We start from the raw sequence: 57,671 nt of genomic DNA on the forward strand, positions 1-57,671 counted from the left end.
TCTCCATTTGCGACTCCCTGGTTGAAATCATAATATGCAATCAGGTCAGGGTCAGATGATACATCTAAATACGCATCGTTATGTATTTGCTGCTGGGTGCGAGGCGTGTTCCAAAATCTGACTTCATCGATTGTTCCATCAAAAAATTGGGTAGGGGCAGAAGCGTTTCTTGCGCCAATAACTATGTCTTCTGATCCTGCAACTGCAGAGCCGGATAATGAAGCTGTTCCTTCCAGGCTTCCGTTAACAAACAGACTAGCTTCAGATCCATCAAAAACACATGCGATGTGATAGTATTGGTTTGCCACCACAGTAGATGTACCAACAATATCCATGTTAAGGCCTCTCAAACCAAAGCGCCACTGATTAGTAGAATTTATTCCAGTTATAAATTCAATGGATGCATTGCCAACGTTACTCTTCGACATTACCCAACGAAAGTTTCCATCTACGGTTTCCGGTCTTGCCCAGTATTCTATGGTAAAGTCTCCATCATCAAGATTGAGTGAGGCATTGTGAGTAATATTTACATTATCGTCTGTTCCGTCGAAGTTAAGGGCATTATTAGCAAATGGCGGTACATCAGCATTGTCATAAGCTACATTACCGTTTAATGTACCATTGTTTCCATTAACTGTTTGATCTACCGGGTTACCTACACCCTCGTTAAAATTCAAATAAGCTGTGAGATTTACATCCCCCGGATTTGCTTTTAATAGATAACTTGCCTGTATTTCAGCACCGGATTTTGCTACGTTCCAGATTCGTAGCTCATCCATTTTACCCGTGAACTCTGCAAAGGGTGTCGGACCATTGGTTCTTAGTGCTCCTAACGAAGTGTTATCAACCGTGAGTCCCGTGTGTGCATGATCATAATAGGTAGCATTTTGATCAAGGACACCATCAACATATACCAAGGCATTGTTGGCATCTTCCTGCACATAAGCCACATGGTGCCAGGTGTTATCCAGGACAGTAATTGCCCCTTGATTATCGATTTGTACCGAACCTGCATCATCAACAAAATAAATTCTTATTTTATCGGTTACACTTGTTCCGGAACCAATTACAAATAGTGGGGCATTTACATTGCCAGTATTGCCCTCCGAGAAGAATACTGCGCCGTTTTGAGCAGTTCCCTTAATCCAAAACTCGATTGTAAAAGTGGTTGTTACTTCTGAGATCGGAAGTCCACTGCTTTGCGCCAGATCCACATAGTCTCCAGTACCATCGAAATCGATTGAGTGTTCTTGCGAAACCGCATCTAATGAGAAAAACAGTGATAAAGTGACTAGAGAAAGCTTACTGAAGGCTGAACGTAGCATGTTATTGACTTTTAGGTGGTATTAATAGCAAATAAGGCATTTTTAAAGGGTGTCAGCAATACCATAAACACGGTATTTAGACTAAAATAAGCTACTAAAATAAAGCCTTAAGGATCAATAGGTTTTTATCAAATTGTTATTTCGATTAAAATCCTCCACGGTACCATGAACTGTGGCTTCCAGCGTATCTATATGTATTATCTTTAGGTTTGTTTACAACCCATTATTTTACAATGTCCCTAATGATGGTTTTCTTAGTATAAAATACACTACCATGAAACTGCTAAAATTCACAGCGCTCTTAGTAATTGCTACTTCCGGATACTCCCAATATGCGTTTTCTGATAAAAAAGCAGAAAAGCTCTATTATAAGCTAGATGATGCTTATCTGGATTATGATTATGCCACCATATTAGATAATGAAGAGCAAGCAAAGGAAACCTTTCTTGCTAAAGAAGATACGGTTGCTGCAAATGTCTATAGCTATCTGGCGGAAGCGTATGACTATGAGCTTGGTGATTTTCAGAAAGCCCTAGATTTCTACAGTCTTGAATTATCTCTTCGTAAAAAAATTGACCCGGATGGTGATAGAAAGGACCTTTTATACAACATGGCCACTCTACAGTCCGAATTAGGTTATTATACCGAAGCTGAAAGTTTCCTCACTCAAATCCAAAAGTCAGATGCAAAAGCATTCGGAAAAGAGAGCGCAGAATACTTCGATTCATCACGGGCTTTAGTAGAGCTTTATCTTCAAACTGAGCAAGTTCAAAAGGGATTGGAAGTCGCCGAAGATATCAAAAAGGCTGTATCGAAAAATAGTATTGAAGAAGGTGTAGCACATAAATGGGTTGGTGATGCGTACGCCATCCAAGGCTCCTTCAAAAAAGCTGAAAAAAATCTCTTACGAGGTATTGACACTTTCGAAGATAACGGTCTTGAAGCAACTTTTGAATACGCTTCAACGCTGAATAGTCTGGGTATCCTCTATCTAGATAAAGCAAAGCTTGCCGAAGCTGAAGAAGTTTTTGAGAACGCATTAAGTGTAGTGAATCGAATTCAAGGCGATTACGAAGATGTCATTGCCGGGATAAATAACAATTTAGCAAAAGTCTACTTCAACCTGGGTGATTATGCAAAAGCAGCTGAACTTCAGCGTGAGGTTTTAGCTCAAGACGCAGAGTATTACGGTGAGGATTCATTTATTTATGGCAAGAGTCTTCTCAATCTTGGCCTGACACTTTTGTATGATCGAGAGTTCGGCGAATCTGAAAAGTTACACCTGAAAGCGCTTGAGATTTTCAAGCAAAACGAAGGGGAACAGGGAGTCAATTATGGCTATACACTTAATAACCTGATTCGTTTAAATACCAATCGAGGCTACATAAGTGATGCCATCGATTATGGTCAAAGAGCTATCAAAGTATACGAAGCATCATTGGGTACGGAGCACCCCGAAACGGCATTCCCGTATTTTAACCTGGCAAATGCTCACCTTGGGTATGAGGAAGTCGATAAAGCTATTCCACTTGCACAAAAAGCCTATGATATTAGAAAGAAGGTACTTGGAGACAAGCATCCATATTTTGCGCGGAGTGCAAACCAACTAGCCATTCTAAACTGGAAACAAGGGAATCGTGATGAAGTGATGGGTTTTTATCAAGAGACGTTTGATAATTATTTTAATCAAATCAATACTTACTTTCCTGTGCTAACTGAAGAGGAAAAGGCCACTTTCTATTACACTAACCTGAAGCCTGCTTTTGAGCAGTACATCTCTTTTATTGTAGAAAGCTCTAGAGAAGAAAAAGAACTAATCGGTGAGATTTACAACTATCAGCTGGCACTAAAGGGGCTGATTATGTATGCCACCGCCAAAGTACGTGAGAGCATCCTTTCCAGTGGTGATGAAGTCTTGATTGAAAAGTATGAAAACTGGATCAGCCAAAAAGAGCAACTGGCTAAACTTTTTAGCGCTTCAGACATCACTTTAGAAGAGCGAAACAAAAAAATTGATTCACTAACTGAAATCTCAAATAACCTTGAGGAAGAGTTGAGCAAATCGTCCAAGGTGTTTGGGGAAAATTTTGCAAACCGAGAGCTCACCTGGCGGGATGTTCAAAAAACCTTAAAGCCTGGTGAAGCTGCTGTCGAAATCGTGAGGTATAGGGTCTTTTCAACAGACTCTGCCGGTGTTTTTACAGATGAAGTGCATTATGCAGCTTTGATTGTTAAAGCAGATACTGAGGATTATCCTGAAATGTTGACCATGCGAAATGGTGCCCAGATGGAAAATAAGTATCTGGCCAACTATCGTAACGCAATCAAGTACAAAATCTCTGAAGACTATAGTTACAGATTATTTTGGAGGCCAATCGCAAACCGGCTAGGTAATGTAAGTAAAATCTATCTGGCTCCTGATGGTGTCTATAATCAAATCAGTATTTATACCCTTCAAAACCCACAAACAAAGGAATATCTCATTAATGAAATTGATCTTTCCCTTGTCACCAACACAAAAGATTTGGTGGCTGAGAAAACCATCAACACTGGAACAGGTAGTGTATTCTTTGGCTATCCAAACTACAATATGGGGACCAATGAAAAAGATGTGAAAGAGGAAAAAGGTAGTGGTGGAAGAGGTATGCGTAGTGGTGGCTCAGGTACGTTGGAAAGGGGGGCAACCATTCCCCGTGGAATTAGGGGAAACCTTGTGCGATACATGCGTTCATTTAATGGGTTGGCCATGCTGCCGGGCACAAAAAAAGAAGTTGAATTAATTGATAGTTTATATTCAAGTAAATCACAAAACGCAGAAATCTATTTGCTGGAGGAAGCAGTTGAAAACAAGATCAAAGAAATCAAGAATCCGAGCACATTGCATATTGCAACACATGGGTTCTTCCTTGAACTTGATCCTGCTGATGGTTCAAACGATCAATATGTTGAGAATCCATTGCTCCGTTCTGGACTCGTTTTAGCAGGAGCGAATAGCTTTATTCGAACAGGTGAATTGGATGAAAGGCAAGGAACTGATGATGGAATTCTAACCGCCTTTGAAGCTATGAACTTAAACCTGGACGAAACGGATATTGTGGTGCTCTCAGCCTGTGAAACAGGACTTGGTGAAATCAAAAATGGTGAAGGCGTTTATGGCCTTCAACGAGCATTTCAAATAGCTGGAGCAGACGCCATCATCATGTCCATGTGGACAGTGGATGATGCTGCCACGCAAGAACTAATGACCACCTTCTACGAAGAGTGGCTTTCACATGGAGATAAAAGACTTGCTTTTAACACGGCTCAAAAACGACTTAAAGAAAAGTACGATAAACCATACTACTGGGGTGCGTTTGTAATGGTGGGAGAATGACACAAACATAAGTTCATCAAAAAGGGAAGGCCTATCGCTTTCCCTTTTTCTTTTCCCAGATTTTTAAATCCATGATTAGAATCCCACGGCCTTTACCAGCCGGGTCTTCTGAATGGGCATATTGGAATGCCATGAATCTGCCATCATCGCTTACTACCGGATTGGATGCTTTATACTCAGGATTATCATTGAAGTAGGTAATACGCTCAACATCACCTGTTTCATCTAGCTTCAACTTGTAAATATCCAATGTTAAAAATTCCTTCATTCCCTTATAATTTGTCCTGTGACGATTGCTTTCAATGAGCATACTCAAACCATCCGGAAAAATTCCCTCAGCCTCATCATACGTGTCTTTACTGTTGGAATAGTTGACGAATTTCTTTTCTTCTATGTCGTAACCCAGAACCTCGGCATTAAAACCAAACTGTCCTCCGAAAGCATAAAAGAATAACTCATTGCCATTTTTAGGATTGAAGTTTTGCGTCTCCAAATCCCACCCTTTTGCAGGGGATGGAAGATCTCCCGAAGTAAATAGCGGCTTCCAATTTTTCAACTTTGGCTTTTCTCCATCATAGTCGATTTCCCCTTTGTAAATGGTGGTTCCCAAAGCCCAGGCTATTTGCATTTTTTCCCTTGAAACTGCGGGACCCTCCTTACAATGCACACCTAATGGAATAGGCGGAGACTTTAGGTCTTTCTTCAACACCCATAATTCCGCATTTCTTGCATCCCTGCTTTTCCAGGGATTTTTTGAATCAAATTCACGAGCTCCGGATAATAAGATATCTCCGTTAGCGAGGTAGAGTGCTCTGACAAATCCTTCATGAAAAAAGTGGTGGGTCATTGGTTGGATGATACCTGTCTCTACTTCAACTTCGAACACATCCCCGAAGGTTTTCTCTATAAAAAGGATACGTTTACCATCATGAGACCAATCGGCTCGTTCCCCGAAATAAGTAATCTGAGTAATATAATCGGGTAAGTCTTCTAAGGGGGACTTGTTTGTATCCTGAGAAAATGAATGGCTGAAGGAGGCAACAAAAAATAGTAGGAAAAGGTATAAATGCTTCATATTAATTGAGGTGATTAAATTTCAAATCTAATCACTATCCCACTTACGAGTTTTCACACTCACCCTTTGCCTACATTCAATGGAGCTATCTGTGCATTTTCTGGCATCACAAATAAGCTGTCTGCAGGAGCCTCTTCTGAGAGCTCAATGCTGTCGAAAAAAACCTCATTGCTCATCTCACCAACTGAGTCATCCTTAAACTGATGCCATTGAATTGCTGTGGGTAACAACAGTCCATTGACCTCTGCCCATTGATCGTATTTGATCAGCTTATAAGTATCGCTTGGTTCCCCACTTCGATAGGTAACTGTGTACATCAGCCATTCCATTTTATTAGTTTCAGGATCATACCACAAAATGTAATTGTCATCCGGAGCGTCTCCGATGTTTTCACCATAGGAAATTTTGATCCCATTGTAGGCTTTGCCATTCAATTCCCGTGGCTCTACATCTTCGTAAAAAGCACCCGGATCACCGACAACAAAAGGCATAGCATAGAAATAGAAGTACAGATTATGATAAAACCTAGCTCTACTGGCATCTATCGTGTCTGGAGTAACCCACACTTCATTGCTATCAAAACCTATGGTTTGTTTGGGTGATTCCAAACGAATTTGTCTGTTCTGCAGGTTAGTGATGGTGGACTCGTCTCCCTTCATGTAAGAGAGAGATTTCATTTTTGACCATTGCTCATAACCCCCGTGAGCGTCCATCACTTTCGTGAGTGATTCGCTGTGATGAGAAGGTGCTTCATAGATCGCTTCTGCCTGAGTAGCCTCTTCGGAGCTTTCTTTTTGGTTGTTCGGCTGGCATGCTACTAGTACAGCCAATGATAGAATGGTGAGGTATTTCATAAGAATATTTTTTTCAAATGTAGCGTATAAAAAAGGCTTTCAAGACCTGTAAAACCTATTTTACATGAATAAGTAAGTTGGACTACATTCAATAATTAATACCAAAATGAAACATTAAAACTACAAATAAGGTATAAGGATAATTATTAATACTACATTTAAGGTAAAAATGTAAAAACATGGGAAAACATCAACTCGGAGAATTTGAAGAAGTAGTGATGCTCACCGTCGCAATCCTCACGGATGATGCGTATGGTTTCGCCATCATCGAAGAGATGGAAAAGCGACTCAACCGGAAGGTGAGTATCGGAGCATTACAAACTGTACTTCGCAGGCTTGAGAAAAAAGGCTACCTGTCTTCAGAGATGGGTGAAGCAACTGCTGTGCGTGGTGGTAAACGAAAACGATTCTTTCACCTCACATCAGCGGGGAAAAACGTTCTTCAGGAAACAAAGGAACAACGACTTGGACTATGGAATGCTGTTCCTGAATTTGTCGTGAAGTTCAGCTATTAATGAACAAACCAAATCAGATATCGCCACCGAGATGGTCGCTCAAATTCTTCCGCTGGTTCTGTCATCCTGACTATGTGGAAGATATTGAGGGTGATCTATTTGAACGATTTGAAAAAAGGACTAATAAAAATAGAGCAGCTAAGTGGCTGTTCACACTGGATGTGCTAAAACTATTTCGCCCCGGCATCATAAAGCCAATCAAAGGCAGTCAAAAACTAAATAACTACGACATGTTTAAAAATTATTTCAAAATAGGTCTCCGAAACATTCGCAGGCATAAAACATTCTCTGCACTCAATATTGCGGGATTGAGCGTTGGGATCGCGAGTTGTATTCTGATACTCATTTACGTGAACAATGAGTTATCCTACGATACATACAATAGCAATTACGAAACCACCTACCGCGTCATTCACTATTATGGCAATCAAGGCGATCTGCCGGATTACGCATCACTTCCTCAAAAAGAATATCAGGTTTGGGGAAATGCACCCATCGCACCCGCCATGCAGGAGTACTTCCCTGAGATCAGCAAAGTGTTCAGGTTTACAAGCGATTCTCCCTGGCTGCTTTCAAGGAATGGAATCACCTACTCAGAGACTGACATCCTATTTGCAGATTCTACTGCTTTTGACATTTTCGACTGGAAGTTCCTGGCAGGAAACCCTAAAACTGCACTTGTCCGGCCAAACACGATCGTTCTAACAAAAACATTAGCTGAAAAATACTTCGGCGATGAAAATCCAATAGGAGAAACAATCATTATGGACAATGATGAACCTTATGAAGTAACAGGGGTGATTGAGATTCCAACCAACTCGCATTTCTCCTTCAATGGTCTGGTTTCCATGAGCACCTTTCGAAAATCCAGACCGCAGATTTTCACTGCCTGGGGCTATGTAGATTTCTACACTTACTTCACTCTCAAACCGGGAACTAACATTGAAACCCTCAAAGAAAAAATTCCGGAATTTATTGAGAGCAACTTCACCAGTAACTTCAATTACTCCATTGATTTTGAGCCTTTGTCAGATGCCTACCTTCACTCGGAGGCTGGAAGACAGCCCGGTCCTGTTGGGAGCATGGGGAGTATTTATATCTTCACTTCTGTCGCTCTGTTCATCTTACTAATTGCCTGTATCAACTTTATGAACCTTTCTACCGCCCAATCAGTAGAGCGAGCAAAAGAAGTAGCGATTAGAAAAACGATCGGGTCTCATCGTGGGGCATTGATTTATCAATTTTTGGTAGAGGCTATCCTGGTAACCTTTATAGCATCAATACTTGCCGCTGTATTCGTCATTTTTGGTCATTCGCTTCTCGAAACCATTTCCGGAAAAACATTGCCGATCGATTGGCTTTTTACACCTCAAAATGCGCTACTTGCTTTGGGGGGAATATTATTCATAGGAATAGCGGCCGGGAGCTATCCTGCCTTTGCATTATCGACTTTTAAGCCGGTCACAGTGCTTAAAGGCTCCTTTAAAACATCGTCCAAAGGCATATGGCTTAGAAAATCTTTAGTGATTCTTCAGTTTTCCCTGTCCATCATTTTGCTGGCCGGGGCTGCAGTTGTTTCAACGCAACTCGATTATCTTCAGAAATATGATCTGGGCTTTGACTCAGAACAAATGCTGGCTGTGGACTTTGGGTATGATGATCTGGTTCAACAAAAACGTGAATTTATTAAGCAACAGTTTCTAAAGCATGAAGATGTTGAAATGGTCTCTGTTTCGCGAGCAGTGCCCGGAGACTTCTTTCCTAATGCAGGAACAGGGGTGGCGGATCCTGTTTCCGGAGAAATCGTTTATAAAAGTCCGGCCATCTATGAAGTTGACGAAGACTTTATCCCGGCTTATAAAATGAACATGGTGGCAGGGAGAAATTTCTCCGATGACTTTCCGCTTGATTCAGCGAATGCCCTAATTCTAAATGAATCTGCTGCCAGACTGTTTGGCTATCCAAACCCTGCCGACATCATCGGGAAGTCTTTCCAGCAGTGGGGTCGGGAAGGAAAAGTCGTTGGCGTAGTAGAAGATTTTAATTATGTGTCTTTGCATGAAGATGTAGAGCCTTTGTCACTTCGCTTCGGTACCCAATTCAATGTTTCAACCATTTCAGTGAAACTGAACAGTGATGACTTTTCGAAAACGATAGCCGAGTTGGAAAACATCTGGAAGGGAATCATCCCTCATCGCCCTTTTGATACACGTTTTGTGGATCAAAACTTTAATGCTCAGTATGAATCTGATGAACGATTTGGAATGATTTTCACCACATTTTCAGGATTAGCCATCTTTGTTGCATGTTTGGGTTTGTTTGGATTAACTATCTACAGCACCAGCCAACGCAATAAAGAAATAGGCGTGCGAAAAGTGATGGGTGCTTCCATCATGCAAATAATTGCCCTTCTTTCCAGGGACTTCCTTACGCTTTTTATCATTGCCCTTGCTATCTCGGTACCACTTTCCTGGTATGTAATGAACAGTTGGTTGGATGGGTTTGCATACCGCATTTCATTAGGTGTTGAGGTCTATGCTGTATCCGCTTTAATCACTTTGCTGGTGGCATTCATTACCATGAGTTTTAAAACAGTAAATGCCGCACTCTCAAATCCCATTGAATCGCTGCGAGATGAATAAAACGCCTCCAAAATATCCCCTTCGCTTCTTTCGCTGGTTCTGTAATCCGGACTATGTGGAAGACATTGAAGGTGATTTATTGGAGCGGTTTGAAAAAAGGACTAATGAAAAAAAAGCAGCTAGATGGCTATTCACACTAGATGTATTCAGGCTCTTTCGCCCGGGTATTATCCAAAATTTTGAAGGAACAAAAAAACTCAACTACTACGGCATGTTTAAAAATTATCTGAAGGTAGGTTACAGAAACCTCATTCGAAATAAATCAAATGCGCTCATCAATATCGGTGGATTAGCAATCGGCATAACCGTTTTTATGCTAATCAGCTTATGGATCATCGATGAATGCTCGTACGATAAAAACAATCAAGCGCATGACCGAATTGCCATGGTGCTTAAAAAACGCACGCTTAACAGCGAAACCGGCGTACGATTTGCACTCCCTATTCCAATTGTGGATGAACTTCGCACCAACTACAGGGAAGATTTCAAACATGTAACCGTCACCGGATGGCAAGGATCTAGCCTGATTGATACGAAAGAAAAGCAATTGAATCTGATTGGCAACTACATGAGTGCCAATGCTCCCGAGCTCCTTGCTTTGGACATGAAGGCAGGCACGCGAGAGGCTTTGAAAGAGAAGTTTAGTGTCATCATGTCTGAGCAGGCCGTAAAAGCACTTTATGGAGATGAGAACCCCATTGGCAATCAGGTTACTATAGACGGAGAACTAACCATGACTATCTCCGGAGTATTTGCAGATCTACCCAGGCAATCCAGTTTCTCTGAGCTATCATTCATTGCAAACTTTGATGGCTATGCCTCTACACAGGATTGGATCATTAGGGCAAAAGAAAATGCGCTATGGGGAAACAATTTCTGTCGGGTATATGTGCAATTAGCCGAAAATGCCTCGCTGGATGTCGTTAACAAAAAAATTGAGAAGATTATCTATAACAATGAAAGTGATCGGGGTAAAGAAAATGATCCAAAAGTGTTTCTCCACCCTATGAAGGACTGGCATCTAAGAACTAACTGGGAAAACGGTATTCAGGCAGGTGGCCCTATTCAATACGTATGGTTGTTTGGCGCAATCGGCATATTCGTATTGCTTCTGGCTTGTATCAACTTTATGAATTTAAGCACCGCACAGGCTGAAAAAAGAGCCAAGGAAGTGGGTATAAGAAAGTCACTGGGATCCATGCGATCACAATTAATCAATCAGTTTTTGGTTGAGTCTGTACTGACAGTCTCGATCTCTTTTGCGCTCGCCATCACAATCGCCTTACTTGCTCTACCATATTTTAATCAGCTGGCCGATAAGCACATCATTTTCCCTATTGCAAACCTATATTTTTGGTTAGGAGGCACATTGTTCGTGATTGTAACCAGTTTAATTGCTGCCAGCTATCCAGCATTCTATCTGTCGGGCTTCCAGCCTGTAAAAGTATTGAAGGGCACTTTTAGCCCGGGTAAAGCTTCTGGCAACTTAAGAAGAGTACTCGTAGTAACCCAATTCGTCATCAGCATTACCCTAATAACCGGGACAATCATTGTCTATCAGCAAATCAATCACAGCAAAAACCGACCAATAGGTTACGATCCGACAAATCTCTTAAGTATTCGATCGTCAGCTACTGCCTTTCAGGGGAAACATCAAATTCTAGCGGATGAACTATTGAAGTCTGGCTCAGTATCCTCCATGTCTCAATCCTCCAGTCCTCTAACCGAAATAAATACCACCCATAGTGGATTTAACTGGGAAGGCAAAGATCCGGAATTGGTGACCAATTTTGTTTTTTCATTTGTGACACCCGGGTTTGGAAAGACCATCAAGTGGACCCTTAAGGAGGGCAGGGATTTTACCTCTAAAAAGTCCGATGAACAAACATTTATCTTTAATCAGTCTGCAATTGATTTTATGGGAATTACTGCTCCGGTAGGCAAAAGTGTCGACTGGTACGGAGACTCCTATCGCATCATTGGCATTGTTGACGACCTGATCATTGACTCACCGTTCAATCAGCCTCGGCCTGCCGTATATGCGGTTCACACTGGTAAACCACAGTGGATGCAGATCAGGCTAAATGAAAGTCTTCCCTTAGCTACATCTGTGGCTCAGGTGGAAGATGTCTTCGATAGCGTATTACCCAATGTCCCGTTTGAGTTTGAGTTTGTCGACCAGCAGTATCAACAAAAATTTTCTTCAGTGGAGCGAATCGGCAATCTCTCAGGAATATTTGCTCTTTTGGCCATTTTTATCAGTGCCCTTGGATTGTTGGGACTTGTATCATATATAGCGGAGAGAAAGACCAAAGAAATTGGCATACGAAAAGTACTTGGAGCATCGGCTAAAAGTATCGTGTGGGGTCTGTCTTCAGAGTTGGGAAAACTTGTGATTTTCGCCTCAATCATTGCTGTTCCGCTCAGCTATTATGCAAGCAACAAGTGGTTACAAGGGTTTGCATATCGGATCAATCCGGAATGGTGGTATTTCCTGGCAGCAGGATTTTTTGGCCTTTTGATCGCAATTCTCACCATCAGCAAAAAATCTATCCAAGCGGCCACTTCGAATCCTGTAGAATCTCTAAAAGATGAATAATCCTAATCTGTAAAGCAGACATTGATAGAGCTCCTTCGGGAGCTTTTTTATTTGTTTTACAACTTAAATAGAAATGCTTCGTATATTTGTTTTACAAATTCAATAAAAATGGGTAGAACAAATTTTCTTGGCGAGTTTGAAGAGCTGATTCTCACCATGGTTTTGATTCAGGAAGAAGAGGCATACGGCAATACCATCGTCAAAGCAATTAAAGAACATCAGAACCGTGAAGTCAATCTCAGCTCAGTACACATCACCCTTTATCGATTGGAGGAAAAAGGATACCTCGAATCGTACATGGGTGGAGCCACCAAAGCACGAGGTGGACGCAAGAAGCGCTATTTCAAAATCACGAATGTAGGTAAGGTACTACTGCAGGAAATGAAAGATGCCAGGACTAACCTGTGGAAACTTGCTCCACAACTCAACTTTTCTTCATGAGTACTCCCCGACCACCTAAGTTATTCACCAGATTTTTTAAGTGGTATTGCAAACCTCAATTACAAGAGCAAATACTTGGAGATCTGGAAGAGCAATTCGAAGAAGACATTGAAATACACGGACTAAGCAAAGCAAGTAGAAGATTCGTCTGGACAGTGATTCGATTTTTTAGAAAGGACATTATTAAGCCCGCTACCGGCGGTCAAAAGCTCAACTATTACGGAATGTATCAGCACAACATCAAAATCGCCTGGCGAAATGCCATCAGGCAAAAGCAATTTACGATTCTTAACCTCCTTGGACTCACCATTGGAATCAGCACCTGTTTCATGATAGGTCTGTATATCCATGATGAAATGTCCTTCGATGCTTTTCATGAAAAGGGCGATCGGATTTATCGGGTGAATCAACCATTTATATGGGGCGACTGGGACCGAATGATGGCCAGCACCGGGCCCAATGTGGCTACCGCATTACGTGAGGATGCGCCTGCATTTGAAGAGGTGACACGTATACTATCTCTAGGATCTCAAACTGTTACTGCAGCTAATAGCGGAAACAGATCCAATGCTTTCAAAGAGGATCGCATATATGCTGCTGAGGAAAATTTCTTTGAGGTCTTTTCCTTCAAGCTCAAAGCAGGAGAAACGAAATCAGCTTTTGAAGACCCGAAGAGTATTTTAATAACTGAAAAGACCATGAAACGGTATTTCGGTGAAGATGCCAGACCTGAGGAAGCGATTGGAAAAAACATTGAGATCAAACAGTATGATAACTCATGGAAAGCCTTTTCTATCAATGGAGTTTTAGAAAATGTTCCTGCTCGCTCTCACATACAATTTGATATGCTGGTTTCACTCAAGAGTGAATCTGAAATGATGCAGGCCCACCAGTGGAAATGGATATGGACTGCTTTCTCTACCTATGGTCTGGTTAAAAAGGGAACCAACGTTGCAGCCTTGGAAAGAGATATTCAGGCTATTCCTCCCAAATGGGCGCCTCCAACGACAGAGCGTATTTTCAATCAAACATTTGAAGAGTTTACTGATGGGCACCCATGGAAGCTGGATCTTCAGCCATTGAGCGAGGTGTACATCGCTGGTTCTCCAACAGGACACGCTTTCGGCCCAACAGGCAATCCGCTTTTCATTAAAATATTTGGTGCCATTGGTCTTTTAGTCCTTGTCTTGTCAGCCATCAATTTTATGAATCTATCGACTGCAAGAGCGACCAACAGATCCAAAGAAGTTGGGGTGCGGAAAGTGCTTGGTTCCGAAAGAAAAACCATCGTAAAGCAGTTCATTTTAGAATCCGTACTTTTTGTCCTTATGGGCACTGTGCTTGCTTTAATGGTTGTACAGCTCGCACTGGGTACCTTCAACCACCTGGCAGAAAAGCAAATCGAAATTCTTCCATTCTTTCAAAGTCCTGTGTTTTACCTGGTTGTCTTCGCCTTCATTTTGACACTGGGATTTATGGCTGGTAGCTATCCGGCACTGTATCTATCCTCTTTTAAGCCGATTGAATCTTTGAAAGGAAAGATAAAAACAGGTTTCAAAGGAAGAAGCATCCGGAACGGGTTGGTTGTTTTCCAATTTACTATCTCAATTGCACTCATCATCACCACATTTTTTGTTCAAAAGCAGCTTACCTATGCTTCAAACGTGGACATTGGATTCGCCAAAGAAAACATACTTCAACTTCACAATGTAGAAGAATTGGGGTTTGAAACAGAAGCCTTAAAAAACCGATTGGCGGCTAATCCGAAATTCACCGAAGTTGGAAAATCATTTGGTGTTCCTCCATTCGTGTATTCAGGCGATCGATACAAGGCGGCCGGCCCGGAAACACCGGTTGTTCAACTAAACAACCTGCGGATTGATGAAGATTATCTGGAGGTATTAGGGTTAGAATTTCTCTCTGGTAGAAACTTCGACTCGAATAGAGAAAACGATAAATATAAGGTGATCCTGAATAGGGAAGCAGTCAAAAACCTTGGATGGGATGTAGAAAATGCCGTTGGGAAATCTGTTGCGCTTGCCTCAGGTGGTGAAGAAGAACATGAAGTGATCGGTGTTGTTGAGGACTTCAACTTTAATAGTGTGAAGCAAGAAATAGCACCTCTGATTTTAATCCACCACTACAATGATATTGTTTGGGATTATGGAGCAGGAAGATCTTTTTATTCTATGCGACTCAATTCGGAAGCTATTAGTACCACAGACGACTTAAACCAATTACTGATCTCACTGGAAGAAGAAATGAAACAAGTAGATCCTACGGTTCCATTTGAGTACAGCTTCATGGATCAGGAGTTTGAAGCCACCTTCCGCTCAGAAAGGAAAATGGCAACTATTCTCAATGTTTTTACCATTATGGCCATGATTATTGCCTGTCTTGGATTGTTTGGACTGGCTGCCTTTTCAGCAGAGCAGCGTACCAAAGAGTTGGGAATTAGAAAAGTGCTTGGTGCGAGTGTTACTGAACTTGCTGTTACCTTCTCAAAAGAATTCGCCAGATTGGTACTGATAGCCATCTTACTGGCATGTCCTATTGCCTGGTATTTTGTGAAAGAGTGGCTACAGGATTTTGCTTACAGCACCCCTATTGAAATCTGGGTGTTTATTGCAGCAACGATAGCAGCTATGTTGATAGCTATCGTAACCATTGGTTTTCAGTCGTTACGATCAGCAAATAGAAATCCTGTGGAGACGCTCAAGGATGAGTAACTATAGATTATCAATTGCATACCGATAATCAGCCTGTAAATCCTCATGAAGGCTTGCAAGTGCCTTTTCTACTCGCTCGATTTCTCTATGATATAGGTTTTTGATTGTAACATTCCTGTTAATAGCAATCGAATCTTTAATGCATTGGCAAAGGAACAGTCGCACTTCAACTTCTGTTTGCTTTTGTCCTGAATAACGAAGCGACTTGTTGAGTGAACGAACAATTTTCTGAAGTCCTTTCTTCACATAATACAGATGAGACATATTGATCTCTTCCATCATATCGTTTATATCCTCTTTCAACAGTCTGATATAGCTCTGCTCATCCCCTACTTCAAAGAGCAGGTAAGTAAGTAATTCCTTATTGTCTTTTTTAAACCGACCCAAACGCAAGCATATAGCCAGCATTTCTTCAGGTGTTCGCTGTTTCAACTCTCTTTTAATATCTGATAAGGATGCAGCTTTCATTCGTTGATTTTTGATTTGTTTAAGATAATAATTAAAGACGTTTGCAAGAGTGTCATCCTGCCGAAGGAAGGATCTCAATCCTATTTATAAAGATCTTTCGCTGTGCTCAAAATGACATAATCAAAAATGAATCGTGAAAAATAATTTTACTACAATTAGGAATTTATAACAAAAAATTCGTTTCTTCGTAAACTCTACAAATAGGAATTAATTATAAGCGTGCCGCGTGCCTGTCGGCAGACAGGCTTAACCCAATTATTGCGAACAATTATCAGATGTCATTAAAAGGGTAGCAAATCGCTCATTTTCAACTTTAATCAAATGAAGAAATTTCAATTAGGTGAATTCGAAGAGATCGTAATGCTCACAGTTGCTATACTGTACGACGATGCATATGGTGTTTCCATCAAGAAAGAAATTGAAAGCAGGTTAAACCGAGGTGTAAGTGTGGGAGCCTTGCAGTCAGCTTTAAAAAGGCTTGAGGACAAAGATTATCTGGAATCTCATGATAAAAATGCCACTCAGGAGCGAGCAGGTCGGCCTAAACGCTACTACAAGATCACTGCATTAGGTAAAGAGGCTATGGAGTATACCAAAGAAACCAGAAACTCTCTTTGGGATGCTATTCCTTCAGTCTCCCTGGATGTGAAATTTGCAAGACTCTTCCATGCCTAATCCACCCAAACTCTTTCTTCGCTTTTTTAGGTGGTTTTGCCACCCTCAATTGGTTAAGCCAATCGAAGGAGACCTGATGGAGCTGTATGAAGAGCGAGTGAAGGAACTCGGCAAGAAAAAGGCAGATATAAAATTTATAAAGGACGTTCTCCTGCTGTTTAGAAAGGACATTATAAAACCAGCAGAAGGATCAATAAAACTCAACTATTACGGTATGTTTAAAAATTATTTCATTACCTCTATTCGATTCATCAAGCGTGAAAAAGTATACGCGTTAATGAATATTTCTGGCCTTGCACTAGGTATCGCATGTGCGCTGATCATTTATAAAATTCTGGATCATGAACTTAGTTATGATACTCACAATACCAACTATGATCAACTGTATCGGGTAATCAATGAGGAAATCACAACAGAAGGAAAGGTCTTTTGGAGTGGACAAGTACAACCGCTTGCTGCAGCATTGAGAAACGATTTTCCCAGCCTGAATGCCTCCATGACTTTTTATGAAAAGGAAGGACTGATAGCCATTGAAAATCAAAATGGAAGCCTTACTAAATATCAGGAAGAAGATGGGATTGTCTTTGTGGAACCTGAATTTTTGGACCTGTTTACACTGAACTTTCTCGCAGGTGACGAAAAGTCTGCGCTTGACAAACCCGGAAAGGTCATCCTTACCCAATCCATGGCTAGTAAATATTTTGGTGTCTCCGAAGAGAACCTACATCAGGTTATCGGACGGACGATTATACTGGAAAATGAACGTACCACCTATGTGTCTGCTGTCGTTGAAGATATGCCCAAGGCCACAGACTTTCCTTTTGAGATAATCTTTCATTTCCAAGATCAGGATGTGTCTAATCCGTGGTTTTATGATGGTAAGAGCTGGGAGGAATACAACTCTGCCACCAATTGCTATGTGCTTTTAAAAGATGGAGTTTCTGTTGCTGAACTTGAGCTTCAACTTGAAGCATTTGTAGACAAGTACCTACCTGAACACATGGCTGAATCACGAACCTACCATTTGCAGCCTCTCTCAGAGCTGCACTACAGTGACCAAATTCGAAGGACGTATGCCGGAATAACAGCAACCAAAGAGGAGTTGGTAGTCATGGGGCTGGTTGGCCTATTTTTGATACTTACCGCCTGTGTTAATTTCATTAACCTGTCTACCGCACAGGCAGTGAAAAGATCGAAAGAAGTGGGGGTAAGGAAAACCCTGGGTGGAAGTAAAAGGCAACTCGTCATCCAGTTTCTTTGTGAAACATTTCTCATTACCCTTTTCGCAACTGCGTCCGGTCTGTTTATAGCGGAGCTCATGTCCAGGCCTGTCGAGGATATCTATCCCTATCCCATCGACCTGCACATGCTCACTGACCTAAACCTAATTTATTTTCTGCTACCGCTCATTTTGGTGATTACGATGTTGTCCGGGCTTTATCCGTCCATCATCTTGTCCAGAATGAATCCGGTACTGGCTATAAAGAATAGCCTGAATGTCAAGCAAACCTCCGGGTTTCTTTCACTACGAAGAGCTTTGGTAATACTACAGTTTGCCATCTCCCAGACCCTGATTATTGGCATTCTGATTTTGAATGCTCAAATGAATTATTTTCAGAATAAAGATCTGGGATTCGATGATGAGTCTATTCTGGTCCTGAACATTCCTGAAAATGACTCAACTAACCTGCGTGTACTTAAGAACAATCTTTTGACACATTCAACAATAGAAACGGTGAGTTTTAGCTCTTCAGGACCCATGTCTTCATGGCGATCTACAAACCCTATTTTCCATCCAAGCATAGAAGGACAGGAGCAATTTGGTAACCTAAAAAATGTGGACGAAAATTATTTTGATCTCTATGGCCTGGAATTAATTGCCGGGAATACTTTTAAAGATACTGACCCTACAAATCACGTAGTAGTAAATCGAAAGCTGATAGAAGTGTTGGGATTTCAGGATCCAAATGATGCCATAGGTGAACAGATAAAGTACGGAAGAGGAACGCTGACGGTAGTGATTGTGGGGGTAGTTGAAAACTTCCATTCGGCATCCTTGCATTCTGAAATAGACAATGTCTTTCTGGCTAATTTCAACTGGAACATTTTTCAGGTTGCCGTCAAATTGAAAGAAGACCAGAATAGCTATGAGAAATTAAAGGGCACGATCGCCCACATTGAACAAAGCTGGGAAGAGCGTTTTCCTAATCACGTTTTTGATTTTGACTTTTATGATGAAACACTTGCCAGCATGTACGAATTGGAAGCAAGTGTCAGTAAACTATTCAGAATATTTGTTGCCATTGCCATCATTATTGGCTCGCTTGGTTTATACGGATTGGTTGCCTTCATGGCCAATCAAAAAACCAAGGAGATTGGTATCCGAAAAGTGATGGGTGCCACAGCACTCACTATCTGGAACATTTTCTCAAAAGAGTTAGCTGTTCTGCTTACGATTGCATTTGCCGTCTCAGCACCAGTTTCTTATTTCCTGATGAGTGGATTTTTGACCAACTATGCTTATCGTATAACTATTGGCCCTGCTTTTTTTGCAATTTCAATTATCGCAAGCATTGCTATTGCGTTTCTCACGGTTGGTCATAAATCATGGAAAGTGGCAAAAGCCAATCCGGTGGACTCCCTGAAAGATGAATAATTTACAGAGGCGTTGCGATAATTTTTCTTTGAATTTCCTGCGCCTCTTGCTGTTTTTTAAAGCTTTCTTCCGGGTTTGATTTGGAAAGGTAATACGCCTCATTCATGAGACGATCATATTTTTTCTGTAGGGAGTTTACTTTAGAGGTTTTAAATAGTTTTATCATAGTAGCTGTCGATAAGTGAGTTTTATCGCGAATATATTGATGGAATTGACCCGTAATAAACTTACTCTTTGAAGCCTTGAAATTTTTCGATGAATTTTAAAACTCAACCTTTCACCCCCTTCACTATAAACAGCAAAATCAATCCTGGTATTACGATCATTGGCACCAAAAAATTGATAAGTGAACCCACATCTCCGAGTGTCGCTCCTCCCTCCATTACTAAAATCATTTCTCCTAAAGGGCCTTTTGAAAAGATGGTATTATAAACAAAGTTCCAGCCCAGATGCAGGCCAAAACCTAGCATAATTGATTTGGTTTTATGAAAGCTTAAGGCCCAGGCATATCCCATCAGTCCCGTACCGATAAAAATTAAAATCATGGGAATGGAATTCCCAAATACCCCAAACGAAAACCAATGATAGATGCCAAAAGCCGTTGCGGAGATTGCAATCCCTGCTTTACTGCCGAGCCTTTGAATTAAAAGGAACAGGAGCGCACCTCTATAAATTAATTCCTCTGTGAGTACCGATTTAAAATCCCACCACATCCCCTCTAAAAGATTGGATAGAGAGGAGTTTTCCGATACTTCCAAATGAGCAGACTTGAGCCAGACCTCCATCATTTGAGCAGCTACACAAAGTAAGCCTGTAATCAAAACACCTAACCCAAACTCCTGAATTCTTATCCCTGTTGGCACAATGCCCAGAACATTCAAATGTTTCCTTTCAATCAGATATAGCAGCAACCATGAGGCTACCAGAATTATTAATATGCCAATCATAGCTGTCCCTCTTTGATCAGCTGATCTGCCTTTGATAACAATACAATCTCTACGATAAGTAGAGGGGCAAGCAATACTAATCCGACAAAAGAGAAAATCAATGTGATGTAAGAAATTCCAAAAGCTACTTCCAACCTGCCTGCAATCTTAGCAATGCGACCCATTCCATCTTGTAACTCCAATAACCCGAGTCCAAAAATGATTGAAATAACCCCTAATGGAACTACGGCAAATGCACTGTTTAAGTATTCAATTTTGGATGAAAGCAAAACGGTAATATCAAAACAATAGATAACCGTTATGACGCCAATCGATAAATATGAGGCAATCTTTAGAAGCTGGGCTTCAAATAAAACACTAAGTGATAGAAACCCTCGTGTAAAAAGGAAAAATGAAATAATGATGACCAGCTTGATTGCAACAAGAGTAGTAACCAATGAGGCGGAAACCTCCTCAAGAAGAATTGACTCCACTGCAATTTCTATGATGCTGAAAAGAAAAAAAACAATACCTCCGATCCATGCTGGAGCAATTGCGTTTTTTAATTGCTGTTCCGTAAAATTAATAAGTAGCATTTGTTTTAATGATTTAATTGAAAATTGATTTTCAACAATCACATCCGATGAAAAATACCCGTCTGCTGGATTCTGCCCCAAAGCCTCCAACAAGATTTTTACTGTAGACGCCCGGGGAGTCACAGCTCCTGATTCAATACGCTGAATGGTGCGAACGCTCACATGACATTTCTCTCTAAGCTCATGCTGCGTAATTCCTTGTTGCGTCCTAAGTTCCAGAAGTTTGCTTCCCAGCATTGGTTGTTTCATCATTTTTTTGTCATTGTTTGTCACAATGCTACCTGAGTCACAAATGTGGTTCAAATAATTTAGGTGACGTTAGTGCGTCATTTACTATTGCGCTACTCAGATGAACGGGAATCAGGCTTTTTTAAAATTCATGCTTAACTTGAATAATATATTTCAGCTGTTATGATCCGGTCCGCTAAGCCTGAAGATGCTTCATCGATTACTGATATCTACAATCACTACATTATTCATTCGCACTCCACATTTGAAATTGACCCCATAGATTCAAATGAAATGGTAAGTAGGATCGATCGTGTACAAAATGAATTTCAACTACCCTGGCTTGTGATGGAAGTAGAAAACAAAATTGTTGGATATGCATACGCCACCCAGTGGAAAGTCAGAAAAGCGTACTCCAAAACCACCGAGTCATCTATTTACCTCCATAAGGATCAGGGTGGCAAAGGGTATGGAATGCCACTATACGCAGAGCTAATGAAGCAACTAAAAGCACTAGACTACCATGCTATAATTGGTGGCATGTCGCTACCCAATGAGGCTAGTCGGGCACTCCATGAAAAATTGGGCTTCAAAAAGATCGGCGAGTTTAAAGAGGTGGGCTACAAGTTCGATCGATGGATTGATGTCGGGTATTGGGAGCTTGTTTTAAAGTAAATATAGTTTTTAACTATAATTATAGTTTATATACTATGATTATAGTTACATTTGTGAATGCAGCAATCACCTGTCCAGCCAACCCTTCAAAATGAACGAAAAGGGTCGCTGGATTTTCTTCGAGGTATCGCCATTTTAGGCATCCTGTTCATTAACATTGAAAACTTTGCTTATCCCGATCCATGGAGTCCTTACAAATTCGGGTTCTCATCAGAAATAGATCATTCCGTACGCTTTTGGGTGTATTTTCTGACACAAGGTAAGTTCTACACGATGTTCGCCCTGCTGTTTGGAACTGGTTTTTACATTTTCCTGGAACGAATGGAAAGCAAAAAACTAGGCATCAAAGGAATGGATATCTACTCCCGTAGATTGCTTTGGCTTTTTGTAATTGGTGTTATTCATGCCTATTTCATCTGGGATGGTGATGTGCTCTACCATTATGCCATTTGCGGCTTTCTTCTGTTTCCCTTTCGGTCATTCAAAAACGTGACCCTTGTGTTAGTCGTCCTGTTTTTTGCCAGCCTTTTGCTCAGCAATGCGATAAACCAGGTAAATGATCGGAAGGCCAGCTATGCTCAATATGAGCAATCACTCATGGTTACTGATGACCTGAGAACCGCACAGGATGTAAAAAATATTTCCCGCTGGTCGAGCAAACTGAGGCAAAAAGAAGCAGATACAACTGTTTATCCTCCAAAAAAATCAACCTATTTATCCGGTCTTAAAGAAACGTATGATCATGCTTCAGTGCATAAAGGAATGTGGTACTATCAGGGACTCCTGCTGCGATCTTTGATTGTCATGATTATAGGGATCGTGCTCTATCGTTCAGGCATTTTCGACAACTTCCGGGTTTGGAAATATTACTGGCTTATTAGCTTAAGTCTTTTAATTCTCAGCCTATATATCAATTACGTCAGGTACTACCATTGGACGTTTGAATACTTTGATCCGGTACTTACTTTATGGAAAGAGCTGTTTTTTGTATTCCCGAAAGAGCTGCTTGGCGTTAGCTATATCCTGGTTCTTAATGGGGTGTATCAGAAATTCTTAAAAGGAATGAAATTCAAAATCATTTCTTCAATTGGCAAAATGGCATTGTCAAACTACCTCTTCCAAAGCATCGTATTGGGGTTTATTTTCTATGGCTATGGGCTCGGTAAATTCAATGAATACACCAGAACAGAACTGCTTCCGATCGTTGGCCTCATTTGGATTGTTCAACTACTCCTTACCTGGCTCTGGCTGAGAAGGCACAAACAAGGTCCGGTGGAGTGGCTCTGGAGAAAGCTGACATATCACAGTTTTAATAAATAACGTGAGTTCGGGATAAGAACTCCAAATTTCATGCAAAAATGACACAAGTAGTCTCCTCTTGGGAGCGGTCCGACGTTTCGAAGAAGAGGTGGGTTTTGTATCTAACCGGTCATTTTTACATGAAATTTGATAAAAAGAAAATATCTTTCAAACCCACCCCAACCCCTCCAAGGAGGGTATTTTAGGCATTTTTTCTTTTTATTCTTACCTCGAACTCACGTTAAATAATCAACATCATCGATAATTTTCGATGATTTCGGCGCTCACCCAATAAACATCTCCTCCACGGGTGAAAAGGAAATACTTGCCATCCCGGGCCACAAAAGGACAAAGCTCATGAGCCTCTGTATTGATTGATTCATCAAAAGGTTTTGGCTCTTCCCAATTCCCGGAATCATCTTTGAATGAAACGTACAAATCTCCACGCCCTGCACCCTCTTTCCGGATGCTACAAAAAATCATGTAAGATTCATCGGGAGCAATGAATACATCTGCTTCATAATTCTCTGTGTTTACCCGTTCACTGATTTTTTCCGGTTGTTGAAAACGCCCATCCACCAGTTGAGATCTGTAAATATCAAAGTTGTCAGATTGACGATTGGATGAAAAGTACATACTTCCATCTTCGGTAAATGACATATAATATTCGTTGGCACTGCTATTAACCGTATCACCAGCGTTGATTGGAGCAGACCATCCGTTTGCCAGTCGCTCTGAATACCAGATGTCGTAATCCTCATCTTTCTTTCCAATGAAGTAAAGTCGCTGCTCATTGGGTGAAAGAAAGGGATCATTGTGTGTAAAGGTGATGTTATCAGAAAGTCGTTTGGGTGGTGACCAGACACCACTTTTCAACTCAGAATACCTGATTTCTGCACCCTCTTCCATTTCCACGCCGAAATAGAACTCTTTACCATCTTTGGAAAAAACAGATCCAAACTCATGCTCTTTGGTTGAAATAAAATGAGGAGACAAAAGCTCAGGAACACTACCTGGATCCCTGCGCCCCAGGTAAGTCATAAAATCATCATTGCTGGAACCAACATGCCCCTGAACATCCGTGACCAATTTCTTAGGATCATACACCCAGCCATCTTTGACGACATAGCTCACATTTTCGATTGCAGATGGATCAGTTGTCAAATCACCATTCAAAATCACAAGGTCTGCTTGCTTTCCGGTTTTAATTGTTCCAACATTAGGCAATCCTAATAGCTGTGCTCCATTGGATGTCATCACTTGTACTGCCTCTTCCGGTTGAAATCCGGCCTCCACAAATAGTTGATAATTTCTTTGATCTCCATAGCCGGGAAGATTGTGAAGACCTGGGTCAGGCCCGGCTGTGAGCAACCCACCTCTCTGGTAAAAGAGCAGGTCATACTGCAAAGATTTTGTCAGCCATTCAGGCTTAAAATACCAATCGTCACTTTTCTCGTCCATCCTTTTTCTACGGCTTTCATAAGCTTCCACGTGAAAAGGTGCCATTGCATTTAAGGTTCTCTCATCTGCGTAAGCTCGGGACATCACCTGTGCTTCGAGTATTGATGGAGTGGTGGAAAGGGCCACCTCCTCCTTAATTAAAATCTCATGAATCCTCTCTACTTCCTTAGAATCAATATCCAAAGCAGATCGAAATGAACGGGAACCGGAACAAACACCCGTTTCATGATCTTCGGCGTGATCAAAGCTGTGGATGAACCCATGCTCAATGGCATCAACACCGATGAACGCCGCTTCTTCAAAAGTAGTTGCACAAAAATGCCCGGTCACTTTAGCGTCATGTTTGTGAGCTTCCTCCACAATCACTTTCAAATCTTCAGGTCTTGTATGACGATATACTTTAAACCATTTTACGCCCTGATCAGCCCAGTAAGCAATAGTATCTCGTACCACCTTCTCACTCGTAAAACGGACAAAATTTGATTTGCCATCCGGCCCGGTAAAATAAGGGCTTGAATTAATTATTCGCGGGCCAACTTCGCTTCCTTCACTAATTGCTTTTCCAAGAGCTAATTCTTCATTAGGATTTCCTGTTCCGCATGTCTGAATAGCGGTAACTCCTGAAGCAAGGTATAGTCTGGGACTTGTGAAAAGCATCGCACCTTGGGGCAAACGCATGTGATTGTGCGTGCCAATGATCCCCGGTATAACAGTCATTCCATTCAAAGCAATTCGCTCATATCCATTTGGAATTACAATGGATGTCGATAGTCCAACTTTTTCTATAATGCCATCATTAATCAGGATCGTTTGTCCTGCTTTTGATTGATTGCCGGTTCCGTCAATCAACTTCACTTCTGTTAATGCAAACTTTCGATCTTCAAAAGCCAAATAGCTCTTCACATAATCGGAAAGTTGGATCTGGGCAATGCAGGTTTTAGCAACCAACAGGCAGGCACATAGGAAAATAACTCTCATGGTTACTTAGTTTGCAAGCTCTCTGACAAAATTGGGGGTGACGGCTTCCCCTTTGAAAAAATCTCCCTTCAATCCCCGGCTCATTCCCCATCGCTGAATCCATGAAATGCCCCAGTTTCCGAAATAGGTTACTTCCAGCTGATACGCCGGATCCTTCATCACCTCTTCAAGGGTGGTAAACGTATAACCTTTTTTCTTATAGATGTCTAATAGGTCATCCAGGTACATCGCATTAAGATAATTGGCATGAATGAGTAGCACATGATCCATGTTTCTACCTAACAGATCATTAGAGGCCTTCTCGAAGTACTCCAATTGCTTTTCCATGTACTTGAGGTATTCCTTTGCCACTATTTCTGCCAGCTCATTTTCTCCTTTCTTAATGGCCACCGCATAGGCCTTTGCAAAAAGATACTCTTCATTATCAATCGTCACTGGTGCCTCAATGTATGCTTTACCTTGCAGGAAAGACTTAAGAGAGTCGCTGGTTTCCTTATTGGCACCACTACGCAAATAAGGATGACGGAAGTATCGGAACTCTTTGCTGTATTTTTCAGAAAGAGGCCTGATATTGCGTTCTCCTTTTAAAATATCTTTTGCATATTCCTCGAGATTCACATTATGATAATTCATGTGAGAATAGGTATGATTCCCAAGCTCATGACCTGCTTCTATCCATAGCTCCAATAATCGCACTTTCTCATTGCTTAACTGACCATCCTCGTAGAGCTTTCTTTCGTTCACAAAGGCGACAGCTGGTGCATCATGGTTTTTGAGTGCACTCAATAATCCATTCGTAATTTCAGTGTGGTTGCCAAGTCCATAGTCTACCGATGGTAGATCATCAATGGTAATGCTCATTTTCTGTTGAGCAAAAAGGCCAAAGCTCAGGGCAATCAAAATAAGTGAGATAGCTGACTTCATGCCACAATTATAACTATAATAATAGTAATTAAACTATAATCATAGTTACAAATTTTGCCCCTGAGGCAGGGGCTGAACAATCAGCTACCTAATACCTCCCCTTTGTTAAAATCTTTCTCTGTACCTCGAAAGCTTCATTTTGCTTTTTTAAACTTTCCTCCGGATTTGACTTGGCTAGTATATAAGCCTCATGCATTAATTTATCATATTGCCTTTGCAGGTTGAAAATGTTTGATTTTTTGAAAAATTTTATCATGCTCTGTTTCGTGAATAATTGGTTATTTGACTTTAGACGGCTCAAACTCAAAAAACCCACCCCAACATTATTGGGATATTTTCTACAATAGATTTTAACTAATCAAAGTCCTACTTTTGCACCCTAATTTCGAATTATGGACGAGGTAAAAAAATCTTTGAATTTCATCGAGCAAATGATCGAAAAGGATCTGAAAGAAGGGAAGCATGATTCAATCGTGACCCGTTTTCCGCCGGAACCAAATGGCTATTTGCACATCGGTCATGCCAAGTCTATCTGTCTAAATTTTGGTCTTGCAAAAAAGTATGGAGGGAAGTGTAATCTTAGATTTGACGATACTAACCCTGAGAAGGAAGAAACGGAATATGTGGACTCTATTAAGTCAAACATTAAATGGCTGGGGTTTGATTGGGAAGACCGGGAATACTATGCATCGGATTACTTTGAACAGCTCTATGAAATGGCTATCAAATTAATTCAAAAAGGATCTGCCTATGTCGATGATCTGCCCCAAGAGGAATTTAACAAGCTAAAAGGTACACCAACACAGCCAGGTAAGCCAAGTCCATATCGAGACCGATCAGTTGAAGAGAATGTGGATTTGTTCGAACGAATGCGGTCAGGAGAGTTTGGAAATGGCGAAAAAGTGCTGAGAGCCAAGATAGACCTCAGTTCCCCCAACATGCACATGCGTGACCCAATCTTGTACCGGATCAAGCAGCTTCCTCATCACCGAACCGGCTATCAATGGTGCATTTACCCTACCTACGATTTTGCACACGGTCAGTCCGATTCGATTGAGAATGTAACTCACTCACTTTGTACGCTAGAATTTGAAGTACACCGGCCATTGTATGAATGGCTGATTAAGGAATTAGAAATATTCCCGTCTAAGCAAACAGAGTTCGCAAGACTGAACCTCAGCTATACCATAGTTAGTAAAAGAAAATTACGAGAACTGGTAGAGCTAGGCCATGTCAATGGTTGGGACGATCCACGTATGCCGACGCTTTCCGGGATCAGAAGAAGAGGATTTACAGCAGCATCCATCCGAAAGTTTGCTGATACAATCGGGGTAGCAAGGCGAGATGGAATCACAGACATTGCTGTGCTCGAGCATGCCGTCAGAGAAGATTTGAATGCAAACACCAATCGTGTATTTGGCATCATGAATCCACTTAAGGTAATCATTATCAACTGGCCGGAAGATAAAGTGGAAATGATGACAGGCGTAAACAACCCGGGGGATGAATCGGCAGGAACCAGAGAAATGCCGTTTACAAGAGAGATTTATGTTGATCAATCCGACTTCATGGAAGATCCTCCAAGTCCGAAGAAATGGTATCGGCTGGGCCCTGATCGTGAGGTTCGTTTGAAGTTTGGCTACATCATCAAATGTACCGGCTACAAAAAAGCTGAGGACGGCACCATTGAAGAATTGTACGCTGAGTATGATCCACAAACCCGTAGTGGACAGGATACAAGTGGAAAGAAAGTGAAAGGCACGTTGGGATGGGTTTCCGTACCACATGCTGTAAATGTAGAGGTCCGTGAATATGACCGATTATTCATGACAGAAAACCTGAATACGATCGAGGATGACTTTAAAAATCACTTAAATCCTGATTCTTTAACAATTAATAAAAAGGCTGTAGTAGAGCCATCGTTGAAAGATGCAAAAGTTGGTGACCAGATGCAGTTTGAACGTATTGGTTACTTCCGGGTAGATGAGGATTCAACGGAAGACAATCTGGTTTTCAATCGTACGATTACATTGAGGGATAATTGGGCGAAGAATTAGCAATGTGAAAGTATCTGGCTTATATATCTATCCAATTAAATCCCTTCAGGGGATCGCACTTCAGGAAGTTGAAGTAATGGAAAAAGGTTTTAAGTATGACCGACGATGGATGCTGGTCAATGAACAAAACGGGCACATCACGCAACGAACGCATCCTCATCTTTCTCAGATTGGTATTTCATTGACCAATGAAAGCATCATTGCGTCGCATAGCAATATGCCTGATTTAAAAATTCCTATCACACTCAAAAGTGGTAAAAGCATTCACGTCACTGTATGGGCTGATTCAGTTGAAGCCATTGAAGCAACCCAATCCATTAGTGACTGGTTTTCAAAAATAGCTGGCGAGCCTTGTAAGCTGGTGTTTATGCCGGAAGATGGATCACGTCCGGTGAATCCTGATCAGGCGATCAACGGTGAGAATGTGAGTTTCGCTGATGGGTATCCCTATTTAATCATTGGGCAGGCTTCCCTCGATGACCTCAATTCAAGAATGGAAGTGGAGCTGCCTATGAATCGATTCCGGCCAAACATAGTGGTAGCAGGATGTGAACCGTATGAAGAAGATCATTGGAATGACATTCAAATAGGTAATGTGAAGTTTCATGTAACACATCCCTGCACGCGATGCGTGTTTACCACCATTGATCAGGAAACAGGTAAGAAAGCAGCCGAGCCGTTGAAGACTTTAGCAACCTACCGCAGGGAAGGAAAAGGCGTCATTTTTGGGGTTAATACATTGGCGCTTGAGACCGGAACGATTAAGGTTGGGGATAAGGTCGAATTACAGTAAAAATGTCATTCTTATTCGTCTATACTACTGTGAGTCAGGAGACGAATATGTACTGACCATAGATTCCGGCACAGGGCCGGAATGACATCTAAGTTTAATTCTCCCTCACACTCCAAACTTCATACAATGGATCGCCTTTGCTACTCTTACCAGAGTGGTTCCACTTGCCGTCTTTGAGTTCATAAGTAAATTCCAGGCTGGCTCCTACACGGTTGTCGTCTCGTGAGAAGAATTCGATATTCTCGGTATACTTTCCGTCTACCGTGGTGTATGTTCCGCCTCCTGTTCCCATAAACTGTTTGGTCTCTGTGTTGTAAGCGATCCATTGAAAACGTGTACCTGAAAGTATCTTCATCGTTTTTCTTGGGCCACTTGTGTCCCGCTCCTGAATTTCCCCGTTTCGTTTTCTACCCGACATCAACCATGCTCCAGCCAGGTCGCCAGGCTCTCCGGCATCCACTCGAGTGGCCCAGGTTTCCATTCCCACGATTCGCATTTTATCATTTCCATCAAACTCGATTTCAAAAGATCTTGGTTTGCCAATCCTGGAGGTATCGCTGGAGTTAAACTCCGGCATCTCCGTCATGGTATTGCCATTCAATTCCCAGCCTCCACCATTCGTTTCCACAAAAGCTCCCGTTTCAGCATCAAACCAGGCAGCAGTCTGATAGTTCTCCGTGAAGGTGACTACTCCTTTCACTTTTTGGCCGTCTTCTCTGGTCTCTGTCCATTCCCAGGCTCCAACCGGAGATTGCGCCAGACTCAGCGTCGCAATTAAGCATGTAAATAGTGTAAATAAGTTTTTCATAGCTTATGATTTTTAATCTGTATAATAAGCTCCAAAGAGAATCATCATTTCATCAGAGCTTCTCAAACCAAAGGTCAACGTTCTATCTTCCCAATTGTCATAGGTGGCTTCCAATCTCAATCCTTCACCAGTGTTAATAACTATTGGTGGGTCCAATTCAAGAATCGGTGGATGCTCCCAGTCAAAAGAGACATAAAGAAGTTCACCATCATTATCTCCGCCAACTTTGTAGACATTAAACTCAGTCATGTGCTCGTGCGCATGTGAGAAAAGTTGAAAAATGTTGATGCGTTGATTGAAAAAATAGTCCTTAGTAATGGTGGTCACTTTATTGGGAGGTAGTGAAAAATCCTGATTATTTAAATCCAGTATTTCAGCTACATAGTTCACGTCTTCTTGCGGAACGGTGTGAATATTTCCATAGACCTCTCCGGTAACCACCTCATCGGTGCGATTGGCATAGTGGGAATTCATATCAAATCCTTTTCCTGCTGGTATTCTCAATGCGACTCCTTCAGGATATTTATAGTTCATCCTTGGCCATTGTGTTCCGGCGATGAAATTATGAAACTGGAGTGCAATGAGGTTGCTGTAGTTTAGGTTTCCACCGTCATCATAGATGTCTCGTATATCTCCTTCTTTAGGAAAAAAATGGGAAGGAATATCATCATCGAAAGTGTAAAAAATAAAATGATGACTACCCGGTCGCATGACAATCTCAACTTGATCAATGTAAATATCTTCTTCAGAATCGATTGATTGATAGGTGAAAAGTTCCCGGTCACTATTTGGTGGCACCTCAAATGGACCGACATGAAATTGAAAGCCACGATCCGGCTGAGGCAAAGGTGCAAAGGGTATTTCTTTGAAACGAGTTTTATCATCTAACAACGCTACATCTGCCACCTTCCCTGTTCTTGGAGCACCATTAATTATCCAGTCCCTAATAAACTCCAACTGTCCATTGGTCAAAAAATCCCCTCCCAATGGCATGATAGCTCCATAAAGAGGATGGTCTGAGTAAAAGTGTTCCTGATCGTTTGCATTAATCTTTTCCCAGAGATAGCTTTTAAATAAGCTAGGTAGCCCTTCGGTACCAACCAGCTCAAGACCATCATCCAGTGCCTGCTTGTTATCCGGCAGTCTGTTAACCAGTTGGCTGTAGGATTCACCTGTAGTTAAAACCAGGTTCGATTGCTTGGCGAAGGTGCTTCCGTTTACATGGCAACTGACACACTGAGTATCCCAAATCTGTGTTTGGATCACCTCATAAGTGGCCATTTGATCCAATGGCAATTCCACACTGTTACTCCCACACGAAGAAATGAAGATGGGTAGAAATAATGCAACTAAAATTTTTAACGTTTTCATTTGGGGGTATTAATGCATCCTTAAGTTAAAAGAAACAGGTCAATTTCTTTTTCCAGGCTTATATGTCTCTTCAGAACGTGCCTCAACATCCCCCCGATAGTAGGCTGCTTCTTTGAACTCACCATTCGCATACATCTGCGCCTGATCGTCAAAGTGAGGTGAGTTAGGATCGCTACTTTGCCCACCAGCCAATATGGTTTTGGCTTTCACTTTTTCACCAAACTCCACCGCTGCTACAAAGCTGTTACCTCGGGTACCATAAATCTTATTCACATCATGTTCTCCCCTCATCCCATAAGCAGCAAGGTGTCCCCAAATTGCAGTAGTGTAGCCTACTGGAATGCTTTCCTGGCTGTCATCAAAAGTGGCACCTATGTCTCCGGACAATCGTTGAAATCTATTTATTTCTCCCCATGGGATAATTGTCGTTCCATAGCGATCTTTCATTTCGTCCAGTGCAGATCGGAATATTCTAAGCCGCTCTTCCTTAGGAAGCTGAGTGCCACAATAATTCAAATCTTCCAGATCACTCAATTCTGGTATATCAACTTCATCTAATAAATGCCACCCATAAAAATGAGCTAAACTCATCGGTTTTGATTCAACGTTCGTTCTTAAGTCCCATCCTCTCAATAACTCAATTTCTTCACTCAAAGACTCATCACCCAAAGCATCATAAGCTTCAACCAAGCCCGGAATTACTTTTTCAAATGCCGGGAGGTATGGGTTATAGCCAAGTTCAATCAATCCATCCAATGACAGATTCTCAACCTCGGAGAGCAAACGAATGGCATTTACTCCCCTGAAATTCTCAGGAAATGAAGCCATGTAATACGGGTAGTCTTCTTTTCTCGGACTATTCTCAGCAGCTGCAGTAAATGGTGTAGAGTTACAATTCTGTATCCAGCCATTGGAAGGATTGGTCACGATGATCGTTTCGTCCAAATCATGCAGCCCTTGCCAGTCGGTGGCCGGATTGCTCCCGTCCACAGGTTGTGAATAATCAAATTGCACATCTCTTTTTGGAATAAAGTTGCCATGATAGTAAGCAATATTTCCTTCAGAATCTGCGAAGACGGTATTATTGGAAGAGTTCGTTCGAATGTTCATCATTTCATGAAACTCTTCCAGATTCTTCTTTTTCGTTCGGGTATACGATTGGGTAAGGGCATCCACAGGTTTCCACATCAATGCAGTGGCCGTCCACTTTCCATCCGATTCATGGGTGATCGGACCGTGATGTGTGCGGTAAACGGGAAAGGTCTTTTCCTTCATTTCATCCCCATCCTTGAATTTCAAGGTCACTTCTTTTACTTCGACAGCTCGCTCTTCCTCCCCGTATTGATAATACAGACCGTCATCTTTTTCAATGATCGTTTCCTGGAATTCATCGATGATATCCGTTCCGGTAGACGTGTGCATCCATCCGGTGTTCTCATTGAAGCCCTGGTACACAAAAAACTGCCCCCAAGTCACTGCTCCATATGCATTCAATCCTTCTTCACTCACCACATGAACTTCCCCCCTGAAATAGAATGAAGTATGTGGGTTGATCAACAGCATGGCATTTCCGGATTCAGTCAGGTCGCCTGAGATGGCAAAGCCATTGGAGCCTTGGGGTTCTTGAAGGACAAGTTCTTTAGCATTAAGAGAAGTTTGTTGAGATCCCCCCCCTTCACCCCCTCCAGAGGAGGACATACCTTCATAAAAGGCACTAATCTTACGAGTAGAAACCCGCTCGATATCTCCACCGATGGAGCCTTCCGTGAAGTACATGGTCATCCAGGGCTCATACTTCTTGATCACTTTGGGTTCCACTTCAGGGTGTGTATGAAGATAGTAATTGATACCATCTGCCCAGGCTTCACATAAAACTTTCAACCAATCAGGGGCCGAGTCATAAGTAGCTTTTGCTTCCTCCTCTGTCATGAACAGTCGAGCACGTAAATCGCTGTAAAGCTGATCTTCCCCCTCAGCCTCCGCTAATCTGCCAATCGCCCAGGTGAAGTTTCGCTCCACTCTTCGGAAATCATCTTCGCACTGAGCATACAGCAAGCCAAAAACGGCATCTGCATCCGTTTTTCCATAGATATGTGGTACACCAAAATCATCCCGGATGATGGTAATATTTTCGGCCTGAGATTCCCAGCTTTCAACTTCAGGATTAGAAGTTTGAGGTGAGCAGGCAATAAATAAAATGGAAAGGAGGGTGAGAATTCTGTACATAGGTTAAGGGTTGAATTTGATACTTATCAAATATATTCAATCAAGATCAGTAAACCGATTACTTCGAGTAATCGGTTTACGACTATCTTTCCATTTATGTCAACCGAAACCATTAGCCTCTGGATCATGGCAATCCTTTACATCATTGCCGGAATCAATCATTTTGTGATGCCCCGGTTTTATGAGAAAATCATTCCTCCATTTCTAGGAAACAAAAAGCTAATCAACTGGCTGAGTGGAATAGCAGAAATCATTTTGGGCGTCCTTCTTCTGATTCCGGAATATACCTCGTTTGCGGCATGGGGCGTTATCGCGTTGCTCATTGCCGTATTTCCTGCAAACATCTACCACTTTATGAAAGGATGGAGAAAGAAGAAGCTCGTTTGGGTATTGGCTTTACGACTTCCATTACAGTTTGTCCTTATTTGGTGGGCATATTCTTTTACTTAAAAGCAACCTCTGAGGATTTTTATAATCTATTATAATGTAAGAACACATTAAAGTGTTCAAAAAGTCGTGCGAAATCGTACAAACTGAAAGGTTCAAAAACTCATAACGAACTGTGAATCAAACAGTTTAGCTGATTTGGCATGTTCTTAGTGCTTATTTGAAAATCAACTAACTCACAGGACTATGCTTAAGAACTTTTTCAAAATCACATTCCGAAACTTTCGGAAAAACAAATCCTATGTTTTCATCAATATGCTGGGTCTGGGACTATCCCTTGCCTGCTGCATTGTTGGATACCTGAACTGGAAATTTGCTGCAGAATATGATCAGAATCATGCAAATCATGAACGCATCTTCAAAGTGCAGATCTACAAGGATGTGCAGAATCAAAATGTGCCATATGGTATTTCACCACTTCCGCTTGGGGCTGTAATAAAAGACCAGGTGGCAGGGGTCACTCATACTTCCAGATACATTGAGACCGGCCTTGTCCTAAAAAAAGAATTGAAAGTATTCAACCAGGGAATTGCTTTTGCTGAAGATGACTTCCTTGAAATGTTCACTTTCCCATTGAAGTACGGCAATGAATCCGCATTCTTTGACCGAAGTAAGATCATTCTCAGTTACTATACAGCCAATACCTACTTTGGAGAAGAGGTAGACCCAACCGGTGAAATCATAACGATTATCACCGAGGATGGAAAACAATACCCAATGACCGTTGGTGGGGTATTCGAAGAAATCCCCCAAAACTCATCGGTACGATTTAGCGCACTAACCCACTTTGATAACTACTTGAAAATTCGGGAAGTAGAAAACACTGACTGGAAGCAATTTGTAGCAGCCACCTTCGTCATGACGGATGGAGGCTTTCCGCAAAACTTAATGGAAGATGTCAATGCCAACTATGTTGAAGTGCAGAACAAAGCACGTGATGATTTCAAGATTGGAAGTTATTATGCAGTGCAATTGACCAATCTTGGTAGCATAGCTGAGTCCATTCGCTCCAACTGGCTCAGCCAGCCTCCTCCACCACCAGCAGTGGTCGTACCAATGATCATGGCGTTCTTAATGCTCCTAATCGCTTGCTTCAATTTTACCAATACCAGCATCGCTATCTCAAGCAAACGTCTTAAAGAAATTGGAATTAGAAAAGTGATGGGTAGCGACCGTAAGCAACTCATCTTTCAATTCATGGGTGAAAACCTGATTCTCTCTTTTCTATCCCTGTTAGTGGCGTTGGGCTTTGCCTATTTTCTTGTCCCGGCTTACAGTGCCATGTGGGATTTCATTACACTAGAGTTGAACCTGATATCCGACAGTGAGATTTACTTATTCCTGATTGGCCTTTTAGTGCTCACCTCATTGATAGCTGGAGGATATCCATCCCTATACATCAGTGCTTATCAGCCGGTGAATATCCTTAGAGGCAGCCTTTCACTTGGTGGGACCAACTGGTTTTCCAAAACTTTGCTTGGGCTCCAATACATGCTCACGATCATTGCCTTAATTTCAGCGCTTGCATTTACAAACAATGCCGAATATCAGAACAACCTGGATGTGGGATTTCAAAAAGAGAATATTCTGGGCGTGCGTGTAGAGAATAAATCTGAGTATGACCGCTTCTTCAATCTGGTTAATCAAATGCCGGAAATTGAGCAAATGACCGGAACTACCCATCATATCGGCTGGTGGACGTATGGTCGTACGTTAAGGGCCGGAGAGCAGGAGGTGGAATCAGACATGATGAATTTCAGCCTGGATTATAAAGACATAATGAATCTAACCGTTAAAGACGGCCGATATTTTGATAAAGAGCTTTATGAGTTTGATAAGGAAAACTCCATCATCATGAATGAAGCGTTGGTGAAAGAATTCGGTTGGGACGAGCCGATAGGTAAAGTGGTGCAGATTGATGATAGTACTCGATTATCTGTGGTAGGTGTCATGGAAGACTTCTACATGTATGGGTTTTTCGATCCAGTGGAGCCATGTGCATTCAGGCTGGCCGATAAGGAAGAAATGAATTTTGTAGTGATCAAGAGTGAAGTGAATCCAACAGAGCTTAGGGACAAAATGGAAGCAAAGTGGTATGAAGTAGCCCCAAACACTCCTTTCAATGCAACTTTTATGGATGAAGAACTTGCGGGCACTGACTATGTGAACAAGAACATTTCAACCATGTTCAAATTCCTGGGGGCACTTGCGTTGATTCTATCTTCCATCGGGCTCTATACCCTTGTTTCACTCAATATCATTAAACGTGTAAAAGAAATCGGAGTACGAAAAGTACTCGGTGCATCCATCAATCAAATATTGGTGTTAATGAACAAGCAGTTTTTCTGGTTGCTTCTACTTTTTGCCTGGATTGGTGCAGGGCTATCGTATTTTGCAATTGATGCGCTAATGGCATCCATATTTGCCGTATACCAGGCCATCAGTGTGTTTACAGTGTTAGCACCATTTTTCACGTTGATGGCCATTGCAGTAGCCATTGCTTCAAGCAGAATAATGAGAACGGCTACCCAAAACCCGGTAAAGTCGCTGAGGTACGAATAATAGGTATTAAAATCGAATGAAAGGGCAGAATCATCGATTCCTGCCCTTTTTTGTGTCTAGTAATGGGTAATCTGTCTATTTTTAAGATTGTATTATCTACCTACCAAATTATGAAACTAACACTAACCTGCCTGGCTTCCCTGCTATTGGTCATTTCATTATCGGCTCAAGTTACCTTACGAGGAACAGTCACCGATGCAAATAACAAGGCGGTGGCTGGTGCCAATATTCAGGTGGAGGGCACTTCAACTGCCACTACCACCGAAGAAAATGGGGTTTTCTCAATCCAACTGACTGATGGTTATGAAACCATCATCATAAGTGCGGAGGGCTTCACTACACAAAAAATTTACCTCACTGGCCAAAACACGATTTCGCTTAAAATGAAATCGTCCGGAGGCAATGTTGTCAACATGGGCATTGGCTCACAAAGCAAAGATCAGCTGACGAGTAGTGTTTCTAGTGTGAATTCTGAAAAAATGATTCAAGCCCCGTTGGTGAATCTGGAACAAGCTAACCAAGGTTTAACTGCTGGTCTTCAGGTTCAAAACTCAAGCGGATCTCTTGGAGAAGCAACAAAGGTGAGAATAAGAGGAGGGTCATCTTTAACTGGTTCAAACGACCCATTGTATGTTGTTGATGGTGTTCCTTTGGTGTCCGGAAGTCAGTCCAATATCAACTCAAATAATATCGAAACTATTGAAGTACTTAAAGATGCCTCCGCCACCGCGATCTACGGTACTCGTGCATCGAATGGTGTTATCATTATAACCACCAAAAGTGGTAATAGTGGTAAACTGAAAATAAATGTCGACTATCAGTTAGGCATTTCGGAGACTCCAAAAAAACTTGATCTTTTTGATGGAGATGAACACAGAAGGCTAATTTTTGAATTCACCATTTTAAGTGAGATACAGCAAATCTCACAAGGAGCTGGTGCCCCACTCGAAATTTTGGTTAACGGGGTAGAAACAAATTTGGGCCGGGAGTTCATTGAAGACAATTACAATGACATAGAATCGGTTTCTTATCGAGATCCAAGTGGGGTTGTTAATAATGGGAATCCTGTTACTCCTACAAGAAACAGGTTTTTAGATTCTCTTGCTTTTGATACAGATTGGCAGGATGAGGTCTTCAGAACTGCGTTTGCCCACACTGCAAATATTGATTTTCAAGGAGGTAAAGAATCTTTAAACTATTTTATTGCTACAGGATTTACTACTCAGGATGGAATATTGATAGGGAATAGTTTTGATCGATTCAATGGTACAGTTTCTTTAAATAGTAAAGTATCAGAAAGTTTTTCTATTGGTTTAGATTTCAATTATATCAACACCAAAGATGAAAGATTAAGAGACAATCTAGATTTGGGATTCCCTCTACAGGCAATTGCGCTCCCTCCAAGTGACACCTATGAGCCCGATAATTTTGATCGTCTATTTGTGTATGAAGGACGTAACTTCTACAACCCAATTACTGAAGTAAACTATTCGGACAACTTCAGTTATGAAAACAGCTATATCAGTAGTCTCTCATTAAACTATATGCTTAATGACAAAATAAGTTTTGATGTAAATGGAGGAATTGACTTTGCAAACATTGATGATGAACAAGAGCTTCAACCAGTAACATTAGATGGAAGCCCAAATGGAAAAACACTTGTCAACAATCAGAAAATAAGGAATTATGTCATCAACGGATGGGGAACCTACAGTAACTCTTTTGCTAGCGGCAATAACCTATCCGTAATTCTTGGTGCATCTTATCAAGAATCCAATGCCTCATTTTCTATAAAAGAAGCCTTTGTGCCAACGATTGAAGAATTGAATGCATTGGAAGAGGACAGTCCATTATTGAATAATGTTTTGGTTCCGGGTGCTGCAAACATTTTAGTGTCATCATACAGTCGTGTTTCTTATTCCATTCGTTCCAAATACGATGTTCAGGTAACGGGTCGTGTGGACGGAAGCTCTAAATTTTCGGAAGACAATCGTTTTGGATTCTTTCCTGCTATTTCGGCTGGTTGGAACATCCACAATGAAGACTTCTACGGAGGAGAAGGTAATTTAAGATTAAGAGCAAGCTATGGGCTTGTTGGTAATACTCCTTTCGACGATTTTGCTTTTAGAAGAAACTATGTGACTGTAAATTTTGAAGATGGTGAGACTATCGAGGCTATAGACATTGGGAACGATGACCTTAAATGGGAAACCACATCACAATTCAACGTAGGTATAGATTTTGGTTATTTTGATAATAAATTAACTGGTTCGATAGACTACTACATCAAGAAAACTAAAGATCTTCTTTTTCCAAAACCAATTACATTGACCTCCGGTCAATCTGATGTATTAACCAACTTTGGAGAAATGGAAAATAAAGGGATCGAACTATTTGTTAGTTCTCAAAATGTGAGCAACGAAATGTTTAGCTGGTCCACAGATTTTAATATTTCGACAAATAAAAATACCATTACCAATCTGGATGGGAACAGAGCTGTAGTCGGAGTAAATGCATATATAGAAAACCAGCCGGCAGGTGTATTCTTTGCCCGTGATTTTGTGGGGGTAGATGAAGGTACAGGACTTGCCTTATATAGAGATGAGAATGGTGATGAAACGACCAATCTCAATAATGCAGAATTAACCATCATTGGTGATCCAAATCCGGATTTCTTTGGAGGACTTACTAATACTTTAACCTTTAGGAATTTTGACTTTTCATTTCTAGTACAATTTGTCCAGGGGAATGATATGTACTTTGCTACGGGAGAACAGATTGCGAATAGTGGAATAAATTTACAGGGTCAGTTAAATTCTCAAATTGATCGATGGTACGCTCCTGGTGATGTTGCTTCAAATCCGGGTCTAGACATTGACGGAAATCCTCCTGTTGAATCCAGTAGGTGGATAGTAGATGGGAGCTACGTCCGCTTGAAGAATATTATGCTAACCTATAACCTTCCGTCGGCGAAATTATCCCAAATGGGGTTGCTTCATTTAAGTGTTTACATTGGGGCAACTAACTTATTTACACTTTCGGATTATCCTGGTTACGATCCCGACGTAAATTATGCAGACCCGCTAAATGGTCAGATTGGACAAAACATAAGTAGAGGCATTGATAACTTTTCAACTCCTCAGCCAAGAATGATTATGACAGGCATCAAATTCGGAATTTAAAACAGGTCACCAATGAAAAAATTAATTAACAACTCAATTTTACTTCTTTTAGCCTTAACAATTTCATGCAACGACTTATTAGATGCCGACGCTGAAAATACAATTAGTGGAGATGTTATTGTCGATGATGAATCCGCCCAAAATGTACTAAATGGTGCATATTTTAATCTTTTTGGCATTTATGATGGGGCAAACGGAGGTGAATTGCTAGGTGGTGATTTTAAGATGATACCAACACTCTTATCTCGACATGACGGACAGGAAATTTCGTGGCAAAGTGATGTGTTTCCCAACTATACCCGTTTCTCCCAAAACAACTACACAAATGTGGACTCAAGAATTGAGGCAAATTGGCTAAGGGGGTATGAAACAATCAATATTGCAAACAATCTTCTAGCTAATCTTGATGTGATTCAAGATCCTGAGGCAAGAGAACTGATAGAAGGTCAAAGTCTGGCTATTAGGGGTGTCCTTTATTTCGAAATGGTTCGCTTATGGGCTCCTCAATACAGCAGTGCTGATGCTCCCAAGGATGCAATTCCTCTTATTGATTATCCAATCAATACAACTGAGGACTTGCTCGATATTCAACTAGCTTCCGTTGAAGCGATTTACACTCAAATTGAAAATGATTTAGGACAAGCTAGCCTTCTACTAGAAGGTAAAAATTTGCCCAAGAATAGATTATCATATTATGCAGTTGAGGCATACCGAGGAAAGGTAGCAATGCAAAAAGGTGAATACGGAGCTGCCATTACACATTTTACTAATGTAATAGATGGCCCATTTGAATTAATGAGTAGTCCATTAGACGCTTTTAATAATGCTTCACCTGTTAGTGAGGATATTTTAGCTATCGTACAAACCCCAGTAGCAACGACAGGAAACCTAACTTCTGCTACAGGTTTAGCACCAATGTTTTCTCGTCTGAATAGTACCGGATATGGTGCATTCCAAATCTTAGAAAGCACTTTCGGATCACTTCAAAAAACCTTTATTCCAAACAACGCGAAATTTTATCGGAGTGACATTCGTCATTCAATACAAGATGTTTCTGCTACTGATTCCCCTGACATCATCGACTCAGCTTTCTATAAAACCGTTGTGAATCTTAGCAGCGCGAAGTTTTTGAGACCAACCGATGTGATTCCTGTTATCAGACTGGCAGAGATTCACTTGGCAAGAGCTGAGGCAATTCATGAAAACTTATTTATAACACCTATCGATCCTGTTGCTCTTGAGGACTTGAATCTCATTCGTAGAAGAGCCAGAATACCAGAATTGGATGGTAGTCAATCGGAATTTGAATTTGTGGACAGTATACGCGTAGAAAAAAATAGGGAACTGCTATATGAAGGGTTGGTATTTCATGATTTGAAAAGATGGAGACTCATCGATTCCGACGTTTCAATAGCGTTTGGTATTAATCCACTAGGTGTTATTTTACCAATCCCACAATCTGAATGTCTTGCAAGTCCAGGGTTGTGTGAATAAATAAAATCATCGAATAGTCGTCCCACCATTTCAGAGCGGTGGGACGACTTCTTTGAAATTCCGTGATTTATCCCTGCTTTTTCTTCCAGTACCGAACCAGTCCTGCCACACTCATCCATGAGGGATTAGCCGCCTCGTATTGTTTAATTCCAGTATCTGATACACCGCGATCTTTCAGCTGATTTGCAGTATATTTCATGAAGAGCGGGGTGATTTCATCATTGCTGAGGCCTTCTTCCCATTTCTGTTTGATCCATTGACTCCAGTCATTGAGAATTTCTTTCAATTCCTTCATGTGGATGTTTGGGTTGATCTCTTCCCCAAAATGGGTAAGCGCTAAACGATTTGGATTTTTTGAAAGTACCAAGTCAATGGAGTGCATCCAGTCCTCCAGATTGATATCCGGAGGTGGACATGGTGGCACAACAGGACCGCCCTCTATCTTTACCCCAGCTACGTCTCCCGTGAAAATCGTGTCTTTCCAGTGCCAGGCTATGTGATGCTTTGCATGACCGGGAGTATGTAAAGCCCGGAAGCTTTGACTGCCAATTTCAATGACCTCCTCATGTTCTACCACCTTCAAATTCTTCTTTGGGATTCCATCCATCTTTCCCCATAGGATATCCATCTGATCACCGTAGATCATTGTCGCTGAAGCTACCAGTTTGGTAGGATCGTGCATGTGATCGTGACCGAATGGATGGAGATAAACCTTTGCTCCCTTTTCTGCAAATGCCCAGGCAGCCCCTGCATGATCGAAATGGATATGTGAAAGTAGCACATGCTTCACATCGCTCACTTTGTATCCGTGATCGGCCAATCCTTTCTCGAGACTGGGAAAGGTCGAATAGGGTCCGGACTCAATGAGAACAGGCCCATCTTCAGTTTCTATCAGAAAAGAAGCGATGGCATGTTCATAATTTTGGAAATGAAGGTCGAGGGTATGGTACATAGCTATGAATTGATGATTTCAGATTCAATTTAATATGTTACTCTCGAAGGGAGTCTTTGGACAAAGAAAATTTATACTTTAGAGAAGATGGATTCCGTACGATAATGACTATTAAATTTGGACTTTAACGAATTAAAATGAGCGCGTCAAAATACTTTCAGGATCACATGCCGGAAAATGTCTGCTTTGGATGCGGCCACAATCACGAAGGTCTTCAAATCAAAAGTTACTGGGACGGAGATGAATCTGTGTGCAACTGGGAGTCCAAAGAAAAATATCATGGCTGGAGCAACCTGATGAATGGAGGAATCATGGCAACTTTAATCGATTGTCATTGCATGGGTACCGCCATGGCAGATGCTTATAAGCGGGAAGGGAGATCGTTGGACACTGATCCGGAGTATCGCTATGCTACTGGTACGCTTACGGTGAAATATCTAAAGCCAACACCTAATACAACCGTAGAACTCCGGGCTAAAGTGATTGAGGTAAAAGGAAGAAAGACCGTCCTGAAATGTGACTTTCTTTCTTCCGAAGGTGAGAAAACAGCAGAAGCTGACGTAGTTGCTATCCGCGTTTTTGACAGCAGTGAGAATAAGGAAACCGTTTTTAAGAGCTAATTCAACCTATTCAAAAACGAGGATAATTTTGGTGGTACTGTTCTCGGTATAATCAAGGGCTTCAGAAAACGTAATGGTTGCTCCATTGACAACAACATGATTTTGTAATTCTTCCTCGGTGTTAGTGTTTAGATCACCAAAACCAAGCATAACATCTTCACCATTGATTTTTAATTCAACTACTATCCTTCCAAGCCACACACAGTTGACATCCGGCGCACATAGCGAATTTTCTTCAATGCTTTCAAACGCTACTGTCCACTCATCGCCATCTATTTCTTTCGTTACCGTTTGCTGATACTGAACAAGGATTTCATTATCAGCTACAGAAATTCCAGTATCATCCTTGCATCCAGCAAAGAGTAAACTGATCAAAAGTATTTTTAAATAGCTCATCGCATTATTTTCCTTGGATTATCTCAAATCTTATGCCATATCGTTTAAACTTTATACTTTAATACTCAATATGCATCCAGAACTGTTTTCAATCGGTGATTTCACTATTCACACCTATGGCTTCATGATTATGCTCGGTGCTACACTTGGCTTTTTTTACATGACCTACTCAGCCAAAAAAGATTTGGGAATTGAAAAAGATAAAATTCAAAATCTCGCGATTTTGGTGATCGTATCTGCCTTTATTGGAGGTAAACTGTTCTTTTATCTTGAAGATCCGTCTTATTATTTCGGTTCGTGGGAAAATATGAAGCGAAACTTTCGGACAGGATTTGTTTTTTACGGATCATTGCTTTTTGCAGTTCCGTTAATCGTCTGGTATTTCAAAAAAGAAAAATGGCCATTGTGGCCACTAATGGATCGTCTGGCTATTACGGCTTGCATCATTCATGGATTAGGAAGACTAGGGTGCTTTTTTGCAGGCTGTTGTCATGGAGTCCCAACGGATATGCCATGGGGAGTGACTTTCTCGGATCCTATTTCTCAAGCGGAACCCTTACATACTTCTCTGCATCCAACACAGCTCTATTCTGCGACGCTGATTTTCGGTATTATGATTGTGCTTTTGATGTTGAAAAGACACAACCGATTCGAAGGACAATTATTCTTTATCTACATCATTCTTTACGCGTTTGGGCGGGGGATAATTGAGTTTTTCCGGGGAGACGAAGAGCGTGGTTATGTCATAGATGGCGTACTGTCTCATTCACAGTTTATAAGTCTGGGAGTAATTGCTGTGACAGTTTGGGCGTATTTAAGATTTAAGAAGAGGGCGAGATTTAAGAAAAAATGATCAATCCTCCCCCAGCCCCCTCCAGAGGGGGACAAACTACATTTTAACCCTTAGTTGCATTGCCTTCGGCAATATCTTTAGCTCAAATGGTGGTTGACCCATTCGTTCCCCGTCGATGTGAGCGAAAAGCATATCGTTCGCTTCTACTTTGACTGATTTTGCTTTGTAGAAATTAATCTCGTCGAGTGATCCATGCGTTCCGTTAGAAAGTTTGTTGATGTTCAGAAATCTTCTCAACCCCGATACCTTGCCTATCTCACAGATCTCAAGGAGTCCATCATCAATGGTTGCCTCCGGCATCAACTTGAACCCTCCACCGAACGTTGTTCCATTTCCAACAGTCAATAGGATCAAATCCTTTTTTAGGGATTGATTATCAATTTGATAGTCAAAGCTACGCTCCTTATAGCCCCCCAAAATCCGAAGCACATGATAGTAGTAAGCAGCATGACCTCTTAGCAACGGTACTCGCTTGGATGCCATGTCCTCAACGATCTGTCCATCGAATCCAATCCCAACACCATTGACAAACTTTCGATCGTTACACTGGCCTAAATCAATTCGCTTGATCTCACCATTTATGGCTGTATCAATTTGCACTTCCAATGTCTTCCCAATCGCCACATTCTTGATGAAGTCGTCCCCTGTGCCTGCAGGTAAAATGGAAACCGGAATATCATGTTTCAATCCGTTCACCGACTCATTGATGGTCCCATCTCCTCCAATAATAATTAAGTCTGTAAACGATGCATCAAGAAATTCTGAAACGGTAGTAGTTGCGCTTTTACTCTCGTTTGTGTCGAAGACCTGGTAATCTACTTCCTGATTGTTGAGTGTCTCGGATAGCTTCTTACAAATCTTTAATGCTTTGCCTCCGGCAAAGGGATTCCAGATAACGAAAATCTTTCTGGGCATCAGAATGGAAGTTTAGTCAAATCGACATTTCCGCCGGTAAGAATTACCCCCACTCGTTTGTCTTTAAATGCTTCAGGGTTTTTTAATATCGCCGCGAAAGGAACAGCACACGAAGGCTCAATAACAATTTTCATTCGCTCCCAAATCAGCTTCATCGCGTCTACAATCTCTTGCTCCGAAACCGTAAACACTTCCTTTACGTGCTCCTTTAAAATATCAAAGTTCCTTTGTCCGATGGTGGTTTTCAATCCATCAGCGATCGTATCTGATGACTTGTTTGGGATGATTTTGCCCGCTTTTAACGATTGATAGCAGTCATTTACTTCTTCAGGTTCTCCAAGATATACTTCCATATTTGGATCCAGGTAGTGAGCAATCAATGAAGTCCCTGCTGCAAGACCTCCACCACCTACGGGAGCAATGATGCAATCAAGGTCATCCATTTCTTCAATCAATTCTTTGGCAGCTGTGGCCTGTCCGGCTATAATGTTATAGTTATCAAACGGGTGAATCAAAATGGCTCCCGTTCTATCTACAATATCCTGACAAGTCTGAGACCTGGACTGATCGTTTGGCTCACAAAATATTACCTCCGCGTCATATCCTTTTACCGCTTCTACCTTCACCTTCGATGCATTTTTGGGCATCACCACGTAGGCTTTTGATCCCGCCAACTTGGCTGCAAGGGCTACAGCCTGACCGTGATTACCGGAAGAGTGACAGGCAAAGCCATTTACTCGCTCTTCAGGGCGGTAGCTGAAAATTGCGTTAGCAGCTCCTCGCATCTTGAATGCTCCCACTTTCTGAAAGTTCTCACACTTGAAAAAAATGTGACAACCGGCAATCTCATCAATGTTTTTTGATGTCATCACCGGTGTTTCAATGATGTATTGAGCTATTCGTTGGTGGGCACGTTTGATGTCGGAAAAAGTAGGAGGCGATGTTAGCATAATAACTGAAATCCTTTTGTTTGAGATTTTTATCAAATTTAAGATGAATCCAGTTCCCCCTTAAGGGGGTTAGGGGGTGATATCAAATATTCTAATGCGCCTGTAGCCAGTTTTCTCCAACTCCAATCCCAATTTCCATCGGTACTTCTAGTGGATGAGCATTTTTCATGAATGCCTCTACCTTGGAAATCAATATGTCCTGCTCGTCTTTGTGCATGTTAAAGACCAATTCATCATGAACCTGCATGATCATCTTAGACTTGAGATTTTCTTCCTTCATCCATTTATGGATATTGATCATCGCGATCTTGATGATGTCAGCTGCACTCCCCTGAATGGGAGCATTGATCGCATTTCGTTCGTCAAAACCTCGCATGGTAAAGTTTCTGGAATTGATGTTCCGTAAGTACCTCCGTCTGCCAAGAATGGTTTCTACAAACTCATCTTTTTTAGCCTTCTCAATCGTCTCATCCATGTATTTCTTTACACTCGGAAATTCTTTGAAATAGGAATCAATAACCTCTTGGGCTTCTCCTCTGGCAATATTCAGGTTTTGTGAAAGACCATAAGCCGAAATGCCATAGATGATCCCAAAGTTGACCTCCTTAGCTTTTCGTCGCATGTTTGGTTCCACATTATCCACATCAACACCAAATACTTTTGCTGCTGTGGTAGCATGAATATCTCGTCCTTCTTTGAACGCATTCATCATGCTTTCATCCTTCGAAAAAGCTGCCATGATCCTAAGCTCAATCTGAGAATAATCTGCCGCCATAATTAGATAATCGCCATCACTTGGAATGAATGCTTTTCGTATCTCTCTACCCTTTTCTGTTCGAATAGGTATGTTCTGAAGGTTGGGATTATTTGAGCTCAACCTGCCAGTTGCTGCTACAGTTTGTCTATAATCTGTATGAATCCGGTCACTCGCTTGGCTTATCAGTTTTGGTAATGCATCTACGTAAGTAGACTTTAGTTTCTGGTACTCCCTGAACTCTAAAATTTTCGCCGCAATGGCATGCTCATCTGCCAGTTTAGAAAGAATGTCTTCACCTGTAGCGTATTGGCCTGACTTGGTCTTTTTTGGCTTTTCAACCAGCTTAAGTTTATCAAAAAGGATTTCTCCAAGCTGCTTGGGTGACCCAATATTGAAATCCACCCCCGCGATATCAAATATCTCCTGCTGCACTCTTCGACTTTCTTCATCCAACTCCTTCGACATTTTCTCAAGTGCCGAAGTATCCACTTTCACTCCTTCGTATTCCATATCTGCCAATACAAAAGAAAGTGGTTCCTCCACCTCATGCAGAAGCTTTTGTAGCTTACGCTCGTCAATATCTTTCTCCAGCAGTTCCTTTAGCTGAAGCGTGATATCTGCATCCTCACAGGCATAATCCTTCACCTTCTCAGGATCAATCTGATCGATCGTTTTTTGATTTTTTCCCTTCGGACCAACCAGATTCTCAAACGAAATTGTTTTATAGTTCAAGAACTTGTCTGCCAGCCAATCCATGCTGTTGTTGGATTCCGGATCTAATAGAAAGTGAGCCAACATCGTATCGAAGATTTCTCCTTTCACATTTACGCCATAGTTACGCATCACCTGGATGTCATATTTCAGATTCTGACCAATCTTCTGGATTTCATCATTTTCCAAAACATCTTTAAAGGCATCTGCCACCGACTGAGCATTCTCTCCGCATGGCACGTACCAGGCTTCTCCTTTCTTAATGGCAAAAGCTATCCCTACAAGTTTTGCCTCCCGGGTTTCCAGACTTGTTGTTTCTGTGTCGAAACAAAATGATTTTTCTGCACTAAGCTTTTTTACCAATTGCTGAATGGCTTCCTGACCTTCTATCAATTGATAAGTGTGTTTGGTCGTTTTGATCGATTCTTTGTTGTCAGAAACTGAAGGAGCATCTCCACCTCCATCAAACAATCCCAGCTGTTGCGTTTCTCCCTTCTTAATGTCATTCTCTTCCTGGAAAACCCTTCTGGCAATCGTCTTGAATTCCAGCTTGTCAAAAATTGGTTGAAGAATATCCGGATTCGGCTCTCCGTATTGCAGGGCAGTTTCATCAAACTCAATGGGTGAATCAATTTTGATAGTGGCCAGTTCCTTGGACATGATGCCCTGCTGACCATGTTCTTCTACCCGCTTTTGTAAAGCTCCCTTAAGCTCATCCACGTGAGCCACAATTTCTTCAACAGAACCGTATTCTTTCAAAAGTTTGGAAGCGGTTTTATCACCAATTCCAGGGATGCCAGGGATGTTATCCACAGAATCTCCTTTGAGTCCCAGCACATCTCTTACCTGATCAACTTTATCAATATCAAATTTTTCAAGCACTTCAGGAATGCCCATGATATCTACTCCATTCCCCATTCGCCTCGGCTTGAAAAGAAAGATATTTTCATCCACCAACTGAGCAAAATCCTTATCTGGTGTCATCATGTACACCTTAAAGCCTTCTTTGCTGGCTTTCTTAGCAATGGTCCCAATCAGGTCATCTGCCTCATACCCATCCTTCATAAGAATGGGAATGTTAAAGCCCTCAACGATTTTTAAACAATAGGGAATGGCCACTTTAATCTCCTCCGGTTGCTCCTGTCGGGTTGCCTTGTATTCCGCGTAATCTTCGTGCCGAAAAGTAGGTGCATGGGTGTCAAAAGCAACCCCAATATGCGAGGGTTTTTCTTTGGTGATGATCTCCAACAAAGAGTTGGTAAAACCAAGAATCGCACCTGTGTTTATGCCATTAGTGGTAAGTCTGGGATTCTGACTCATGGCGAAGTGAGCACGGTATATCAATGCAAACGCATCGAGGAGGAAGAGTTTCTTTTCAGACATGAGGCTAAGTTAAATAGCCCACTTGTTAATTGAATTCTTTAAGAAAAAATCTATTTTTTCAAGCGGTATTCATTGCGCATAAATCGCTCTTCGCTGGATTCATATTGCACCTCTTTTTTGACTGTTAAAGTCGTTTCACTTATGACATATGTTTTTACGAATCGCGCCTTTTGACCATTGTCTTTCCCAGCTGAATAAGCAACAATGGTCCACTGACCGTTCCGCTCATTTATTTCCGCGATTCTTTTGCCTTCAGTGGTCATTTTTTCCAAATCGATGGTCACATTGCTTTTGGAGTTGGCTTTCGGTTCTTTAGGATATTCATAGTTGAACTTGTATTTCCCTTCTTTCACTTTTTCAATACTTACTTCTACCGAAATTTTCACCTCCTTATTTGATGAGTAGTCTAAATAGACCAAATCCCCAGTCCATTGCCCCTCCAGCAACTGAAGATGCTCTTGAGTCATATTTTGGGCGTAGGCCAGAGAAATACATAGAAAAAGAATGATTGTACAGTAGTGTTTCTTCATAATGGTTAAGCTTATGATTAAAAGAAACTGAAAATCAGACAGAATGTTATTGTCCGCTGTTGCAACAGATAACTGATTTGAATAATATAAAGAGCGAAATTTGAATCATTCCTATTAACTTATGGGATCTAACCTATCATACATTGGAAAAATACAAGAACCTACACCTCTGGATGATCCTTCCATTGGTTATTATTCAAGTCGGAATATTCAATTTTTACTGGCCAAAGCTTACAACGACCTCCTGGGAGTTTCACATTCATTACTGGCTGGTCACTGGTTGGTTTATCCTTATGATCATCCAACCTTATCTGATTGAAAAAGGGAAAACTTCCAATCATAGAACTTTAGGAATGATTGGCTTTTTAATAGCGGGAGGAATTGTATTCACAAGTATGAGTTTGCTGGATATTCCTTTAAAACGAGCTGCTGTTTATGATCCATCCAGGCCCGGACCGCCGTTATCTTTCTATTATGGCACACTTGTCATTGAATTAATTCTTGGTCTTCTTTATGGGGTTGCAGTAATTCAAGCCATTCGATTTAGAAAGAAATTAAATGAGCATGCATGGTGGATGATCTGCTCGGTCTTCTATTTGATGATGCCGGCACTTGGCAGGGGAATGATTGTTTTATGGAGAGCACTAGTTCCTATCGAAAAACTAAATCCAATGATGGTGGCGCTGAGTGCTGAACTCATTTTCATCCCTCTTTTAATACTATATGCTGTCCGCTTTGGTAAAGTGAAGCACCCGGCAACCATCATTGGTTTGCTGACCGTTTTGTTGAGATTACTAAGAGTCCCAATCGGTTCATCAGAAGCCATTCAAAACTTTCTTGATGGGTTGATCAAGTGGAATTAAAGCTTTGGCTTATTCGTCTAGTTTTTCACAAACACAACGAACGGCAAACAATCGATACTCCTCTGGTTTTGATTGTTTCAAATTATGCTTGTGCGCATGCCCGGTAATTGAGTATGGAGATAAATGCATGTGAAAACGATCATCTGTTGCAGGGTTAACAGTCCAGAAATCTACGAACATGCCATCATCCACTTTACCTCCCTCCATTCGTCCATAAGGTTCAATATTTAGAACGTTTGATTCAAAAATGTTGTATTGATCCAGAAAGTCAACCCGATAAAGCTTTTGATTCTCCTCCATCATTTCTACGATTTCAGCATCCTCAAATGAATTGGTGAATAACTCCCATTCTTCTACCGTAGGTAGCCGCCAACCCTCTGGACATACTCCCTCCAAATATTGAAAATCGTAGAATCTTATCTTGTCGCAATCGTATAGGCAAGTAGACCCTGGCGCGTCATATCTGAGATTTTCTGCCATCCAATAAAGATTCCCAAGTTTCACAATCTCATATTGATTGCCATCTCTCGTATCTGTTAGAAGTTGCTGACCAAAGCCACTAAATCCTATTAAGACTAATAAGAGGCTTAAACATTGCCGATGAATATGCATCCGGAAAAGTTAATAAAATTCCCGTATGCATATTTTGGATTACTCATACCTAAGCGCCTTCACCGGATTGGTCTTTGCGATGGAAAGCGTTTTGTTTCCAACAGCAATCAAAGCAATTATCACAACCATGATTGCGGCAATTAGGAATACTGAAACACCAATCGTGATGCGGCTGGTAAAATTATCCAGCCAACCATCCATGAGGAAGTACACAATAGGCCATGAGATTACATTTGCAATTCCCACCAGAATTAAGAATTCCTTGGAGAGGATCATCACAATTTGAGAAATATCAGCACCAAGAACTTTACGGATTCCGATCTCTTTCGTTCGTTGAAGTGCGGTAAAAGACGTCAATCCAAATAATCCAAGGCATGCTACGATGATGGCAAAGAAGGCAAAGAGTGTGAATGCCCGGCTAAAGTTCTGCTCGTTTGCATATTGCTTATTGTAAAACTCATCCAGGAAGAACGTATCGAAAGGGTTGCCAGGAAAGAATTGATCAAATGTTGCCTTACTTTCCTCATAAGCAGCTTGAAAATCATCCGTATTGAGCTTTACGGAGATAAATGAAGCAGAATTTTCAGTCAACGGGAATACCAGCGGATTGATACTGTTTTTGACAGATTGCTGGCGATAGTTATCTACCACCCCAATAATGGTTCGCTTGTCTCTTCCACCAATAAGAACTCTTTGACCAATGGCTTCATCCGGGGTTTGAATGTTCAGATATTCCATGGTTGCCTTGTTGATGATCACATTGGCAGTGTCCGTCGTAAATGACTTATCATAATTTCTTCCTGCCAAAAACTCAATGTCATAGGTAGGAAAATAATCCTGATCCACACCTACGAGATAGACAGTGAAGTTTTTCTCTCTTGTATCTTCTTGCTTCCTCATCCCTCTGGTCCAGAAAATTTCATCGCCTGGTACGTTGGAGCTATTGGTAACTGCCTCGATATTTGGATTGCTTTTGAGTTCATTTTCAAATGCATTTAGTGCATTTCCGAAAAGAGAATCGACCGCAAAAACCTGCGGTCCGCGCATAACCATGGTATCTGTCATATCGAATCCTACATCCAGTTTTTTCATGTGACTAAGCTGCTGATAAACGATAATGGTACCGGCAATCAATGTGACAGACGCAGCAAACTGAAATACAACCAGGGCTCTGCGAAGCAGGACGCCTGATTTGTTGGTCGTCATTTTTCCTTTTAGTACCTGAATAGGACGGAATGAAGAAAGAATAAACGCCGGATACAACCCGGACAAGAATGACCCAAGCACATAAACGCCTAGCACGGCCAGCCAAAAATTGGGTTCTAAAAAGAACGCTCTGCTGAGATCCGCATCGATCAGCTGATTAAAAAATGGAGTTGTGATGACCACCACAATAACTGCGAGGGACAGGGCCAGAAAATTCAACACAAATGATTCAGTCAGAAACTGATTCACCAGCTGTCTTTTATAGGCTCCCATGGATTTTCGCACGCCCACTTCTTTAGCCCTTTCTAAAGATTTTGCAGTTGAAAGATTTATGTAATTGATCCATGCAATGATCAGGATGAATGCCGCGATGATGGCAAGAAAGAATACAGTATCTCCATCTCCCTGCTCAGCAGGTTCTGATTCCTGCAACAAGTTTGAATACAGGTGAATGTCAGTAATCGGTTGCAGTGGGAAATCCGATCTGAAATTATACTTTTCAAAATCCTCTCCTCTTTCAGCGTACAACACCTCCTCAAATTTTTCATCAAATGCTTTCGGATCAGCACCATCCTCCAGTAGAACATAGGTGTTGAAATCATACCACCCCCAGGCCGTCTCAGAAGATGCTGTTCCATCATCATTTCGTGTTTGGTTGTTTAGGGTTTCGTATGATACGAGAAAATTGTATTTGAGATGTGAGTTCTCCGGAACATCTGCTGTCACCCCGGTGATTTCCAACGTCTCCTCAATCCAGGTATATAGGTTTAATGTTTCTCCAACTACGTCTGTTCGGCCAAAGTATTTATTGGCAATGCTTTCGGTTATAACTACCGTATTTGGCTCACTCAGTGCCGTCTCCAAATCTCCATGGATTAATGGATAATCAAAGATTTTCAAAAAAGCGGGATCAGCAATTTGTATTCGGTTTTCACGAAACTGAATGTTGTCACGCTCAATAACACCGGACATGGGATATGCCCTCGCGAAATCCACCACCTCAGGCATGTTTTCTTTCATGAATGGTCCCACTCGCGGAACCGCTGCAGCACAGTTGATTTGAAGGTCTTCTCCACGATAGACCATGTACTTGACACGGTACAGATTTTCGTGATTGGAATGGAATTTATCGTAGCTGTATTCATAGCTCACATACTGTGAAATGAATAAGCATGCCGCAATACCCAGGGCCAGGCCGAAAATATTAAGTGCCGAGTACACCCTGTTTTTTGATAGGGTGCGGAAGGTGGTTTTGATGTAGTTCTTTAACATAGGTATTGAGTTATTGTGTCTGACCTTTCTTTTCCTTCTTAAATCGTAATTTCGAATCGACAGAAATGCGTCTTTGAAATAGTGCAATCGTGCTTTGAATAGTCCTTTGCTCTCTACGCGATCCTGAAACATTTCCTGTAAATCTCCAAGGATATCATCTAAGAGCTCATCGTCATAAATGAGTCGAAGCAGCTTCTCAGCTGCTTTTGGTGGAGTAATATCGTTGTGTGCTTGCGGCAAATTAGATGCTGATGATTGCTAGCTGTGGTATTGTTTTGTAGAAGTTTTCTTTTAGCTCTTTGGCTTCTTTCAAAACTTCAAAGCCCGTATTGGTAACCTGAAAATATCTTTTCTTCTTACCTCCACGCTTTTGTGTGGCTCCTCCAAATTCAGAAATGAGAAAGCCTTTGTCTTCCAGGCGGTATAGAGATGAATGTATCGCGCTGATATTGGCCTTTCTGTTGGCTCTTTTTTCCAGTTCTTCTTTTACTGAAACGGCATACGCTTCCGTTTCGAGTGACGCTACTGTGAGTAAAATGAGTTCTTCGAATTCGCCCAGGTTATTTCCTTTCATAGTTTCGTTTCTACAATTGAGAGATTGGCACACCTAACCCAACTGGATGCTTATCGATCTCAATTAATTAGGTTGAGCGTTACGCTCATTATTCCTCATAAATGTAAATATTATCTATGATAATACTCATGTTTGTAAATAAAAGTTACAAAAAGCAACCTGTTTAATTCATTATCGGGGTTTTGGTTATTTTAGAAACATATCCAATCAGAAATGAAGAAGCTATTTTCAACCTTAAAAGAAAAATGGGCCGAGTATTTCCTGGAAATACTGGTAATCACCGTTGGTATACTAGGTGCTTTTTTACTCAATAACTGGAATCAAGACAGGGTTGCTAATAATGTTCATCGGCTTACAATTGAGCGATTGATAGAAGATGTAAAAAGTGATACTTCAAGATTTGCCTATCTCGATTATCGGCTGGCAGAACGGGTGCAAAAGTGTGACTCAGTGTTATCACTGTTTAATGAACTGGATACGAAGGAAAAGCGATTGTCTATGATTTCTGTTCACCTGATCAATTTCTTTCTGGTTGAATCAAATTTTACAACATACGATGAGATGTTGAATACCGGGCGATTATATTCAATGAATGATAAAAAGCTAAGATCAGATATTATCAATTATTACCGTGATGTGAAAAAGTGGAGCACCTACATTGAACGCGACAATCAGCAGTTGCGATCTAAAATGATTGGTCCTGAATACAACGATTACTGGGTGATTCAAAGAAAAGTTTGGGCAGAGATGCCACTTGATGTTGGCAAGTATCCCTGGCTTCTCAATCCCAATTCAAAGCAGATTCGAGATATAGAGTCGATGATACTTTCTTCGAGAAATCTTTTTGATAGCAACCGGGGAAGAATTGGATTTTTAAAGCGTCATGCTGAATCCCTTTTGAGTAAACTGGAACCCTAACACCACATTCAATTTCGTTCGAGCACCAGTTTGTTTTGCAGGTAAAGGTATCTGGCATAGTTTTCCCACCTACTTTTTTGCTCAATAGTCATATCCAAAGCCTTCTTAAAATGCTCGGTAGCCTTCTGCTGATTCTTTTCTTTCAGGTAATACTCCCCAAATGCAAAGTGCGTTTGAAAATTGTCAGGGTGGGTTTTGATACCTTGTTTTAGAATATCTAACGCCTCTTTTTTCTTTTCCTCAACAGCATACTTTCTCAAAGCGTAATAGTAGATATTAAACCCACTTGCTGTTGTCCAGGCTTTCTCTTTGAGCTCTTTCGCTTGATCCCTATTGCCCTGAGATTCGAGTAGCTCTGCTTTGAGCATTTGGTAGGCAAATTTGTAATGTTGACGATAATATTCATTTGACATGGTATCAAATGCAAGCCGCGATTTTTCTAAATAATCCAGTGCAAGTTCTTTTTGATTTGGATTGTTTTCTAATGTTCTAACTGCGAGCTCCTGATAATCATTGGCATCTTTTTGCTCTTTACTTTCAATGTCTGAAATGATGTTGCTGAAGGCATCTGTTTGAATATTAAATGTAACAGCAGTTTCTTCCCACCTGAGTTGCACATCTACGGACTCTGATTTTGGGTTGATAAATTCATAGCTCAGCCACTCTTGAAAGGGCATGTTTTTAGTTTTGACAGGAACACGAATGATGTCATTTGCTTTGTCATAATTAAAAGCTCCCCAGCTCTTACCCGAAGAAAAAATCAAGGTCCATTCCTTTTCAGATACCAAAACAAGAAATCCATACGAGCCAGAATCCAGCTTCTGACCTTCAACCTCCACGGGATGACTAAATTCGATGGTGGTTCGTTGATTCGACCCTGCTCTCCAGGGGTATTCCTTTCCATCAACTACAAAATCGAAGGGTACTATGCCACCAAATATCTTTCTCCCATTGACTGATGGGCTGTGATATTTGATGGTGATATCGCACTTACCAATGTTTGCTGTGGTGCTCCTGGATTGACTGACTAAGGTTTTTCCGCCAACATCCTGAGAGAATCCTATAGCTGCTAATAAATAAAGAGATAAGAAGATTGAGCCTTTCATAATCCTGATTTTTGTTCAATGGTACACAAGCGTTAGACAAGTCAAAGGCTATCTGTAAAACAAGATCGTTCAATCTTGTTCATAAATTTTCTGACTACTGTAACAGTACCAATTCACCGTTTTGATCCTTCAGTTTGAAATCTAATACTTCTCCCAGGCCTTTGAATTTAATGCGCGCACCTACCAGCTTCCCCATGGATTCCTTGTATGCTTCCGTATAGACTTCTTTTCCACCAATAAGGATGGATACTTGCTTTTTTTCTACCTGAATACTCAATTCAACAGGGTCAGTAAAATCTGCACTAAGAGGAGACAGGTCGTGCTCCTTGCCACGCAGATAAGTGTCATTGAGCATCAGATTATTATCAGAACTACACCCAATCTTTGAAAACGGGATAATCATGGCACCTGTGGATCCAATGAAATAGATACTCATGGCCTGGCATACTGCCCATCTATCATCAAATACATTTTTAACCGTTGCAGAAAAGGAGAAGTTGTCCCCTGAAACACGACCCAGGTCATCGATAAAATGAAAAGAAGAGACAACAGGTTTCTCACGAGCTATTATTTCCTTTTTGATCTCTTCCGGAAAAGAAAGTGCAGTTCCGTCGATTTCCGGCACAAAATATTTTGGTGTTGGAGCGTATTCGATCAGCCCCAGCCAGCCTTCACTTTTCAGGAAAAGGTCATGTGCCTGGGCTTCCTTCCCATCCACCATAAGCTTTGCTCTGAAGTATCCAGGGAAATAGTATATCCCAGTCGCCTGGGTTTGATCTTTTTGCACAGCAATGGTTTTGGTAGGATCCCAATATTGCTGAATGTGTAAGCTGTCAGATCTAAGGTCAGACGGAATCTTGAAATCAAATACCACGGAATTTGGATACTCCTTGCTCAAGACTTTACTTGAAAACGAAAACTCAGAAGCGTTAATAACTACCTCTGGGCGTTTATTGCCGACAAGGCTTATGGAGATAATGGCCAGAATGAACCCAATGGTCACATAGATCGATTTTCTTGGAGGCTTTTCCTTTTTTCTTTTAATTGGGTCGGCCATTTTAAAAGCACGCCAGTTCTCCTTGCCCACAAACTGAGACAGTGCATCGAGCGTTGTAATGCTCGGAGCTCCATCGTGATTGACTACACCAAAAAAGCGTTTAAGTGTCGCCACACTGAGCATTACTCGTGTTGACTCAAAAACTTTCTCAGAGAGCTCATCAAACATTTTACTGTGCCAACCGCTCACAGCTCCCCAGCTGAGAACCTCCTCAACCTCATACCTTAATCGGGCAATATACTTTTCTGAGTTATCTGACATCTTCCAAAAGTGTTAAACAACAATGAGTTGAACAACCATGAATCACATTGAATCAACTTGTCTACAGATCCCATTACTTAACCTTTAAACCATGCGTAAGGTTGTGGCATGAAAACACAATTAAAACTTACAATAGCGCTTCTCCTTTTTAGCATAGCATCAAAGGGACAAATTATTCCAATTGATACGAACAATTGGGAAATTCAAGCGCGTGCCTATGTTCTTGAAAAACACCTCGGATCAGATGCAATATATCTTCAAGCTGGCTCTATGACTCTTAGGGATAAAGAGTTTAAAAATGGCATCATTGAATTTGATATCCACCTGAAAGAAGAACAAGCCTTCCCCGGGGTGAA

44 protein-coding genes and 1 pseudogene (2 of these 45 cut by a window edge) are annotated in these 57,671 nt (G+C 41.3%); 21 read left to right on the forward strand and 24 right to left on the reverse strand.

Translation table 11 applies throughout. The features are described 5' to 3' along the window. A pseudogene (locus RIC88_RS19785) lies at positions 1 to 1,325 on the reverse strand (LamG-like jellyroll fold domain-containing protein) (its annotated part extends 10,612 nt beyond the left edge of the window); the annotation flags it as partial. A 274-nt stretch (positions 1,326 to 1,599) separates the two neighbouring features. On the opposite strand from RIC88_RS19785, the gene RIC88_RS16635 reads away from it, so the two are divergent. Continuing rightward, complete coding sequence (locus tag RIC88_RS16635) at positions 1,600 to 4,698, forward strand: CHAT domain-containing protein (protein WP_350218698.1); 3,099 nt, start codon at positions 1,600 to 1,602, stop codon at positions 4,696 to 4,698. Between the two features lie 31 nt (positions 4,699 to 4,729). Here the strand turns inward: RIC88_RS16635 and RIC88_RS16640 are convergent, their stop codons facing one another. Then, on the reverse strand, positions 4,730 to 5,773 hold the full coding sequence (locus RIC88_RS16640; RefSeq protein WP_350218699.1) for a TolB-like translocation protein: 1,044 nt from the start codon (positions 5,771 to 5,773) through the stop codon (positions 4,730 to 4,732). A 59-nt stretch (positions 5,774 to 5,832) separates the two neighbouring features. Continuing rightward, positions 5,833 to 6,627, reverse strand: coding sequence for a DUF6503 family protein (locus RIC88_RS16645; protein ID WP_350218700.1), 795 nt, complete (start codon positions 6,625 to 6,627; stop codon positions 5,833 to 5,835). Between the two features lie 179 nt (positions 6,628 to 6,806). Here RIC88_RS16645 and RIC88_RS16650 point away from each other — a divergent pair, with 179 nt between their 5' ends. The 5 genes from RIC88_RS16650 to RIC88_RS16670 all read left to right on the forward strand — a co-directional run bounded on the left by RIC88_RS16650 (position 6,807) and on the right by RIC88_RS16670 (position 15,553). Then, a complete protein-coding gene (locus RIC88_RS16650; RefSeq protein ID WP_350218701.1) occupies positions 6,807 to 7,142 on the forward strand; it encodes a PadR family transcriptional regulator in 336 nt (111 codons plus the stop codon). After that, positions 7,142 to 9,784 (forward strand): ABC transporter permease, encoded by a 2,643-nt coding sequence (locus tag RIC88_RS16655; RefSeq protein ID WP_350218702.1) that lies wholly within the window; start codon positions 7,142 to 7,144, stop codon positions 9,782 to 9,784. Before RIC88_RS16650 ends, RIC88_RS16655 begins: the two co-directional genes overlap by 1 nt. Further along, on the forward strand, positions 9,777 to 12,383 hold the full coding sequence (locus tag RIC88_RS16660) for an FtsX-like permease family protein (protein WP_350218703.1): 2,607 nt from the start codon (positions 9,777 to 9,779) through the stop codon (positions 12,381 to 12,383). Before RIC88_RS16655 ends, RIC88_RS16660 begins: the two co-directional genes overlap by 8 nt. Before the next feature lie 108 nt (positions 12,384 to 12,491). Beyond that, positions 12,492 to 12,824 carry a PadR family transcriptional regulator gene (locus tag RIC88_RS16665; protein WP_350218704.1) on the forward strand — a complete coding sequence of 111 codons (333 nt, stop codon included), beginning with the start codon at positions 12,492 to 12,494 and terminating at the stop codon, positions 12,822 to 12,824. Further along, on the forward strand, positions 12,821 to 15,553 hold the full coding sequence (locus tag RIC88_RS16670; protein ID WP_350218705.1) for an ABC transporter permease: 2,733 nt from the start codon (positions 12,821 to 12,823) through the stop codon (positions 15,551 to 15,553). Before RIC88_RS16665 ends, RIC88_RS16670 begins: the two co-directional genes overlap by 4 nt. Here RIC88_RS16670 and RIC88_RS16675 read toward each other — a convergent pair whose 3' ends face one another. Then, complete coding sequence (locus RIC88_RS16675; protein WP_350218706.1) at positions 15,554 to 16,021, reverse strand: hypothetical protein; 468 nt, start codon at positions 16,019 to 16,021, stop codon at positions 15,554 to 15,556. It abuts the gene before it with no gap. Positions 16,022 to 16,342: 321 nt separating this feature from the next. On the opposite strand from RIC88_RS16675, the gene RIC88_RS16680 reads away from it, so the two are divergent. After that, on the forward strand, positions 16,343 to 16,696 hold the full coding sequence (locus RIC88_RS16680; RefSeq protein ID WP_350218707.1) for a PadR family transcriptional regulator: 354 nt from the start codon (positions 16,343 to 16,345) through the stop codon (positions 16,694 to 16,696). Next, positions 16,689 to 19,352 (forward strand): FtsX-like permease family protein, encoded by a 2,664-nt coding sequence (locus tag RIC88_RS16685; RefSeq protein ID WP_350218708.1) that lies wholly within the window; start codon positions 16,689 to 16,691, stop codon positions 19,350 to 19,352. Before RIC88_RS16680 ends, RIC88_RS16685 begins: the two co-directional genes overlap by 8 nt. Position 19,353: 1 nt before the next feature. On the opposite strand, the gene RIC88_RS16690 is transcribed toward RIC88_RS16685, so the two are convergent. The 3 genes from RIC88_RS16690 to RIC88_RS16700 all read right to left on the reverse strand — a co-directional run bounded on the left by RIC88_RS16690 (position 19,354) and on the right by RIC88_RS16700 (position 21,126). After that, complete coding sequence (locus RIC88_RS16690) at positions 19,354 to 19,518, reverse strand: Lacal_2735 family protein (protein WP_350218709.1); 165 nt, start codon at positions 19,516 to 19,518, stop codon at positions 19,354 to 19,356. 103 nt (positions 19,519 to 19,621) lie between these two features. Further along, positions 19,622 to 20,299 carry a CPBP family intramembrane glutamic endopeptidase gene (locus tag RIC88_RS16695; protein ID WP_350218710.1) on the reverse strand — a complete coding sequence of 226 codons (678 nt, stop codon included), beginning with the start codon at positions 20,297 to 20,299 and terminating at the stop codon, positions 19,622 to 19,624. Then, entirely contained in the window at positions 20,296 to 21,126 is an 831-nt protein-coding gene (locus RIC88_RS16700) for a helix-turn-helix domain-containing protein (protein WP_350218711.1), read from the reverse strand. Before RIC88_RS16700 ends, RIC88_RS16695 begins: the two co-directional genes overlap by 4 nt. 159 nt (positions 21,127 to 21,285) lie before the next feature. Here RIC88_RS16700 and RIC88_RS16705 point away from each other — a divergent pair, with 159 nt between their 5' ends. Both RIC88_RS16705 and RIC88_RS16710 read left to right on the forward strand, forming a co-directional pair. Beyond that, positions 21,286 to 21,777, forward strand: a complete 492-nt coding sequence (locus tag RIC88_RS16705) for a GNAT family N-acetyltransferase (RefSeq protein WP_350218712.1) — start codon at positions 21,286 to 21,288, stop codon at positions 21,775 to 21,777. Positions 21,778 to 21,834: 57 nt separating this feature from the next. Then, a complete protein-coding gene (locus RIC88_RS16710; RefSeq protein ID WP_350218713.1) occupies positions 21,835 to 23,097 on the forward strand; it encodes a DUF418 domain-containing protein in 1,263 nt (420 codons plus the stop codon). 234 nt (positions 23,098 to 23,331) lie between these two features. Here RIC88_RS16710 and RIC88_RS16715 read toward each other — a convergent pair whose 3' ends face one another. From RIC88_RS16715 to RIC88_RS16725, 3 genes are all read right to left on the reverse strand, one after another. Continuing rightward, positions 23,332 to 25,515, reverse strand: a complete 2,184-nt coding sequence (locus tag RIC88_RS16715) for an amidohydrolase family protein (RefSeq protein WP_350218714.1) — start codon at positions 25,513 to 25,515, stop codon at positions 23,332 to 23,334. Positions 25,516 to 25,521: 6 nt separating this feature from the next. Continuing rightward, the gene (locus tag RIC88_RS16720; RefSeq protein ID WP_350218715.1) at positions 25,522 to 26,439 is read right to left on the reverse strand and encodes a polysaccharide deacetylase family protein; all 918 of its coding nucleotides are present in this window, start codon (positions 26,437 to 26,439) and stop codon (positions 25,522 to 25,524) included. An 88-nt stretch (positions 26,440 to 26,527) separates the two neighbouring features. Next, positions 26,528 to 26,695 carry a Lacal_2735 family protein gene (locus tag RIC88_RS16725; RefSeq protein ID WP_350218716.1) on the reverse strand — a complete coding sequence of 56 codons (168 nt, stop codon included), beginning with the start codon at positions 26,693 to 26,695 and terminating at the stop codon, positions 26,528 to 26,530. Positions 26,696 to 26,831: 136 nt separating this feature from the next. Between RIC88_RS16725 and RIC88_RS16730 the strand changes: the two genes are divergently transcribed. Together RIC88_RS16730 and RIC88_RS16735 are read left to right on the forward strand one after the other, a co-directional pair. Further along, positions 26,832 to 28,496: a glutamine--tRNA ligase/YqeY domain fusion protein gene (locus RIC88_RS16730; RefSeq protein WP_350218717.1), complete on the forward strand. Its 1,665-nt coding sequence runs from the start codon at positions 26,832 to 26,834 to the stop codon at positions 28,494 to 28,496. A 4-nt stretch (positions 28,497 to 28,500) separates the two neighbouring features. After that, complete coding sequence (locus RIC88_RS16735; RefSeq protein WP_350218718.1) at positions 28,501 to 29,289, forward strand: MOSC domain-containing protein; 789 nt, start codon at positions 28,501 to 28,503, stop codon at positions 29,287 to 29,289. Between the two features lie 94 nt (positions 29,290 to 29,383). On the opposite strand, the gene RIC88_RS16740 is transcribed toward RIC88_RS16735, so the two are convergent. The 3 genes from RIC88_RS16740 to RIC88_RS16750 are packed head-to-tail and all read right to left on the reverse strand — an operon-like array spanning position 29,384 to position 33,694. After that, the gene (locus tag RIC88_RS16740; RefSeq protein ID WP_350218719.1) at positions 29,384 to 30,097 is read right to left on the reverse strand and encodes a DUF4488 domain-containing protein; all 714 of its coding nucleotides are present in this window, start codon (positions 30,095 to 30,097) and stop codon (positions 29,384 to 29,386) included. A 12-nt stretch (positions 30,098 to 30,109) separates the two neighbouring features. Continuing rightward, complete coding sequence (locus tag RIC88_RS16745; protein WP_350218720.1) at positions 30,110 to 31,468, reverse strand: monooxygenase; 1,359 nt, start codon at positions 31,466 to 31,468, stop codon at positions 30,110 to 30,112. A gap of 39 nt (positions 31,469 to 31,507) precedes the next feature. Next, positions 31,508 to 33,694: an acylase gene (locus RIC88_RS16750; protein WP_350218721.1), complete on the reverse strand. Its 2,187-nt coding sequence runs from the start codon at positions 33,692 to 33,694 to the stop codon at positions 31,508 to 31,510. 96 nt (positions 33,695 to 33,790) lie between these two features. Between RIC88_RS16750 and RIC88_RS16755 the strand changes: the two genes are divergently transcribed. From RIC88_RS16755 to RIC88_RS16770, 4 genes are all read left to right on the forward strand, one after another. After that, positions 33,791 to 34,144 carry a DoxX family protein gene (locus RIC88_RS16755; protein ID WP_350218722.1) on the forward strand — a complete coding sequence of 118 codons (354 nt, stop codon included), beginning with the start codon at positions 33,791 to 33,793 and terminating at the stop codon, positions 34,142 to 34,144. 183 nt (positions 34,145 to 34,327) lie between these two features. Continuing rightward, positions 34,328 to 36,703 (forward strand): ABC transporter permease, encoded by a 2,376-nt coding sequence (locus RIC88_RS16760; protein ID WP_350218723.1) that lies wholly within the window; start codon positions 34,328 to 34,330, stop codon positions 36,701 to 36,703. A gap of 110 nt (positions 36,704 to 36,813) precedes the next feature. Further along, entirely contained in the window at positions 36,814 to 39,885 is a 3,072-nt protein-coding gene (locus RIC88_RS16765) for a SusC/RagA family TonB-linked outer membrane protein (protein WP_350218724.1), read from the forward strand. A 12-nt stretch (positions 39,886 to 39,897) separates the two neighbouring features. Continuing rightward, positions 39,898 to 41,379 carry a RagB/SusD family nutrient uptake outer membrane protein gene (locus tag RIC88_RS16770; RefSeq protein WP_350218725.1) on the forward strand — a complete coding sequence of 494 codons (1,482 nt, stop codon included), beginning with the start codon at positions 39,898 to 39,900 and terminating at the stop codon, positions 41,377 to 41,379. 67 nt (positions 41,380 to 41,446) lie between these two features. On the opposite strand, the gene RIC88_RS16775 is transcribed toward RIC88_RS16770, so the two are convergent. Continuing rightward, positions 41,447 to 42,331, reverse strand: coding sequence for an MBL fold metallo-hydrolase (locus RIC88_RS16775; RefSeq protein ID WP_350218726.1), 885 nt, complete (start codon positions 42,329 to 42,331; stop codon positions 41,447 to 41,449). A 137-nt stretch (positions 42,332 to 42,468) separates the two neighbouring features. On the opposite strand from RIC88_RS16775, the gene RIC88_RS16780 reads away from it, so the two are divergent. Next, positions 42,469 to 42,951: a PaaI family thioesterase gene (locus RIC88_RS16780; protein ID WP_350218727.1), complete on the forward strand. Its 483-nt coding sequence runs from the start codon at positions 42,469 to 42,471 to the stop codon at positions 42,949 to 42,951. Positions 42,952 to 42,957: 6 nt separating this feature from the next. Here the strand turns inward: RIC88_RS16780 and RIC88_RS16785 are convergent, their stop codons facing one another. Next, positions 42,958 to 43,347: a hypothetical protein gene (locus RIC88_RS16785; protein WP_350218728.1), complete on the reverse strand. Its 390-nt coding sequence runs from the start codon at positions 43,345 to 43,347 to the stop codon at positions 42,958 to 42,960. Between the two features lie 70 nt (positions 43,348 to 43,417). Between RIC88_RS16785 and lgt the strand changes: the two genes are divergently transcribed. Next, positions 43,418 to 44,200: a prolipoprotein diacylglyceryl transferase gene (gene lgt, locus RIC88_RS16790; RefSeq protein ID WP_350218729.1), complete on the forward strand. Its 783-nt coding sequence runs from the start codon at positions 43,418 to 43,420 to the stop codon at positions 44,198 to 44,200. 36 nt (positions 44,201 to 44,236) lie between these two features. On the opposite strand, the gene RIC88_RS16795 is transcribed toward lgt, so the two are convergent. From RIC88_RS16795 to RIC88_RS16810, 4 genes are all read right to left on the reverse strand, one after another. Further along, a complete protein-coding gene (locus tag RIC88_RS16795; protein ID WP_350218730.1) occupies positions 44,237 to 45,115 on the reverse strand; it encodes a diacylglycerol/lipid kinase family protein in 879 nt (292 codons plus the stop codon). After that, positions 45,115 to 46,065 carry a threonine ammonia-lyase gene (locus RIC88_RS16800; protein WP_350218731.1) on the reverse strand — a complete coding sequence of 317 codons (951 nt, stop codon included), beginning with the start codon at positions 46,063 to 46,065 and terminating at the stop codon, positions 45,115 to 45,117. The genes RIC88_RS16795 and RIC88_RS16800 overlap by 1 nt, the downstream gene beginning before the upstream one ends. 91 nt (positions 46,066 to 46,156) lie before the next feature. Next, a complete protein-coding gene (polA, locus tag RIC88_RS16805; protein ID WP_350218732.1) occupies positions 46,157 to 48,916 on the reverse strand; it encodes a DNA polymerase I in 2,760 nt (919 codons plus the stop codon). Positions 48,917 to 48,966: 50 nt separating this feature from the next. After that, the gene (locus RIC88_RS16810) at positions 48,967 to 49,446 is read right to left on the reverse strand and encodes a hypothetical protein (protein ID WP_350218733.1); all 480 of its coding nucleotides are present in this window, start codon (positions 49,444 to 49,446) and stop codon (positions 48,967 to 48,969) included. Positions 49,447 to 49,589: 143 nt separating this feature from the next. Between RIC88_RS16810 and RIC88_RS16815 the strand changes: the two genes are divergently transcribed. Beyond that, a complete protein-coding gene (locus RIC88_RS16815) occupies positions 49,590 to 50,309 on the forward strand; it encodes a hypothetical protein (RefSeq protein ID WP_350218734.1) in 720 nt (239 codons plus the stop codon). Positions 50,310 to 50,318: 9 nt separating this feature from the next. On the opposite strand, the gene RIC88_RS16820 is transcribed toward RIC88_RS16815, so the two are convergent. From RIC88_RS16820 to RIC88_RS16830, 3 genes are read right to left on the reverse strand one after another with little or no spacing between them, the layout of a single operon-like run. Beyond that, positions 50,319 to 50,921: an FISUMP domain-containing protein gene (locus RIC88_RS16820; protein WP_350218735.1), complete on the reverse strand. Its 603-nt coding sequence runs from the start codon at positions 50,919 to 50,921 to the stop codon at positions 50,319 to 50,321. Between the two features lie 39 nt (positions 50,922 to 50,960). Continuing rightward, positions 50,961 to 53,639 carry an ABC transporter permease gene (locus RIC88_RS16825; protein ID WP_350218736.1) on the reverse strand — a complete coding sequence of 893 codons (2,679 nt, stop codon included), beginning with the start codon at positions 53,637 to 53,639 and terminating at the stop codon, positions 50,961 to 50,963. Position 53,640: 1 nt separating this feature from the next. Then, the gene (locus tag RIC88_RS16830; RefSeq protein ID WP_350218737.1) at positions 53,641 to 53,973 is read right to left on the reverse strand and encodes a helix-turn-helix transcriptional regulator; all 333 of its coding nucleotides are present in this window, start codon (positions 53,971 to 53,973) and stop codon (positions 53,641 to 53,643) included. A 213-nt stretch (positions 53,974 to 54,186) separates the two neighbouring features. Here RIC88_RS16830 and RIC88_RS16835 point away from each other — a divergent pair, with 213 nt between their 5' ends. After that, entirely contained in the window at positions 54,187 to 54,891 is a 705-nt protein-coding gene (locus RIC88_RS16835) for a hypothetical protein (protein ID WP_350218738.1), read from the forward strand. An 8-nt stretch (positions 54,892 to 54,899) separates the two neighbouring features. Here the strand turns inward: RIC88_RS16835 and RIC88_RS16840 are convergent, their stop codons facing one another. Further along, the gene (locus tag RIC88_RS16840) at positions 54,900 to 55,997 is read right to left on the reverse strand and encodes a DUF2911 domain-containing protein (RefSeq protein ID WP_350218739.1); all 1,098 of its coding nucleotides are present in this window, start codon (positions 55,995 to 55,997) and stop codon (positions 54,900 to 54,902) included. Positions 55,998 to 56,091: 94 nt separating this feature from the next. Beyond that, entirely contained in the window at positions 56,092 to 57,315 is a 1,224-nt protein-coding gene (locus tag RIC88_RS16845; protein WP_350218740.1) for a hypothetical protein, read from the reverse strand. Between the two features lie 108 nt (positions 57,316 to 57,423). On the opposite strand from RIC88_RS16845, the gene RIC88_RS16850 reads away from it, so the two are divergent. Continuing rightward, positions 57,424 to 57,671 carry the beginning of a hypothetical protein gene (locus RIC88_RS16850; protein ID WP_350218741.1) on the forward strand. Its footprint extends 859 nt past the window's final position, so only the first 248 of its 1,107 coding nucleotides appear in the window; it begins with the start codon at positions 57,424 to 57,426; the stop codon falls past the right edge of the window.

This window comes from Ekhidna sp., assembly GCF_040220215.1.
GTDB lineage: Bacteria > Bacteroidota > Bacteroidia > Cytophagales > Cyclobacteriaceae > Ekhidna.

Bases quoted from the DNA above. Each gene is read 5' to 3' on its own strand.
- RIC88_RS16635 (WP_350218698.1), top strand. From the start codon at position 1,600: ATGAAACTGCTAAAATTCACAGCGCTCTTAGTAATTGCTACTTCCGGA.
- RIC88_RS16640 (WP_350218699.1), bottom strand. From the start codon at position 5,773: ATGAAGCATTTATACCTTTTCCTACTATTTTTTGTTGCCTCCTTCAGC.
- RIC88_RS16645 (WP_350218700.1), bottom strand. From the start codon at position 6,627: ATGAAATACCTCACCATTCTATCATTGGCTGTACTAGTAGCATGCCAG.
- RIC88_RS16650 (WP_350218701.1), top strand. From the start codon at position 6,807: ATGGGAAAACATCAACTCGGAGAATTTGAAGAAGTAGTGATGCTCACC.
- RIC88_RS16655 (WP_350218702.1), top strand. From the start codon at position 7,142: ATGAACAAACCAAATCAGATATCGCCACCGAGATGGTCGCTCAAATTC.
- RIC88_RS16660 (WP_350218703.1), top strand. From the start codon at position 9,777: ATGAATAAAACGCCTCCAAAATATCCCCTTCGCTTCTTTCGCTGGTTC.
- RIC88_RS16665 (WP_350218704.1), top strand. From the start codon at position 12,492: ATGGGTAGAACAAATTTTCTTGGCGAGTTTGAAGAGCTGATTCTCACC.
- RIC88_RS16670 (WP_350218705.1), top strand. From the start codon at position 12,821: ATGAGTACTCCCCGACCACCTAAGTTATTCACCAGATTTTTTAAGTGG.
- RIC88_RS16675 (WP_350218706.1), bottom strand. From the start codon at position 16,021: ATGAAAGCTGCATCCTTATCAGATATTAAAAGAGAGTTGAAACAGCGA.
- RIC88_RS16680 (WP_350218707.1), top strand. From the start codon at position 16,343: ATGAAGAAATTTCAATTAGGTGAATTCGAAGAGATCGTAATGCTCACA.
- RIC88_RS16685 (WP_350218708.1), top strand. From the start codon at position 16,689: ATGCCTAATCCACCCAAACTCTTTCTTCGCTTTTTTAGGTGGTTTTGC.
- RIC88_RS16690 (WP_350218709.1), bottom strand. From the start codon at position 19,518: ATGATAAAACTATTTAAAACCTCTAAAGTAAACTCCCTACAGAAAAAA.
- RIC88_RS16695 (WP_350218710.1), bottom strand. From the start codon at position 20,299: ATGATTGGCATATTAATAATTCTGGTAGCCTCATGGTTGCTGCTATAT.
- RIC88_RS16700 (WP_350218711.1), bottom strand. From the start codon at position 21,126: ATGATGAAACAACCAATGCTGGGAAGCAAACTTCTGGAACTTAGGACG.
- RIC88_RS16705 (WP_350218712.1), top strand. From the start codon at position 21,286: ATGATCCGGTCCGCTAAGCCTGAAGATGCTTCATCGATTACTGATATC.
- RIC88_RS16710 (WP_350218713.1), top strand. From the start codon at position 21,835: ATGCAGCAATCACCTGTCCAGCCAACCCTTCAAAATGAACGAAAAGGG.
- RIC88_RS16715 (WP_350218714.1), bottom strand. From the start codon at position 25,515: ATGAGAGTTATTTTCCTATGTGCCTGCCTGTTGGTTGCTAAAACCTGC.
- RIC88_RS16720 (WP_350218715.1), bottom strand. From the start codon at position 26,439: ATGAAGTCAGCTATCTCACTTATTTTGATTGCCCTGAGCTTTGGCCTT.
- RIC88_RS16725 (WP_350218716.1), bottom strand. From the start codon at position 26,695: ATGATAAAATTTTTCAAAAAATCAAACATTTTCAACCTGCAAAGGCAA.
- RIC88_RS16730 (WP_350218717.1), top strand. From the start codon at position 26,832: ATGGACGAGGTAAAAAAATCTTTGAATTTCATCGAGCAAATGATCGAA.
- RIC88_RS16740 (WP_350218719.1), bottom strand. From the start codon at position 30,097: ATGAAAAACTTATTTACACTATTTACATGCTTAATTGCGACGCTGAGT.
- RIC88_RS16745 (WP_350218720.1), bottom strand. From the start codon at position 31,468: ATGAAAACGTTAAAAATTTTAGTTGCATTATTTCTACCCATCTTCATT.
- RIC88_RS16750 (WP_350218721.1), bottom strand. From the start codon at position 33,694: ATGTACAGAATTCTCACCCTCCTTTCCATTTTATTTATTGCCTGCTCA.
- RIC88_RS16755 (WP_350218722.1), top strand. From the start codon at position 33,791: ATGTCAACCGAAACCATTAGCCTCTGGATCATGGCAATCCTTTACATC.
- RIC88_RS16760 (WP_350218723.1), top strand. From the start codon at position 34,328: ATGCTTAAGAACTTTTTCAAAATCACATTCCGAAACTTTCGGAAAAAC.
- RIC88_RS16765 (WP_350218724.1), top strand. From the start codon at position 36,814: ATGAAACTAACACTAACCTGCCTGGCTTCCCTGCTATTGGTCATTTCA.
- RIC88_RS16770 (WP_350218725.1), top strand. From the start codon at position 39,898: ATGAAAAAATTAATTAACAACTCAATTTTACTTCTTTTAGCCTTAACA.
- RIC88_RS16775 (WP_350218726.1), bottom strand. From the start codon at position 42,331: ATGTACCATACCCTCGACCTTCATTTCCAAAATTATGAACATGCCATC.
- RIC88_RS16780 (WP_350218727.1), top strand. From the start codon at position 42,469: ATGAGCGCGTCAAAATACTTTCAGGATCACATGCCGGAAAATGTCTGC.
- RIC88_RS16785 (WP_350218728.1), bottom strand. From the start codon at position 43,347: ATGAGCTATTTAAAAATACTTTTGATCAGTTTACTCTTTGCTGGATGC.
- lgt (WP_350218729.1), top strand. From the start codon at position 43,418: ATGCATCCAGAACTGTTTTCAATCGGTGATTTCACTATTCACACCTAT.
- RIC88_RS16795 (WP_350218730.1), bottom strand. From the start codon at position 45,115: ATGCCCAGAAAGATTTTCGTTATCTGGAATCCCTTTGCCGGAGGCAAA.
- RIC88_RS16800 (WP_350218731.1), bottom strand. From the start codon at position 46,065: ATGCTAACATCGCCTCCTACTTTTTCCGACATCAAACGTGCCCACCAA.
- polA (WP_350218732.1), bottom strand. From the start codon at position 48,916: ATGTCTGAAAAGAAACTCTTCCTCCTCGATGCGTTTGCATTGATATAC.
- RIC88_RS16810 (WP_350218733.1), bottom strand. From the start codon at position 49,446: ATGAAGAAACACTACTGTACAATCATTCTTTTTCTATGTATTTCTCTG.
- RIC88_RS16820 (WP_350218735.1), bottom strand. From the start codon at position 50,921: ATGCATATTCATCGGCAATGTTTAAGCCTCTTATTAGTCTTAATAGGA.
- RIC88_RS16830 (WP_350218737.1), bottom strand. From the start codon at position 53,973: ATGAAAGGAAATAACCTGGGCGAATTCGAAGAACTCATTTTACTCACA.
- RIC88_RS16835 (WP_350218738.1), top strand. From the start codon at position 54,187: ATGAAGAAGCTATTTTCAACCTTAAAAGAAAAATGGGCCGAGTATTTC.
- RIC88_RS16840 (WP_350218739.1), bottom strand. From the start codon at position 55,997: ATGAAAGGCTCAATCTTCTTATCTCTTTATTTATTAGCAGCTATAGGA.
- RIC88_RS16845 (WP_350218740.1), bottom strand. From the start codon at position 57,315: ATGTCAGATAACTCAGAAAAGTATATTGCCCGATTAAGGTATGAGGTT.